This is a genomic window from Streptomyces hokutonensis (assembly GCF_042751305.1).
Lineage (GTDB): Bacteria > Actinomycetota > Actinomycetes > Streptomycetales > Streptomycetaceae > Streptomyces > Streptomyces hokutonensis_A.
Window position 1 is genome coordinate 1 of sequence record NZ_JBHYWD010000037.1, and the last position, 55,838, is coordinate 55,838.

At 68.2% G+C, this 55,838-nt stretch carries 56 protein-coding genes and 4 pseudogenes; 9 read left to right on the forward strand and 51 right to left on the reverse strand.

The features are described from left to right. Positions 1-86: pseudogene (locus ACFXC1_RS48315) on the forward strand (IS5/IS1182 family transposase); the annotation flags it as partial. Between the two features lie 6 nt (positions 87-92). Here the strand turns inward: ACFXC1_RS48315 and ACFXC1_RS48320 are convergent. After that, on the reverse strand, positions 93-1,178 hold the full coding sequence (locus ACFXC1_RS48320) for an RHS repeat-associated core domain-containing protein (protein WP_381256016.1): 1,086 nt from the start codon (positions 1,176-1,178) through the stop codon (positions 93-95). A 38-nt stretch (positions 1,179-1,216) separates the two neighbouring features. Beyond that, a complete protein-coding gene (locus ACFXC1_RS48325; protein ID WP_381256221.1) occupies positions 1,217-1,444 on the reverse strand; it encodes a hypothetical protein in 228 nt (75 codons plus the stop codon). A 368-nt stretch (positions 1,445-1,812) separates the two neighbouring features. Between ACFXC1_RS48325 and ACFXC1_RS48330 the strand changes: the two genes are divergently transcribed. Further along, positions 1,813-2,385, forward strand: coding sequence for a hypothetical protein (locus tag ACFXC1_RS48330; RefSeq protein ID WP_381256019.1), 573 nt, complete (start codon positions 1,813-1,815; stop codon positions 2,383-2,385). A gap of 134 nt (positions 2,386-2,519) precedes the next feature. Here the strand turns inward: ACFXC1_RS48330 and ACFXC1_RS48335 are convergent, their stop codons facing one another. The 5 genes and pseudogenes from ACFXC1_RS48335 to ACFXC1_RS48355 all read right to left on the reverse strand — a co-directional run bounded on the left by ACFXC1_RS48335 (position 2,520) and on the right by ACFXC1_RS48355 (position 8,937). Next, positions 2,520-3,050 carry a hypothetical protein gene (locus ACFXC1_RS48335; protein ID WP_381256224.1) on the reverse strand — a complete coding sequence of 177 codons (531 nt, stop codon included), beginning with the start codon at positions 3,048-3,050 and terminating at the stop codon, positions 2,520-2,522. A gap of 55 nt (positions 3,051-3,105) precedes the next feature. Next, positions 3,106-3,237: a hypothetical protein gene (locus ACFXC1_RS48340; RefSeq protein ID WP_381256021.1), complete on the reverse strand. Its 132-nt coding sequence runs from the start codon at positions 3,235-3,237 to the stop codon at positions 3,106-3,108. A gap of 14 nt (positions 3,238-3,251) precedes the next feature. After that, positions 3,252-3,648: pseudogene (locus ACFXC1_RS48345) on the reverse strand (transposase family protein); the annotation flags it as partial. Between the two features lie 268 nt (positions 3,649-3,916). Further along, entirely contained in the window at positions 3,917-4,792 is an 876-nt protein-coding gene (locus ACFXC1_RS48350; protein ID WP_381256024.1) for a hypothetical protein, read from the reverse strand. A 371-nt stretch (positions 4,793-5,163) separates the two neighbouring features. After that, positions 5,164-8,937, reverse strand: a complete 3,774-nt coding sequence (locus tag ACFXC1_RS48355) for an nSTAND1 domain-containing NTPase (RefSeq protein WP_381256027.1) — start codon at positions 8,935-8,937, stop codon at positions 5,164-5,166. 153 nt (positions 8,938-9,090) lie between these two features. On the opposite strand from ACFXC1_RS48355, the pseudogene ACFXC1_RS48360 reads away from it, so the two are divergent. Both ACFXC1_RS48360 and ACFXC1_RS48365 read left to right on the forward strand, forming a co-directional pair. Continuing rightward, positions 9,091-9,261, forward strand: a pseudogene (locus tag ACFXC1_RS48360) (IS3 family transposase); the annotation flags it as partial. Positions 9,262-9,440: 179 nt separating this feature from the next. Beyond that, positions 9,441-9,683, forward strand: a complete 243-nt coding sequence (locus ACFXC1_RS48365) for a hypothetical protein (protein ID WP_381256030.1) — start codon at positions 9,441-9,443, stop codon at positions 9,681-9,683. A 461-nt stretch (positions 9,684-10,144) separates the two neighbouring features. Here the strand turns inward: ACFXC1_RS48365 and ACFXC1_RS48370 are convergent, their stop codons facing one another. Further along, on the reverse strand, positions 10,145-11,731 hold the full coding sequence (locus ACFXC1_RS48370; protein ID WP_381256033.1) for a site-specific integrase: 1,587 nt from the start codon (positions 11,729-11,731) through the stop codon (positions 10,145-10,147). Between the two features lie 161 nt (positions 11,732-11,892). Between ACFXC1_RS48370 and ACFXC1_RS48375 the strand changes: the two genes are divergently transcribed. Next, positions 11,893-12,144 carry a DNA-binding protein gene (locus tag ACFXC1_RS48375; RefSeq protein WP_381256036.1) on the forward strand — a complete coding sequence of 84 codons (252 nt, stop codon included), beginning with the start codon at positions 11,893-11,895 and terminating at the stop codon, positions 12,142-12,144. 182 nt (positions 12,145-12,326) lie between these two features. Here the strand turns inward: ACFXC1_RS48375 and ACFXC1_RS48380 are convergent, their stop codons facing one another. The 10 genes from ACFXC1_RS48380 to ACFXC1_RS48425 form a co-directional block, all read right to left on the reverse strand. Next, the gene (locus ACFXC1_RS48380; RefSeq protein ID WP_381256038.1) at positions 12,327-13,535 is read right to left on the reverse strand and encodes a hypothetical protein; all 1,209 of its coding nucleotides are present in this window, start codon (positions 13,533-13,535) and stop codon (positions 12,327-12,329) included. 4 nt (positions 13,536-13,539) lie between these two features. Then, positions 13,540-15,594 carry a methyltransferase, FxLD system gene (fxlM, locus tag ACFXC1_RS48385; protein ID WP_381256040.1) on the reverse strand — a complete coding sequence of 685 codons (2,055 nt, stop codon included), beginning with the start codon at positions 15,592-15,594 and terminating at the stop codon, positions 13,540-13,542. A gap of 47 nt (positions 15,595-15,641) precedes the next feature. Then, positions 15,642-16,715: a lanthionine synthetase C family protein gene (locus ACFXC1_RS48390; protein WP_381256043.1), complete on the reverse strand. Its 1,074-nt coding sequence runs from the start codon at positions 16,713-16,715 to the stop codon at positions 15,642-15,644. Then, positions 16,712-18,703, reverse strand: coding sequence for a lantibiotic dehydratase family protein (locus ACFXC1_RS48395; protein ID WP_381256046.1), 1,992 nt, complete (start codon positions 18,701-18,703; stop codon positions 16,712-16,714). The genes ACFXC1_RS48390 and ACFXC1_RS48395 overlap by 4 nt, the downstream gene beginning before the upstream one ends. A gap of 119 nt (positions 18,704-18,822) precedes the next feature. Next, the gene (locus tag ACFXC1_RS48400; RefSeq protein ID WP_381256048.1) at positions 18,823-19,035 is read right to left on the reverse strand and encodes an FxLD family lanthipeptide; all 213 of its coding nucleotides are present in this window, start codon (positions 19,033-19,035) and stop codon (positions 18,823-18,825) included. 53 nt (positions 19,036-19,088) lie between these two features. Next, entirely contained in the window at positions 19,089-19,289 is a 201-nt protein-coding gene (locus ACFXC1_RS48405) for a hypothetical protein (RefSeq protein ID WP_381256051.1), read from the reverse strand. Between the two features lie 85 nt (positions 19,290-19,374). Beyond that, positions 19,375-20,736: a glutamine synthetase family protein gene (locus tag ACFXC1_RS48410; RefSeq protein ID WP_381256054.1), complete on the reverse strand. Its 1,362-nt coding sequence runs from the start codon at positions 20,734-20,736 to the stop codon at positions 19,375-19,377. A gap of 3 nt (positions 20,737-20,739) precedes the next feature. After that, positions 20,740-22,245, reverse strand: a complete 1,506-nt coding sequence (locus ACFXC1_RS48415) for an amino acid permease (RefSeq protein WP_381256056.1) — start codon at positions 22,243-22,245, stop codon at positions 20,740-20,742. Positions 22,246-22,312: 67 nt separating this feature from the next. Further along, entirely contained in the window at positions 22,313-23,344 is a 1,032-nt protein-coding gene (locus ACFXC1_RS48420) for a hypothetical protein (RefSeq protein WP_381256059.1), read from the reverse strand. 132 nt (positions 23,345-23,476) lie between these two features. After that, complete coding sequence (locus ACFXC1_RS48425) at positions 23,477-23,899, reverse strand: ATP-binding protein (RefSeq protein ID WP_381256062.1); 423 nt, start codon at positions 23,897-23,899, stop codon at positions 23,477-23,479. A gap of 330 nt (positions 23,900-24,229) precedes the next feature. Here ACFXC1_RS48425 and ACFXC1_RS48430 point away from each other — a divergent pair, with 330 nt between their 5' ends. Further along, the gene (locus tag ACFXC1_RS48430) at positions 24,230-25,555 is read left to right on the forward strand and encodes a DNA-binding protein (protein ID WP_381256065.1); all 1,326 of its coding nucleotides are present in this window, start codon (positions 24,230-24,232) and stop codon (positions 25,553-25,555) included. 1 nt (position 25,556) lies between these two features. Here ACFXC1_RS48430 and ACFXC1_RS48435 read toward each other — a convergent pair whose 3' ends face one another. Both ACFXC1_RS48435 and ACFXC1_RS48440 read right to left on the reverse strand, forming a co-directional pair. Further along, positions 25,557-26,570, reverse strand: a complete 1,014-nt coding sequence (locus ACFXC1_RS48435) for an NAD-dependent epimerase/dehydratase family protein (protein ID WP_381256067.1) — start codon at positions 26,568-26,570, stop codon at positions 25,557-25,559. 101 nt (positions 26,571-26,671) lie between these two features. Further along, positions 26,672-26,932 carry a hypothetical protein gene (locus ACFXC1_RS48440; protein ID WP_381256069.1) on the reverse strand — a complete coding sequence of 87 codons (261 nt, stop codon included), beginning with the start codon at positions 26,930-26,932 and terminating at the stop codon, positions 26,672-26,674. A 44-nt stretch (positions 26,933-26,976) separates the two neighbouring features. Between ACFXC1_RS48440 and ACFXC1_RS48445 the strand changes: the two genes are divergently transcribed. Further along, entirely contained in the window at positions 26,977-27,150 is a 174-nt protein-coding gene (locus ACFXC1_RS48445; RefSeq protein ID WP_381256071.1) for a hypothetical protein, read from the forward strand. Between the two features lie 115 nt (positions 27,151-27,265). Here the strand turns inward: ACFXC1_RS48445 and ACFXC1_RS48450 are convergent, their stop codons facing one another. From ACFXC1_RS48450 to ACFXC1_RS48520, 15 genes are all read right to left on the reverse strand, one after another. After that, entirely contained in the window at positions 27,266-27,649 is a 384-nt protein-coding gene (locus ACFXC1_RS48450; protein ID WP_381256074.1) for a hypothetical protein, read from the reverse strand. A gap of 587 nt (positions 27,650-28,236) precedes the next feature. After that, positions 28,237-28,560 (reverse strand): hypothetical protein, encoded by a 324-nt coding sequence (locus tag ACFXC1_RS48455; RefSeq protein WP_381256076.1) that lies wholly within the window; start codon positions 28,558-28,560, stop codon positions 28,237-28,239. Beyond that, positions 28,557-28,850: a hypothetical protein gene (locus tag ACFXC1_RS48460; RefSeq protein ID WP_381256079.1), complete on the reverse strand. Its 294-nt coding sequence runs from the start codon at positions 28,848-28,850 to the stop codon at positions 28,557-28,559. Before ACFXC1_RS48460 ends, ACFXC1_RS48455 begins: the two co-directional genes overlap by 4 nt. 12 nt (positions 28,851-28,862) lie before the next feature. Further along, entirely contained in the window at positions 28,863-29,675 is an 813-nt protein-coding gene (locus ACFXC1_RS48465; RefSeq protein ID WP_381256081.1) for an N-acetylmuramoyl-L-alanine amidase, read from the reverse strand. Positions 29,676-29,745: 70 nt separating this feature from the next. Then, positions 29,746-30,042 (reverse strand): hypothetical protein, encoded by a 297-nt coding sequence (locus ACFXC1_RS48470; RefSeq protein WP_381256084.1) that lies wholly within the window; start codon positions 30,040-30,042, stop codon positions 29,746-29,748. Positions 30,043-30,054: 12 nt separating this feature from the next. Then, positions 30,055-30,702, reverse strand: coding sequence for a hypothetical protein (locus ACFXC1_RS48475; RefSeq protein WP_381256086.1), 648 nt, complete (start codon positions 30,700-30,702; stop codon positions 30,055-30,057). A 108-nt stretch (positions 30,703-30,810) separates the two neighbouring features. After that, positions 30,811-31,107 (reverse strand): hypothetical protein, encoded by a 297-nt coding sequence (locus tag ACFXC1_RS48480; RefSeq protein ID WP_381256088.1) that lies wholly within the window; start codon positions 31,105-31,107, stop codon positions 30,811-30,813. Positions 31,108-31,120: 13 nt separating this feature from the next. Further along, on the reverse strand, positions 31,121-31,693 hold the full coding sequence (locus tag ACFXC1_RS48485) for a hypothetical protein (protein WP_381256091.1): 573 nt from the start codon (positions 31,691-31,693) through the stop codon (positions 31,121-31,123). 163 nt (positions 31,694-31,856) lie between these two features. Further along, positions 31,857-32,177 (reverse strand): hypothetical protein, encoded by a 321-nt coding sequence (locus tag ACFXC1_RS48490; RefSeq protein ID WP_381256093.1) that lies wholly within the window; start codon positions 32,175-32,177, stop codon positions 31,857-31,859. 8 nt (positions 32,178-32,185) lie between these two features. After that, positions 32,186-33,016 carry a hypothetical protein gene (locus ACFXC1_RS48495; protein ID WP_381256096.1) on the reverse strand — a complete coding sequence of 277 codons (831 nt, stop codon included), beginning with the start codon at positions 33,014-33,016 and terminating at the stop codon, positions 32,186-32,188. A gap of 95 nt (positions 33,017-33,111) precedes the next feature. Beyond that, on the reverse strand, positions 33,112-33,798 hold the full coding sequence (locus tag ACFXC1_RS48500; RefSeq protein WP_381256099.1) for a glycine-rich domain-containing protein: 687 nt from the start codon (positions 33,796-33,798) through the stop codon (positions 33,112-33,114). A gap of 97 nt (positions 33,799-33,895) precedes the next feature. After that, entirely contained in the window at positions 33,896-34,417 is a 522-nt protein-coding gene (locus ACFXC1_RS48505; RefSeq protein WP_381256102.1) for a hypothetical protein, read from the reverse strand. After that, positions 34,417-35,442: a hypothetical protein gene (locus ACFXC1_RS48510; RefSeq protein WP_381256105.1), complete on the reverse strand. Its 1,026-nt coding sequence runs from the start codon at positions 35,440-35,442 to the stop codon at positions 34,417-34,419. The genes ACFXC1_RS48505 and ACFXC1_RS48510 overlap by 1 nt, the downstream gene beginning before the upstream one ends. Positions 35,443-35,676: 234 nt before the next feature. Further along, positions 35,677-36,183: a hypothetical protein gene (locus ACFXC1_RS48515; RefSeq protein WP_381256108.1), complete on the reverse strand. Its 507-nt coding sequence runs from the start codon at positions 36,181-36,183 to the stop codon at positions 35,677-35,679. A gap of 292 nt (positions 36,184-36,475) precedes the next feature. Beyond that, on the reverse strand, positions 36,476-37,666 hold the full coding sequence (locus tag ACFXC1_RS48520; protein WP_381256110.1) for an IS110 family RNA-guided transposase: 1,191 nt from the start codon (positions 37,664-37,666) through the stop codon (positions 36,476-36,478). A 316-nt stretch (positions 37,667-37,982) separates the two neighbouring features. Between ACFXC1_RS48520 and ACFXC1_RS48525 the strand changes: the two are divergent. Further along, positions 37,983-38,450: pseudogene (locus tag ACFXC1_RS48525) on the forward strand (LysR substrate-binding domain-containing protein); the annotation flags it as partial. Between the two features lie 140 nt (positions 38,451-38,590). Here ACFXC1_RS48525 and ACFXC1_RS48530 read toward each other — a convergent pair. From ACFXC1_RS48530 to ACFXC1_RS48590, 13 genes are all read right to left on the reverse strand, one after another. Further along, positions 38,591-39,103 (reverse strand): cupin domain-containing protein, encoded by a 513-nt coding sequence (locus ACFXC1_RS48530; protein ID WP_381256113.1) that lies wholly within the window; start codon positions 39,101-39,103, stop codon positions 38,591-38,593. A gap of 17 nt (positions 39,104-39,120) precedes the next feature. After that, on the reverse strand, positions 39,121-39,522 hold the full coding sequence (locus ACFXC1_RS48535) for a PPOX class F420-dependent oxidoreductase (protein WP_358633917.1): 402 nt from the start codon (positions 39,520-39,522) through the stop codon (positions 39,121-39,123). A 60-nt stretch (positions 39,523-39,582) separates the two neighbouring features. Continuing rightward, positions 39,583-40,740 (reverse strand): epoxide hydrolase family protein, encoded by a 1,158-nt coding sequence (locus tag ACFXC1_RS48540; protein ID WP_381256117.1) that lies wholly within the window; start codon positions 40,738-40,740, stop codon positions 39,583-39,585. Between the two features lie 76 nt (positions 40,741-40,816). Continuing rightward, the gene (locus ACFXC1_RS48545; RefSeq protein ID WP_327398321.1) at positions 40,817-41,392 is read right to left on the reverse strand and encodes a PadR family transcriptional regulator; all 576 of its coding nucleotides are present in this window, start codon (positions 41,390-41,392) and stop codon (positions 40,817-40,819) included. Positions 41,393-41,550: 158 nt separating this feature from the next. Then, positions 41,551-42,891, reverse strand: a complete 1,341-nt coding sequence (locus ACFXC1_RS48550; RefSeq protein ID WP_381256120.1) for a hypothetical protein — start codon at positions 42,889-42,891, stop codon at positions 41,551-41,553. 74 nt (positions 42,892-42,965) lie between these two features. Next, positions 42,966-46,208 (reverse strand): hypothetical protein, encoded by a 3,243-nt coding sequence (locus ACFXC1_RS48555; RefSeq protein WP_381256123.1) that lies wholly within the window; start codon positions 46,206-46,208, stop codon positions 42,966-42,968. 311 nt (positions 46,209-46,519) lie between these two features. Further along, on the reverse strand, positions 46,520-47,059 hold the full coding sequence (locus ACFXC1_RS48560; RefSeq protein WP_381256126.1) for a hypothetical protein: 540 nt from the start codon (positions 47,057-47,059) through the stop codon (positions 46,520-46,522). Between the two features lie 214 nt (positions 47,060-47,273). Beyond that, the gene (locus tag ACFXC1_RS48565; RefSeq protein WP_381256128.1) at positions 47,274-47,762 is read right to left on the reverse strand and encodes a hypothetical protein; all 489 of its coding nucleotides are present in this window, start codon (positions 47,760-47,762) and stop codon (positions 47,274-47,276) included. A gap of 1,220 nt (positions 47,763-48,982) precedes the next feature. After that, positions 48,983-49,363, reverse strand: coding sequence for a hypothetical protein (locus ACFXC1_RS48570; RefSeq protein WP_381256131.1), 381 nt, complete (start codon positions 49,361-49,363; stop codon positions 48,983-48,985). After that, positions 49,360-49,947, reverse strand: coding sequence for a hypothetical protein (locus ACFXC1_RS48575; RefSeq protein ID WP_381256134.1), 588 nt, complete (start codon positions 49,945-49,947; stop codon positions 49,360-49,362). Before ACFXC1_RS48575 ends, ACFXC1_RS48570 begins: the two co-directional genes overlap by 4 nt. A gap of 15 nt (positions 49,948-49,962) precedes the next feature. Beyond that, positions 49,963-50,775 (reverse strand): hypothetical protein, encoded by an 813-nt coding sequence (locus tag ACFXC1_RS48580; RefSeq protein WP_381256137.1) that lies wholly within the window; start codon positions 50,773-50,775, stop codon positions 49,963-49,965. Then, a complete protein-coding gene (locus ACFXC1_RS48585; RefSeq protein WP_381256219.1) occupies positions 50,776-51,483 on the reverse strand; it encodes a hypothetical protein in 708 nt (235 codons plus the stop codon). A gap of 7 nt (positions 51,484-51,490) precedes the next feature. Further along, positions 51,491-52,183 carry a hypothetical protein gene (locus ACFXC1_RS48590; protein ID WP_381256140.1) on the reverse strand — a complete coding sequence of 231 codons (693 nt, stop codon included), beginning with the start codon at positions 52,181-52,183 and terminating at the stop codon, positions 51,491-51,493. 254 nt (positions 52,184-52,437) lie between these two features. On the opposite strand from ACFXC1_RS48590, the gene ACFXC1_RS48595 reads away from it, so the two are divergent. Then, entirely contained in the window at positions 52,438-53,022 is a 585-nt protein-coding gene (locus ACFXC1_RS48595) for a hypothetical protein (RefSeq protein ID WP_381256143.1), read from the forward strand. A 3-nt stretch (positions 53,023-53,025) separates the two neighbouring features. On the opposite strand, the gene ACFXC1_RS48600 is transcribed toward ACFXC1_RS48595, so the two are convergent. The 3 genes from ACFXC1_RS48600 to ACFXC1_RS48610 form a co-directional block, all read right to left on the reverse strand. Further along, positions 53,026-54,258, reverse strand: coding sequence for a glycosyltransferase family 4 protein (locus tag ACFXC1_RS48600; protein ID WP_381256146.1), 1,233 nt, complete (start codon positions 54,256-54,258; stop codon positions 53,026-53,028). Positions 54,259-54,421: 163 nt separating this feature from the next. Then, positions 54,422-54,862 carry a hypothetical protein gene (locus ACFXC1_RS48605; protein ID WP_381256148.1) on the reverse strand — a complete coding sequence of 147 codons (441 nt, stop codon included), beginning with the start codon at positions 54,860-54,862 and terminating at the stop codon, positions 54,422-54,424. 29 nt (positions 54,863-54,891) lie between these two features. Next, complete coding sequence (locus ACFXC1_RS48610) at positions 54,892-55,827, reverse strand: hypothetical protein (RefSeq protein ID WP_381256151.1); 936 nt, start codon at positions 55,825-55,827, stop codon at positions 54,892-54,894. Positions 55,828-55,838: the final 11 nt, after the last annotated feature.

Genomic DNA, 55,838 nt, shown 5'->3' on the forward strand with positions numbered 1-55,838 from the left:
GGCGAATCTTCCGCAAGGCCCGGTGCAGCCCGAACCGAATGTCGTCAATCGCAGCCGCCATCCTCACCCTGGAGCGGCAACGCTGAAAACGCTCACTTGTCGAGATTCGTGTGGCCATTGTTACGGACAACCACACCGCTGTCATCGTTCCCGCCTCCTCCGCTCGCCCCGCTGCCTCCCGAGCCGCCTCCCCCTCCGCTCTTGTTGATGGTGTCGATGGTGTCCCTGGTGCAGCTGTAATTGGAGGGGCCGCAGCTTTCGAGGCCGGTGGGGTCGCTCCGCGTGACGGGGTTGTTGTTCGCGTAGGCGTACCCGTTCATCTGGAGCGGGTCGGCGATGTCGAAGACCGGGTCGGCGGAGACGAAACGGCCGGTGTTCTGGTCGTATTCACGGGCGCCGAGGTGAGTGAGGCCGGTGTTGGTGTCGTCGATACCGACGCCGAGGTAGGTGTGCTGGTTGGGCCAGCTGCTCGGCTTGGCGCCGCGGGTCTCGCCGTAGGGCTTGAAGGCTCGGCGGGTGACAGTCTGGTCCTTGCCGAGGTCTACCGCGATGCTCGCGGTGCCGAGTTGGTCGGTGACCAGACAGCTCAGTTTGTGACCAGTGGTCGAGCCGTTGGTCGTGCGGACGACGGTCGGGGCTCCGGCCTGACTGTAGGTGCGAACGGCGTTGAGGGGAGTGCCGGAGCCGTCGGCCATGACCTCGGTCTCGCCGAGGTAGAGCGTGGTGCCCGCGGAGGAGTGTTGGAGGATGCGGTTGCCGTCGGCGTCGTCGACGTACTGGGTGGTGGTGCCCTCGGCGGTCGCGGTGTCCAGTTTTTCCTCGGCCGTCCAGGTCAGGGACTGGTTCTGGGTGGTACCGGGACGGGTGGTGGTGTTGCCGGCAGCATCGAAGACGTAGGACTGCGTGCCGGTGGCGGTTCCGCCCTTCGCACTGGTGACGCTCGTGAGGGTGTGCGGCTGAGTAAGTGTCGACTGGGTGGTGCCGTTGCCTGTGACGAGCTTTCCGTAGCCGTACGTGCGTGTGACGTCCTGGCTGGTGTCAATGCCGCTTGCAGTGGCGTGCTGGGTCTGGGTGGCCCGGCTGCCGATGGCGTCGAAGGTGTACGAGTCCCAGTAGCTGGTGCCGGTGCCCGTGGCCACGGTGGTGGCGTCCGGTGCGGCGTTGGCAAGTGAGAGCACTGGGACGAACTCATCGACGCCCGCGAGCGCGCAGACCGTCAGGGAGCCGGTTCGCCTGTCAACAACGTGCTGGCCCGCAACATCCAGTCGACGGCGCCCACCACCAACTCGGCCTCATCCACGCCGAGGCCGAGCGCCGCAACATCACCGTCGACGTCCTGTTCGACATCGCCGGCGCCCGCTGGGGCCTCGAAGGAGCCGAAGCCGTCCTCCGCCTCAGCGCCCTCACCGCCGACAACGACCTCGGCCCCTACTGGACCTTCCACACCCAGTCGAACACCAGCGGCTCTACCTCAGCCCCGACCAGGCCGGAAACACACTGACCGCCTGGATCCGCGACCTTCACTTCAAAAGAGCCGCACCCTTCTGGGTTCCTGTGCGGAACCCACCGAATTGTTTACTCCTTTGAACCGCATGGGAAGACAACTTTTTCTGTCCCAGACTGTGGGTGGCCGCGGTCCGAACCGGCACCGGCTGGGTCGCCATCCTGCACAGCACCGCGCAGCGGGTCACCTTTGCGCTGCTTTCCCGCTCGGCAACCCCATCGACAGTACGAAGCGGCCCACCCGGGCGCGCATTCATGCGCCCGTGACGCCCCTCTTACGAAATGGACCAAAGGAGAGTTCAAGTTCCCATGACACACGAATCGATGAAGGAGCAGCGGGACTGGAGAGGGCGGCGCGCTGTGATCGCCGGACTCGCGTCCGCAGTGTTGGCCATGGTCATGACCGTGGCCCTTGCCGGTCCCTCCGTCGCCCAGACGCCCCCGCCGCCTCCGCCGGCTCCCGTCTCCGGCAGCCAGGCGCACCCGCAGCAGCCCCCGGGCTTCATGGACCCGGGCATCAGGCTGTGGGAGCAGATCGGCTGGCCGAACGCCGGCGATCCCCAGGGCAACCGTGAGTGGTGGCTCGCCGGCTCGATCGTGACCCCCCAGAGGCGTCACGTAAATGAGTACCTCTTCACCGGCGGTCAGTACCAGGACCGGAACGGTTGGCTGCGCAGCTTCATGGACGCCGGGCACGCCGGACCGTCGAGCGTGCACCGCGGAGGCTTCTTCCAGGAGTACAACACCACCGTGTACCACGTGCACGCGAACGCCAACCTCCCCAGGCGTGACGGCAACCGGATCGTCCGCAATGTCCGCACCGGTGACGTGTGGTGGACCGACGACCACTACGCCTCCTTCCACTACATGGGCCGGCACTGATGAACGAACGGGACTGACGGCCTGGCCAGTGGTCCCGGACAACTGAACGCAGGGAGGGCCGGACGTCTTCGGCCCTCCTTTGCCTTGCACCGGGAGGCCGGCCGTCCGCTGTCCGGCGGCACCCTGCGCCGCATTCAGGCCACCCTGCGCGCCGCCCTCAACGCCGTCGGCGGGCGGTGATCTCCGAGGGATCGTCCGGGGCGGGCCACCGAGACCCACAGCAGGCGGCACCGGTCGTCGGTGAGCGCGACCACCAGCAGGCCGTGGCGCTTGTGCTTGCCGGAGTGGATCTTCCGGTTCGCCGTGCCGGTGCGCCGCCGGGTCCGTATCGGGCTGCCGTCGAGCAGGACCGCCCCGCCAACCGTCCGGGCTTGAGGGCGTCGTCCAGGCGTGGGGCGCGGGCGGCGAGCAGGCCGATGGTTTCCCGCACCCATCGTGTTTCCGCCGGCGAGGTCGCCGGGCCGCTGGTCACAGCGCAGCACGGCCGGCACGATGCCGGCGATCTTCCCCGCGGGCAGGGCCCGCCACCGCGAACCGATCTTCTTGCAGTGGCCGCGTATCAAGGTGGCGAGGTAGTTCAGGGTGGCGCTCGACAGCGGCAGGCGGGCGGTGCGGACAAGGCCGTCAGGCCCTCGACGGGGCTGGTGCTGTTCTTCACAAGACACGTCAACAGCCGTCGGGGGTCCGCCGGTCAGGCCCCGTCGCCCCGTCCCGGTATGGCTACCGGCGTGCGGTGAACCGTCCGTCGGGCCGTTTGTGCAGCCAGCCACGATCGGCGGGCTTGGTCGTCTTCGCCCGCAGCGGTTCCAGCTTCCCGCGCACCGCCGTCTCAAGTCCCAGTTCCTTGCCCACCGTCCCCCGTCCCTCGCGAGTTTGTCGGTTCGTGTGGCCAGGCCGCGCCACTGCTTGAGGCGGTCGATACACCGCTCGACGGCGTTCCGCTGCTTGTATGCCTCGCTGTTGAAGCCGGGCGGACGGCCACCGAAGCGACCTCGCCGCAGGCGGTGGCCGACCTGGTCGGACGGCTGCGGGACATCACCCTTCGAAGGCGGGTGCATCACCTGCCTGGCCTGCGGTGACGGTGAAGGCGAGGGGCCGTGCGCGACCGTCTGCGGCCAGGTGGATCTTGGTGCTCAGCCCGCGGCGCGAGCGTCAGAGCGCGTGATCAACGGGCTCGCAGGAGTGGGCCCCCCTTTCGAGTGCTCCGGCAGCGTGCTGGTGAGCTCGGACGACCGTGGAGTCCACCGATACCCTCCAGTCGATGTCGATGTCGATGTCGTCGTCGGCGTCCGCCGCTGCCGCCGCCCTTCGGCATGCCGGCGAGTGACGTGAGTGACGAGTCATGGGGGAGGACGTGACGTGGTCCGTGGGCGTCAGGATCGGGGCGTCGTCGATGTTCGGGTCGTTGACACCGTCGTACATGAGCCGGTCGTCTTCTTCGTCATGGATCACCACCAGGGCGGGGGCAGGGCGAAGTGCCCGCCGGTCCAAGGCCGGCGGGCACTTCGGATCTCAGGGGTGCCGCCTGGTGTCAGTGGCAGTCGCTCCACTTGTTGGCGCGCCCGTGGAGGATGAAGCGGAACGTCGGCTGGTTGCTGCTGTTGGTGACATTGGCCGTGCCGTCGTAGTAGTAGTCATGGTCTACGAGGGCCCTGTAACCGTAGCCGCCCCAGTTCTGGGAGGTGTGGTAGCCGTTACCGTCCTTGATGTTGTTCCATGTGTCGCTGTCCAGCCAGAAGTGCGGGTTGACCCGCACCACGCGCAGGATGGGTCTCGCGCCGAACCATTCCGTCCGGCCGGCCGGGACGCTCATGCCGACAGTGCGCGACCAGCCGACGGACTTGCCGTAGGACCACGAGTACTCGAACTCGGCGCCGAGGTTGGCATCGAACAGCTTGCCGATGGCGCGGCTGCCACTGACGGAGCCGTTCACCGTCTTGGTGGTGGTCGTCGTGGTGGTGTAGCTCTGGGTGACGTTGTAGTTGAGGGGGCCGCCGTTGTCGCAGTTGCTTGCCGTCTCGGACCAGGCTGATTCGTCCCCCTCTTTCGTCCAGGAGGACGACTGGGGGTAGTAGCAGTGGCCCTTGAGAATATGCCAGTTCGGGTTCAGGTAGTACTTGATCGATCGAGCCGAGCCGTTCTGGTCGTAGACCGGGGACCTGTTTTGGTAGCTCTTGTCGTGGAGCTCGTGCGTGACGGTGTTGTAGAACCAGACGCTCTGGCCGCTCCGGTTGGAGCCGTCCTGGCAGATGTTCGGGAGCAGGTTGTCCCAGTGGCCGTTGAGGTCTGTCTCGTTGCCGTTGCCCGTCGCGCTCGCGGTCGTGGCGGAGGCCAGGCTCAGACCGCTGAACGCCAGACCGCAGGCTGCGACGGTGAGCAGCCACTTCTTGAGAGGGGTGGGGACCATTTTTCGAGATTCCTTCGCTCGGTGAGACCAAACGCGGGGGAGATCGAGTACATGGTGATCAATGCGGGTGCGAGCGATCTTTCGCGGCCGCGAGTTGTCCGGCAACCCGGTTCAAGGGCGTAAACAAACAGGTCAGCGGCGCGTTCCCTGGAATCAGGCCGGTCGTGTCACGCGCGGGATCGCGAGGGCCGGAACGGCGCACGTGTGCCCGGCCCGCCCGGCGACACGGTTGCTCGGCGGGCGGAGGTCACTCCACCGTCAGGGAACGCCAACCGTCAGGGAACGTGGTGCGGCTCGTCATCGACACCCGTTGGAGCCGGTACCGGCCCGGCAGCGGACCGCCTCGCGGGCGCGGTGCGGTGCAGCGGTGGTCAGTGTGGGCGGCGTGTGTCGCAGACGGGGTGGTAGGGCGCGTCGGGGATGTACAGGTGCCATTGGGCCGCGGTGAGGGTGGTGCCGGTGCGTGTGCAGACCTGGGTGATGGCGTGGGAGGGGGTGATGGGGTACTGCTGGAGCGGGGTGTGGTCGCTGGTGGCGTAGAGGGTGGCGCTGTCGGAGCTGAAGGCGAGGGAGCGAATGGGCTCGCCGGGGGTGGTGAGGTTGCCGCCGAGGGGTTGTTGGGTGGCGGTGTCCCAGAGCTGGAGAGTGCCGGAGTCGCCGGCGACGGCGAGGGTGCTGCCATCGGGACTGAACGCGAGGGCGTTGACGGCTTCGGGGGTGTCACCGAGCGCCGCTGGGAAGAGGTTCGGCAGGACGCCCGTACGGTGGCGGAGGGTTCCGTCCCACAGGGCTACGCGGCCGGTCCTGTCACCCGCTGCCATGCGGGAGCCGTCGGGGCTGAAGGCCAGGGCGTTGATCTGGTCGCCCTGGCTGAGGGTGCGCCGGGTGACCGGGCCGGACGGCAGCGCGGTGAAGTCCACGTCTCCGGCGAGCAACCGGCCGTCGGGGCGGATGGCCAGGTGGATACTGTCGAGGTCGTTGAGCATGGCCGCTCTGCTGCGGCGTGCGGTGTTCCATACCTCGCCGCTCCGATGACCGATGTCGCGCGTCCTGGAGGCCACCAGTGTCCGGCCGCCGGGACCGAGTACGACCGCGAGGACCGCTGCGGTGGATGACTGGTGCGCCAGGTCCAGCGTGGTCCGTTCGCGGTTGCGGGTCAGGTCCCAGATGACAAACCGCTGGGGGGAGGCTTCGCGGCCCGGGGCGGAGACGCTGTAGGTGAAGGCCGTGCTGTCGGGGCTGAAGGCCATCAGCGACATGGTGTCCTGTGTGTCCAGCTCCACTGTCGGCTCGGCGGGATCGAGGGAGGCGGGCAACGGGGGTGAGGGCAGCGTACGAATCAGGTGCCCGTCACGGGTGTCGCGCAACTGGAAACGGTAGCCGCTCCCGGACCGCTCGGCGGTGGCGAGCGTGCCGCCGTCCGGGCTGAGCAGCGCGTTGTCCAGGGGGTGGCTGCTCCACGGGGCGGTGAGGGCCGCCCCCAGGTCGAGGGAGTGGACGGTGCTGCCTTCGAGGTAGCGCAGGATCGGCCGACCGGGATCCCAGGCGAGACCGCCGTAGAGGAGCTGGCCGTTCAGAGGATGGCGGAACACCGGGGCGTAAGGGGCCGACAGCCGCCATACCGTGATCTCGTCGTGTCCTGAGACCGCCAGGAATGCCCCGTCGTGGCTGAAGGCGATGTACTGGACGTCCGGTTCGGCGATATCGGCGAATTGCCGTCCGGAAGCGGTGTCCCAGACGCGCACGCCGACGCTGGAGACGGCGGCGAGCCGGTCACCGCCGTCATCGAACGCGAGCCACGAGTTGTCGTCGTCACAGTGGTTCGCTCCGGGACTCCGCCAGCCGCCGGAGAGGCTTTGGTGGCGGACGATGTCCCGGACCGTCATCGGACCGGTGTGGGGGCAGACGGCCACCAGCCGGTCGTCCGCACTCAGGGCCACGTTCGTCGGGTCGTCCGCCGCCGTCCGGAACAGCACCCGGCCGTCCGCGACGGAGCGCAGCTGCACCTGATCGCTGTCGAGGTTGCTCACCAGGTAGCTGCGGTTGCTGGAACCGAAGCTGGGAATTTCGGACGACGGCAGGCGCTGCCCGGTACCGCCGGTCCACTTCCCGGCCGACGCGTCCCACAGGCCCGTGCCGCTGTCCGCAGCGACGGCCAGCACCCGGCCATCCGGACTGGCCCCCGTCACCTGGCCGTCCGGCAGTAGCCCCGAGGCGATACGGCGGTGCGTGGCCACGTCCCAGGTCTGCCACTTCCGGCCGTCGGAGCTGAGCAGCGTACGGCCGGAATCGACGAGCAGGCGCAAGGCGTCGCTGCCGGGCCCGGAGTCGGTGAAGGCGTCCAGTTCGGTTTGGGCGGTGGCGCCGAGCAGAGCCGAACGGGTTTCGGGGAGAGGGGCGATCCGCCAGGCGGCGACGCTGAGCAGCATGGCGGTCCTGGGGTCGGTCGTCCGCATCGCGTCGGCGACCGCGGCGACCCGGCGGGCGGCCGTGTTGGTGGCTTCCTGCCGGCTGGTCCGGTGCTGCTGCCAGGCGACCATGCCGGCGACCAGCGCCACAGCCAGGGTGGCGGAGAGCGCGGCGACGAGGCGACGTGCCCTGCGGGTGGTCCGGGTGGCGGCCCGGCGTTCCGCTTCACGGGCATCGAGCGCGGCGGTGAGGAACGCCCGCTCGGAGGAGGTCAGCTCGTCGCGCTGCCCGGGACGCCCGAAGAAATCCTCAGCGCGTGCCAGGTGGGTGCCCCGGTACAGGGTTCCGGGGTCGCGGCCGAGTTCCTGCCAGGTGCGGGCGGCCTCGGTGAGGCGCCGGTGGTGGCGCAGCCGCTCGCGGTCCTCCTCGATCCAGCCGCGCAGCCGCGGCCAGCTATTGATCAGGGCCTCATGGGCGAGTTCCACGCCGTGCGCATCCGCGGTCACCAGCCGGGCGCCGGCCAGTTCCTCGACGACCCCGGACACCTCGGGATCCGCCCACTCCTCCAGTTCGGCACGCTTGACCGGGCGCCGGGTGTCCGCGGCGCCCTGTCCGGGTTCGATGAGCCGAAGCAGCAGCTGCCTGGCCGTCCTGGCCTGGGCGGGCGACAGCTGTCCGTAGACCTGTTCGGCGGTGGCGGCAATCGCGCCGTGCACACCGCCGGCCGCTTCGTAGGCGGCCATCGTCAAGGTCCGGCCCCGGCGGCGCCGCCAGGTCTCCAGCAGGGCGTGCGAGAGCATCGGCAGCGCGCCGGGCTGATCGACGACCTCTTCGACGAGCCTGGCGGTCAGCGCCCGCTCCACCAGCAGCCCGGCGGCCGCGGCCGGCTTGACGACCGCCTCCCGCAGCTCCGCCGATGTCATCGGCCCCACCAGCAGCTGGGCATCCCGCAGCGCGTCCACGAGACCCCGGTGTTCGGCGCACCGCCCGTAAAAGTCCGCCCGCACCGCGACGACCACCCGCAACCGGCTGCCCGGCTCCCGGGCGGCCAGGAGCAGATCGAGAAACCGGGCCCGCTCGGCCCGGTCCCGGCACAGCGTGTATATCTCCTCGAACTGGTCGACGACCACCCAGCTGTCCGGCTCGCCCTCCTGCGGGGCCAGCAGCCGGCCATAGGTCGCCGCCGGAGTGGCCCCCGGGGTGAGCACCCGGAGTACGGCCGCGCCGCCCAGTTCCCGCACGGTCCGCTGAAGCAGCGGTATCAGACCGGCCCGCAACAGCGAGGACTTCCCGCTGCCGGACGCACCGAACACCACCGCGAACCGGTGCTCGTGCACCAGATCCGACAACTGCGCCACAAGCCGGTCGCGGCCGAAGAACAGCCCGTGATCACCGGGCTCGAACCGCATCAGCCCCCGGTAAGGTGCCTGCTGCTCCTTCTCCTCCGCGCGCGCCGCCGCTTCCTCGTCCGCTGCTTCCTCGGCCGCCGTCTTCCACCGCAGCTCCCACTCGACCGGGTCCGCCCCGCACGCCTGCGCGTACGCCAGCACCACCGCCAGCGACGGCAGCCGCTCACCCGACGCCGCCTGCGCCAGCACGCTCACCGAAAAGCCCGCCCGCCCGGCCATCACCCGGTACGTCGGCTTCCCGGCCGCCTCGCGCAGCACCCGCAACTCATTGGCGAAACGCTGCACAGCACCGGCCCGAGGATCCACCGGCCGCTCAGGACGTCCCATAACCGCTCCGTTCACCCGCCTCACAGGACGGAGGCAAGCTAACCTTTGGTCGTTACGGGACAATGACGCCCTTCGGTCCCAAAACGCTCATCACTCTCGGCACCGACCGCCACCTACTCGGTGGGCCGGGCGAACGCCTCCGTGCCGGTCTTCAAGAACGTCCTCGACCGCCGGAGCTGGGCCACCCGCGAGGAACTGCGGATCCCGATCGTGTCCTGGATCGAGCAGACCGATCACCGGCGCCGCCGACAAGCCGCACTCGGCCGGCTGACCCCCGTCGAATTCGAGACCGTCATGACCACACCGGCCCTCCAGGCCGCGTGACCGAACCTCACCTGAACCTGCAGCAGGCCCCTCATCCCCGAAGGTGGCTTGACCCCTCGCCGGAGCCGAGTCCGAACGATCCGGGACCGCGCCCCAGCGTTCCCGGGCCTGCGACGCCCCCCTCTCTCACGGTCGGGAAGGTGCGGCTCGCGGACACAGAGAAGCGATGGTGTGAGGACGTGACCGTGGAGTTCCGCAACACCGGTGGTTCGCCCGTGACGGCCGGCGTGGTCACCTTCGGGACGCACATCATCGATCTGCTCGGCAGCGACTGGAAGACGATCACGCAGACCCGCGAGCTGTCCACGCCGATCCCGGCCGGAGGGAATGTCGACCGCATGTGGACGCTGTGTGTGGACTCGTGGCGGGTGCCATCGGGCTGGCACGTCGATACCCGCGACGTCGCCGCCGCGCTCAACTAGCTCGGCGCTCTGAGACGTCAACGCTCTGGCCGTCGGTAGTCAACGGGCCGTCAACTAGACCGTCCGGGTGGGGGATTTCACTTCGGGCGAGCAAGGGGCGAGCTAACGATCTTGAGGGCAATGAAAAGGCCCCTGCCGAGGCGGGGGCCTTCGTGTTAGCACAGGTGGGAACGGTTCTGCCCGCGTAGTCAGTGGTGGGGCGGGTGGGACTCGAACCCACGGCCGACGGATTATGAGTCAGCCTCCGCCGGGTTGCGTTCTTTGCTGAGGATTGCCGATCCTTGTCGGCCAGTGCCGGACTATGCAGGTCACAGCCTTGCCCGGCAGCCTACTCCCGCCGGACGGTTATCGGATTTTGCCAGGCCTCGCCGACGCCTTACAGGACTTCCGGCCGAGCAATGGCCGAGCAGAAGGGCCCCGCCACCTGCGGTGACGAGCCCCGAGCTGCATCCCCCTGAACGCTACTCCCCCGCCGGAACCGCGTCACCGCGCCGAGCCCTCGGCACCAGAGAGGCCGCCTTCTCCGCGATCTCCTGGTCCACTTCCTTGAGCAGCGACGTGTACGTGTCCGACGCGAGCTGAATCCCCGAGTGCCGCAACGTCTCCTTGATGGCGTGCAGGTCACCGCCGCCCGCGTGAATGAGCGTCGCCGCGCAGTGCCGCAAGTCGCGGAGGTTGATCGGGGGCAGGTCCGCACGCTGACAGATGCGACGGAACTCGTCCGACACTTTCTCGGGATGGAGCCACGTGCCGTCAGGCTCGACGAACACCTTCCCCGAGTCCGTCCAGTCCTGCGTGTCCTTCCCCTCGGCCCGCTCCTTGGCAGCCTTCGTGTTCCACGCATCGCCCTCCGCGAGCTGCCGCACGCGGTGCTCACGCAGAACGGCGACGTTCACGGAGTCCAGCGCAATCGTGGCCGCCGAGCCGTCGGTCTTCGGGTCGTCCTCGAACACCTCCCAGTTGTCGACGATGATCTCCTTGGCGATCGTGATCGCCTTCCGGCCGAGGTCGACATTCACCCAGTCCTGCCCGACGCCCTCACCGCGACGCAGCCCGCGGAAGGCGATCAGGTGGAAGAACGCATACAGGCGCGAGGTCTCGGCCTCGTCCAGGAACGCGCCGATCTGCGTCGGCGTCCACACCATGACGGCGCTCGGCTTCTCGCCGGTCTTGCGCCAGTGCTCGACATGCTGCTCTGTCCACAGCACAGCCTTCGGCCGCTTGCCCGAGTCGAGCTCTACCCACTGGGCCGGATTGAACGTGATGAGCTGCCGCCGGATCGCCCCGTTCAGCGCGGCCCGTAACGTCGCCCGGATGCGCTGCTTCGTGGCCACCCCCGTGATGAGCCCGTAAGGCGGCATCGCCGCCAGCTTCTCGCGCTCGGCCGCCAGACGCTCGGAGACCTCCCGTGACGGCCGGCCGCCCTTGGTCCCCGGCCTCCACCTGCACCGCGCCTCTTGCTCCTTGCGCGCCGCGTTCTGGGCGACGATGACCTCGTTCTGCTCGTCGATCGCGTCGAAGAACTCCTGCACGTGGGCGACGCTCAGCCGGTCCAGGCGATAGCGCCCGAGCCCTGGCTTGAGGTGCACGCGGATGTGAGACCGGTAGCCATTGGTCGTCCGCCGCTTCGTCTTCTTCGACTCGATCCAGGTGTCGAGCCACTGCTCCACAGTCATGGCGTTGTCGAGTGGCACGCCGCCGCCCAGGCGCCGTTGTACCTCGGCGAGCTCGGGGATGGGCTTGCGTTCCGCCATGACGGTCATGAGGAGGTCCCCAATCCGGCGGGCAGCATCCTCGTCGTCGTCGGCCAGGTCGAGGAGGGCGCGGATGCGGTCGAGCGCTGCTTCCGCCTCCTTCACTCCACCGAAGCCCGAGCGCCGGAACCGACGGCGCGCCGACTTCTCACCGGGCGGCAGTTCTTGATGGATCTCGTAGTTCCCGTGGTTGCGCTTCGAGAGCTGCGGGCACTTCGTCCCGAGCCGTTTACCGTCCGTGCCGCGGCATTCGCAGCGTTTCGCTATGCCGCCTGCACGCCTCGTTGCGGGCATGCGCGTCCTCCGCAATCAGTGCGCACTACGCACGCACTTCGTTGATGATTCCCTATAGGAAGCTACGTCACCTGTCATTTCTTATCAACCTGTGCCACACTGTGCGCAGTAGCGCGCAGCAATGCGCAGTAGACGCAGCCATGTACGGGAGTAACGCGACCATGACCCACGAGGCGAGCACGGAGCCCCAGGGACTCACCGTCGGCGGCCTGCTCAACCTGCCGCCGGTGACCGACATAGTGACGGCCGGCAAAGCGTTCGGGATGGGCAGCACGAAGGCCTACGCTCTCGCCAAGGCCGGCCAGTTCCCGTGCAAGGTCGTCAGGGTCGGCGGCTCCTACCGCGTCGTCACCGCCGACATGCTCCGCGTCCTCTGCGTCCCGGAGAGCACCGAGGACGCCACGGCGGCCTGACCGCCGCCCCGTAGACCACTCTCCCCCCCATCAGGGGCCCGGCCTCCCCCTCCCCCTCCAGAGGCCGGGCCCCTGCCATTTCCGCGCGCTTGGCTGGCGTTGGGTCCTTTGCTGCCAGCCGTACTCGACGAGAGGCCCCGTGCTGTTGAGGTAGCCGAGCAGCCCTTCCTCCGGGTACTCGATCACATCGTCCGGCGGCTCGTGCACGCTGCACCACGGGAGGACGAGGCACTTCCTGGGCTCCTTGTTGACGGAGTGACGGAAGGCGTTACACCGGCCGTCCCTTCTCGCCCGTTCAGGCGTTCGCGGAGTGCAGCTTCTGCCTTATCCACGGCTTCGGAGAGGGCGTCCAGGTGCGCTTGGGGCAGGTTCCCTGTTCCGAGCCCTGATGCAGTGAGTAGGACGTCGAGGCTGTACCTCTGGTCGGGGGTCAGGTGGGGGCGCGTCGCGTGGTGCTCCAGGACTTCGCGGGCAGCGTAGGCGTCGTGGCTGGCCACGACGGCGAGGGCGTCGCGTAGGCGTGCGGCGTGGGGACTGGTGTGGTCGGGGACCAGTTCAAGCGCGGTCAGTCCCACTCGGGCTTGGAACGCCGTGACCTCGGGGTCGGGCGAGGTGATCAGCGCGAGCGCCCCCTGTAGGGCTAGTTCCAGCTCCGCCTCTGGCATGGGGTCGGCCGCGGGCCGGCAGTAGATACGCAGGAAGGCCGCGACGGTGTTCTCCCACGGTTCCTTGGTCGCGGTGGAATCGATGGTGGCGCGGGCCTGCTCGTCGAGACCGCGTTCCATCAGTGACATGATCTGGATTTGGCGTCCGTCGAGGAGGCGGTTGCCGACGCCGCGGTGCGCGGTCATGGCTTCCGCGGCTTCCGTCCAGCGACTGATCCGTGCCAGGGCCCTGGCGCCGTCCACGAGCATGGTGACCCACAGCTCCTGGCAGATCTTCCGGTGGTCTGCTTCGTTGTCGATCAACTTCGACAGATCGACGGTGTGGCCGCGAATCTCGGCCGTGCTGCGCTTCTGTGCGGCTCGGTACAGCCGCGTGAGTACGTCGTAGGCGGCTTCGCCGTCGCCCTCGCGAGTCAGCAGCCGAGATATGTTGATCAAGGGCATGAGTGACATCACGGCGATGTCCCCCGAGAGGTTCCCAGCCTCGGCGAATACCCGGTGTTGCCGCCAGGACAGGTGGGCCGCGAGGTCGGGCATCCCGACGTCGGAGGCGATCAGCGCGGCGTAGTTGAGGACCCCGCAGGCGCGGGCCACCAGATCTCGGTGGCTCGCACCAGCGGGCTCGACAGCCAGCCGGGTAAGGAGGGCAATGCGTTCGTCCAGCGGTAACGCGGGCTTCTTGGCCCGGCGGACCAGCGGGATACGGCTGGCTATCGAGGGGATCATCCGCTCAGCCCTTGCGCGGCCAGTCGACGACGAGACGGCTGTACGTCTTGTCGATGACGAAGCGCGGTTCGGCAGCGGTCAGTTGAGCGCGAGCATCGCCGACGGCCATGCGAAAGACCGGCTCCGGCGCGTCATTGCCCCATCCGTCGTGCCACTCGCCGATCTCGGTGGCGACCTCGTCGGTGAGTTCGGTGGCGCGCGAGCCGTGGCCGATGACGCCGACCTGCCAGAACTTGCCCTGCTCGTCCTCGCCTTCGCGCACGGTCAGGTAGGCCAGGGTGTCGCCGTCGAGGGCGGCCATGGAGCCCCAGCCGAAGTGCGGGTTGAAGCCGGGCCGCGCGCCGGGCATGCGGGACAGGCCGTTGGGCAGCACCGACGCCAGGTAGAGGTACAGCCACTCCCATGGGTCGCCCTTGCGGAACTTCACGTCGGTGTAGACCGTGGTCTGAGGCTGATCCAGGACGGTGCGCATCGCTTCGCGGTCCACCTCTTGCTCGCTGAAGGTCTCCAGGCGGACGTTGCCCTGCCCCTCGTGGCGAACGAGGGTGTAGATGTCGTCGCAGACGCCCTTGCGCAGAGGCACGAAGGTCGCCATCTCGCAGGAGACCGTCTTCCAGATGTCACCGTCCCGCTCGAAGGCGAAGGACCGCGAGATGCTGCCCCGGATACGCATCGGGAGGACGAGTCGTCCGGCAGGGGCGAGTTGGTCGAGAATCTTCACCGGAACATCGCCGGCGCCGACCGTGAACTGAATGCGGTCGAATGGGGCGTGCTCGGGAAGGCCGGCTGCGCCGTCTCCTAGCAACGCGGTGACGTTCGTGGCCCCGGCCTGCGCGAGGTTCTTCTGGGCGCCGTCGATGAGGTCCTGGTCGACGTCCACGGTCCACACGTGCCCGCCGGGGGCCACGAGGTTTCCGAGCAGGGCCGCGTTGTAGCCGGTAGCTGCCCCGGCTTCCAGGACCTTGTGGCCGGGCTGGGCGCCCATCTGCTCCAGTTGGATGGCGACGATGTTGGGGGCCGAGATGCAGGAGATCATCTCGCCGGTCTCGTCGTGCTTGATGGGCACGGCGTCGTTGAGGTACGCGGTCTGGAGGTTGACGCCGGGCAGGAACTGGTGGCGCTCGGTGGCCCGGAAGGCGGCGATGACCTCGGGAGTGCGCAGGTGGCCGCTTTCGGTGAGGCGGTTCACGAGCGCTTCGCGCAGTTCGGCGGGGTCAGTGACGGAATTCAGGGTGGTCTCCATTGGTGTCAGGTTAGGTTCCTGGGAAATGGACTGGTGGGTAGGCACGTCGGCTGCACCCCTTTCGGGGAAGGCAACTTGACAACCGAGCCACGCGGTAGCGGCCTGTTCAACGGCAGGCACTCCAGCGCGGTTGAAGGCGAAGATCGCGTGGTGGGCGAGCACCGCGCGCAGGCCCCGCGTCAGCCGTCCGTCGGAGGCTAGGTGCCTCAGTCGGCGCCCGGCGTCCTCGAACGCGGCGACGCGCTCCACCCAGCCGAACTCGGCGTTCGTCCGCCGGGCCGCATCCGCGTTCATCAGACGCCGCATGGCCGTGACGGCTCGGTCGAGCGCAGCACCGGTAGGCGGGGTGACGGGTGGCCGCAGCGCGCCGACCTTCGCCCAGACGTCACCGGCCTCGAAGGGGTCCAGGCCAGCCGATCGGATCATGGTGGAGAGCAGCAGGACAGTGCGCTCTCTGGCACCCGGGCGGCCGGTCTCGACCAGAGCGGCACGGCTGTCCGCGCAGAACACGTCGTGTGCGACGTTCATCCCCTCGGGACCGCCGAACGCTTCGGGCTCCGGCTCGTATATGCCGACGCCCCAACCGCTGGCCAGCCCATCGGCGACGAGGTGGTCCAACAGGCTGGCCACGCGGTTCTCAGTGCGCAGCCGCAGTCCCCCCTCCTTGCGCAGGAAGTGGAACCGCTGTTCGCCCAGACCCGACGACAGCGCCTGAGCGGCCTGTGGGCTCATCCCGGCACCGCCAGGGAACGACAAGCGGGCGTGCCACCACTCCGTCTCGGTAGTGATCGGAAGGGCTTCGTCATCGACGTCCATGGTCGTGGGCGCTCCTATCGGTGAGGCGTGGTTCGGACAGCGGGCGGTCAGGTGATCAGCAGGGCGCTGGTCCAGGCCGTGGTATTCGTGCCGTCCAGTGCCAGTTGCGCACCAGCCTTGCCTTCCAGGAATCCGGGCTTGGGCAGCCGGCCCAGGTCAGCGGCCAGGCGCTTGGTGAGGTCTTCGATCACCGGTGCGAACCGGTGGGGCGTGGGGCTGTCGTCGGCGACGGCGCGGGCGACGGTCAGCAGGCCGGCCCAGCCGTGGCACAGCGAGGCGTCCGTGATCCGGCCGAGACTGATCGGGTCGGTGAGCGTTCGTACGACGATGTCCTCTGCCGCGAGCCGGCGGGCCGGGTCGCTCAGGGCGAGCGCGGCGAGCTGCTGGGTACGGGCGATGCCGACCTGGCCGTAGCACCAAGACGGGCGCGCGGGTTCTGGCGCGGGCGGCTCAGGGGCTGTCAGTTGGTCGCGGGTAGTCCAGTAACAGCAGCCGTATGTGTCCAGCCAGCGCGCGAACACCTCAATGGCGTCGATCTGGCCCGGCACCTGGACGCCGCGCCGAGCGGCGAGGGATACCGTCGCCAGCACACCCGCGACGCCATGTGCGACGCCGTTGTTGCCGTGTCCGCCGTCCATCTCCTCGTCGCCGGGACCAACCGCTGACCACCAGCCCGGTAGCTCCCGACCGTCTACGCGGACGGGCCGTGACAGGGAGACCAGATAGGCCAGAACCTCCTCCAGCAGCGGCGAGACCGGGCCGCGGGCCAGCAGCAGCGCGCCCAAGCCGGTTAAGCCCCGGATGAGATCGAATTCCGCAAGATGCGGCAGCGCCCCCGCAGCCTGCCGCTGACGTGCTACGGCCAGTCGAGCGACCACGACGCGGTCAACAGCGTCGCAGACGGCACGCTCAGAGCGGCCAGCGCGGCCCAGCACGAACTCCAGTGCCGGGGCACCGTGGAACAACGACGCGTTGCCTCCACCGCTGACGCCACCGGCCACCGCCTGGACCAGAACGTCCCGCGCTGCGACCAGGTCACCGCGCTCGATGGGCAGCAGAGCCATCCCGAGTGCGCCTTCGGAGAGATCCTGCGTCCTGGGCACGGTTGCCGGCGCGGTCATGAGCGCGCCCTCAGCGGGATGACGGCGTTGTGGGCACGGCCTCCGATCCATCCGTCGGCGTCCTCTGGAGGGGCATCGAACAGGGTTACAGCCCCGGTCCTGCTGGCGTCGAGGTGGGCACGCAACAGGTCCAGAGGCATGTCCTGACGCAGATCGAGCGGCAGATGCTGGTCGTCGTCGGACACCAGCACCAGGTCCGGCACGCGGAACCGGCGTCTCCAGGCGTGCAGTTGTTCGGCCCACTCGTCCAGTGACGCGGTGCGGCCGGGGAGATCCCGGGCACGCAGCCTCCAACGTGCAGCCGTCAGGATCGACCGCCGGTAGTGCAGCGCTGGCGTGAACGGCAGCGTCCAGGCGGCACCCCAGTCGAAAAATGTGACCTGTGGTGCTGTGGCCCGGCTGATCTCTGCCAGGAAGCGGGCCAGGGGCGGGGTGTGGTGATTCCATACGAAGTTGATCGCGGTCGGCGCGAGCAGTTCAAGGCGCCTGCGGGTGGCAGCCTCGGTGAGGTATAGACGGCCGTCGCGGAACCCTACGGCCACATCTGACGGGAACAGCACTCCCGTACCTCGATGCCGGAACTCGCCGACGCTGACGACCCGGGGCAGCGCCTGCGGGGCCCGAGTGAGCAGATCCGCACGGACACGGCTGGCGTGGAAGGACAACTGGACCAGCTCTGAGCCGGGGTCGATCGTGGGCAATTCGGCAGACATTGCGTCGGCCTGCGGGAACAGGTGCCAGAACCGGCCGGTAAACGACCCGGCCGCGCGGGAAGCGGTGGACACTCGAAGACGGAAGTCCCCGCGTTCCAGGGCCCGCATCGAGCTGGACTGGACCTGTGCGGACAGTTCGAGGTGGGGCGGAGTGACTACGGGCTTGCCCGCGGCCGCCTCCAACTCCTCGATCATTGCACCGGACAGCGCTACTTCTCGGCGGCCCTCGACCGCCGCGGCGCCGGCCAGCTCCAGCAGCAGCCGGTCTCGCCGAGTCATCGGCCGTGGAAGCTCGGACAGCTGGCCGAATCCCTCGGGAAAACCTAAGCCCTGCTCGGGATCCGTCACCAGTTCCAACCCCACCTCGACGCCCTCGCCGTAGCGGTCGGCGAACTGCTCGATGTAGCGGCGCCATGCCGGAGTCCCCGTCGGATACATGGAGAGCCGAGTCAGCGCCGTCGCAGCAGTCTCCGCCTCCGTGAGAACCGCCTTCGGCAACCGCAATGTGGCGTCCAGCCTCACGTCCGGCGCCGCCGCGTGGTTCTGGGCATCCTCACGCAGAGCGGGCGGCAGAGGGACGGCGGGATCGACGACCGTGGCGGGCGCACGCAGCGAGGAACGCAGCAGCCGCACCCGCAGGAGCTGTGCAAGCATGCCTACCCGCTGGTGCTCGGTCGTGTTCGGGAACTCGGCGGCGAGCTTGTCCACCAGCGACGAATACCGGATCGGCGAGCGAGCCGCGTCCAGCACCAATCCGACCGCAGGCGTCAGCGCGAGTGAGAATTCCGAAGCTCCCTCGGACGGTACATAGACGCGTCCGCCTCCCTGCCTGTGCAGATTGTTAACGCAGACCTCCATGTCTGACATCCGCGCACCGTCGGCTTCCCAGTCGCTGATCGCCCCGTCCAGGGCCACCGGGTCCGGCCGGCCCACCGCCTGGTGCCGGACCCCGACACGCACCTCAGCCGTCTCGCCGAACTCGAAAAGCGCGACACCGGCGAACAGTCCGAACGGTGCGGCGCGGCGCGTGTACCTGATCGCGTACCGGGCGGTGGCCAGTGCCGCCCGTCGCACCCGGCGGACCTTCGGTGACCGGCCATCGAGGATTGACTGGACCTGGTGGAAAAGGTCTGGGCTGGCGCTGGAGACGGCTTGGCGGAAGGTGTCATCGGCCCACACCTCGGCCAGCCACGCACGCCAGTGTTCGAGCGTCGCGGTGGGGCCCGGCCAGGGCGGCATATCCGGCCCGGTGCGGTTCACCGCGGCGCGCAGCATCCCTTCGCCGGCACCTTGGTACAGGCTGTGTCGGGAGCGCGTCATAACCCTCCGTTCTTGGCGGGAGGGTTCGGGCTGAGGGACAGATCCGCCCAGCCCGAACCGTCGGGCTGGACCGGTTACACCGTGGAGCCGGAGCAGGCACTCGGGCAGGAAGTCCCGCAGTTGTCACCGGTGCCGCACATCAGGATCGTCTCGGTCTCCGGCGTGCCCTCGATGATCGTGATGTCGAGCTGGAACGGATCATCGGCGACGACCTTCACGTCCAGGGGCGCGAAGTCGTCGTCCAGGTCCGCCGGCGGGGTGGGCGGGGCCACAGTGGTGCTCGTCATGATGGTGCCCTTCCTTCCATTGAGGTGGTGCGGGACGGCCTGACTCTCGGCGGCTACGCCGAGGGCCAGGAGAGTGAGATCCGGCTGTGCACCTTGTCGATGATCCGGTCGGCCGGGATCTGGTCATCGGGGGTGCCGGCTGGATAGACCCGGATGACCGGGCTGGGGCCGCCGCGCCGGTTGGCTTCCCAGTCGCGCAGCACGTCGGCGATCTTGTCGGCGAGCTGCTTCGCGTTGGGGCCCAGGGCGTGCACGCCGTACTCGACGTGCTTGTTGTCCTCGGTGCGGCGGGTGACGAGGTAGGCGAACGCCTTGTCGTGGTAGTTGGCGTGCGACCCGTCAGGCCAGGATGAAGCGGCGTCGTTCGACGTCGGTGACTTCTCGGCGCTGTTCGTCGATCTCGACCTGCGCGGCCCGCCCGTAGTGGGTGACCACCGGCGTGCTCAGCAGGTCGCGTGCCACGTTGCCGTACCGGAAGGCCTTCAGCGCCTCGGTGAGATCGCCGGGCAGCGGAACGAATGAGTCAGCGGCGTAGGCATCGCCGAGGCACGGGGGCGGTGGGGTCAGCTTCTCGTCCAGGCCGTGCGCGATGGCTGCGAGCGAGGCGGTGGCCACGAGGTACGGGTTGGCGTCCGCGCCGGCGATTCTGATCTCCAGTCGGCTGCTGGGCCCGTGTCCGGTGACGCGTATCGCGCATCCCCGGTTGTCCGGGCCCCAGTCCATGAACTGGGGGGTGAAGTTACGCGGTATTGCGTACCGCTTGTAGGCGTTCGTGTTGCATGCGACCAGCGGCATGAGGTGTGGCACAGCGCTGATGAGCCCGGCGATGCTGTGGCCCATGATGTCGGTGGGCAGGGCGCGCGGGGAGGGCAGGGCGAACACAGCCTGTTCGCCCTGCCAGAGAGAAAGGTTGAGGTGCAGACCGCTGGCGACCCCGGTGACGGGCGCCGCCATGAACACGGCGGTCAGACCGTGGCGCCTCGCCAAATGCTTCACCACGTGCTTGTAGACGGTGTAGTTGTCGCAGGCCTCCATCACCCCGCTCTTGGGGAAGGTGACCTCAAGCTGTCCGGGCGCACCCTCGGCCTTGACCGCCTCAACTTCCACTCCGGCGTCCGGCAGGGCCTCCTCCAGGTGGCCGAGGAAGTCGCCCAGGCGAGGCGGGAAGTCCAGGTCGTAGTCGCTGTTGCGGTTCACGAACGGCTGGTCGCCGTTGTAGAGCACGAACTCGCTCTCCCAGCCGACCTTCGCCTCGTAGCCCAGCTCTTGCAGGCGCTCCCGTTGCCGGCGCAGCATCTGGCGGGGTGCGACCTCGATGGGTGCCCCGTCGGTGTCCACGGCGTCGCAGTGGACCAGGGCCATGCCCGGCATGTGGGGCAGCACCCGCAAGGTGTCCCAGTCGGCGTTGACGCCCATGTCGTGGTATCCGTCGTCCCAGCTGGTCAGGTCGAACCCGTCCAGCGGTTCCATGCCCGCGTTGGTGGCCAGGAGGTACGAGCACGCCTCGCCCACGCGGATGCCGTCGCCCTCGTCGAGCCGCTCGAAGAGGGCGAGGCCTGCGGATCGCTTGCCCTTGAGGCGGCCGAGCATGTCCGGAACGACGGTCATCACGGTGCGGATGTAGCCCTGCTTCACGGCCTCACGGAGGTCGTCCTGGCTGATGTGTCCGCGCAGCGCGGCGGGGAGGATATCGGTTGCCATCGGTCAGATGCCTTCTTCGATCAGGGCTTCGCTGGGCTGGGCGATGTGGTCGGCGGTGAGCTGGTAGGCCCTCTTGCCGCGGGTCTGCCACGTGACCCAGGCGATCAGCAGGGCGATCGCGAGGGTGACGCCGGCGTAGTTGAAGCTGTCGGTGGTGATCGGGGACGTCTGGGGCAGGCAGAACACAGCGGTGATGACCACGACGTAGAGGCAAGCGATGACACCGATCGGCTTGCGCCAGGCCCCGAGGGTCCACGGCCCGGGGCGGTAGTCGCGACCCTTACGCAGAGCGAGGTAGACCGGGATCCCGTAGGCCGGGATCATGCCAACCGCGTTGATCGCGGTGATCGCCCCGTAGGCGGCGGGCGAGTACAGGGCGGGCAGGGCAAGCACGAAGGGCACGACAACACTGAGCCAGACGGCCCGCGTGGGAGTCTTCGTCCGCTCGTTGACCAGCTGCCAGCTCTGCCACTTCCACAGAGCCCGGCTGCGGGAGAACGCGTAGATCATGCGCGACGATGCGCCGACCTCGGCGTTGCCGCACAGCAGCATCGCCACGATCACCACCAGCATCAACGCCTTCGCGCCTGCCGCGCCGAGGACGTCGAGGTAGATCTGCGCGGGGGGAACGCCGGTCGCCGAGTTGAGCGTGCCCTCGTAGTTCTGGACGGCGAGCAGCATGCCGGCGAGGAGGACGAACCCGGCCACCCAGGACACCCAGATGGAGCGGACGATGCCACGGGGCGCGGAGACCTGGGCGTCGGTGGTCTCCTCGGCGATGTGGGCGGAGGCGTCGTACCCGCAGAACGTGTAACCGGCGACCAGGGAGCCGACCAGCACCACCTGGAGGGTGCTGCCGAGGCCGCTCTCGTTGTGGAAGCTGACCAGGAACGACGGGGACTGGTGCGAGGCGGAGGACAGAGTCAGGGCGCCGACGATGAGGGCGACGCCGCCGAGCTGCCACCACACGGAGATCGAGTTGAGCAGGTTGAGGACGCGGACGCCGGCCGAGTTCAGCAGGCCGTGCACGAGCAGGATGACCGCGAAGATCAGCATGGTGGAGCCGGCGGTGGGGGCCACGTTCCACTGCATCTGGATGAAGGCCCCGGTGAACTGGGCGGCGCCGTAGTCGATACCGGCGATGGCGCCGAGCAGCCCGAGCAGGTTGAGCCAGCCGGTCACCCAGCCCCAGCGGGGGCCGCCGAGCTTGCTGGCCATGAAGTACGGGCCGCCGGACGTCGGGTAGGCGGAGACCACATCGGCCAGTGACAGCCCGACGAGCAGGGTAAAGAATCCGATGGCTATCCAGGTGCCGAGCATGACCACGGGCCCGCCGTGGCTCATGCCGAACCCGAACATGCTCTGGCCGCCGGCGAGGATGCAGATCACCGTGACGCTGATTGCGAAGTTCTGGAACGCGGACGTGCGGCGGCTCAGCTCGGGCTTGATTCCGAGTTGGGCCAGGAAGACGTCGTCGGCGGACGTTGTGCCGGTTCTTCTGTGAGACACCAGAGATCGCTTTCGAATCGGGGAAGGGACAGGGGACAGATCGGAGGCGTTGAACGCCCAGGGGGGGTCAGCTGGTGGTGAGGGGCCAGCGGCGCAGGGTGGAGGCGCGGTTCATCAGGAACCAGTCCTCCCAGTTCCTGTTGCGGCCGAGGATCGCGTTGACGTCTTTCCAGGGCTGGGCGGTGACGTAGGGGCCCATCGCCCGCAGCACGTCGGCGGCCTTCTGGGTCTCGCCGTTGGCGGTCAGGGCATGGGCCAGGTGGCTGAGGTCCGACATCGACACCCACGGGTATTCGGCGGGCGGGAGCTGGGCGAACCACTTGCTGTACGCCTGGACGGCGTAGTGCCCGACAGACCCGGTCTGCCAGAACCGGAGCGTGCCCCTCTCGCGGCCTTCTCCGTGCTCGGTGCGGAACTTGTCCACGAGGGCGTACAGGGGCAGCAGCCACAGCTCCGGGCTGGGCGGCTCCGAGAGGACCATCCAGCAGGCGAAGTCCATCGCGGCCCCCGTGCCACGAACCCTCTGAAAATACTGGCGCATGGCGTGGTAGCCCTCGCGATTGCCGGGATGGCGGGCATCAACCTCACCCAGCAGAGGCCAGGGACCGAGGTGGGGCATCCCCTGATCACTACCGCCAGGCAGCTCGTCCCACGGCATCCGACGGCGCCGCGCATAGGGATCGAGCATGTGGGCCGGGTAGGGGAGCTGCGAGAGCAGGATCTTGTCGACCCACGGCACCGGACACTCCGGCAGCAGACCGGCTGCCCGCCACCCCGCCTGAGCCGCCATCCGCGCAGCCGCGCCCACCACGTCCTCGCTCATACCGCTGCGGTGAGCCTTGAGCGCGGCCCGGGTCAGCACCCGCGACCACATCATCGCCGCGTCCGGGCTGCTCGGCTCCTCGTCCACCCACAGCTTGAAGATGCCCGGATCACCGGCGCCGGCCGCCAACAGGTTGCTCCGGCTCGTCCGCAGCCCCCATTCACGGCCCGTCATCTCGAGCAGCTCACGGGCCGCGTGGTAGCGCCCCAGCCGCAGGTCCTGTAACGCACTCCGCAACGCGGTGTCCGCACCGACCGGGCTGACGATGAGGTTCATGTCATCGGGGGTGCCGTTAGGGGCAAAGCGCGCGTACGCGGCACCGGCTGCTAAGGAATCAGGCATGGGGGACGCCTTGAGGATGAGAAGTGGGTGTGGGGACTGCGAATCTCGGACCGAGGCTTGGGGGACTCAGGCTGAGACGTTGCGAGCAGGGAGGGCCGTGGGCAGGGGGAGCGTGCACCAAGCGCGGGTGCCGTCTGCGCTGAATCCCCACCTGCCACCCGCCTCCGCCGTCACGGCGTCGACGAGGAGCAGGCCACGGCCGTTCTCACTGTCGGCGGACGGGTGCTGCACCGCAGGGAGCTGGGAGGGGGTGTAGTCGGCGACCTCGATACGCAGGATGCCGAAGGACGGCAGCCACGCCCGTACACCGATGCTGTCCGATCGGCCGTACAGGATGGCGTTCGCGCACATCTCGGAGATGACGAGAAGCACGCTGTCGACCAGGTCGTCCGGCACCCGGCAATAGCGGCACCAGGCCCGCGCGACCCGCCGGGCCCGCCCGACGCTCGCCGCAGCCGCCGGCATCACGACGTCGAATCCATCCGTCACGGGATATCGGACAGGGACAAGAAGTGGAGCGGGCATCAGGCTTGCTAATCCGGCACGTTCTGGGGGCATGGGGGTGACTCCATGGCTTCTGTGCTCAGGCGAGCACTCTCAGCGAAGTAGGCGATCAGAGTTCACCCACCCCGGGTAGCTCCGCCATGACTTGCGACGTGGCTTCCTCAGCACATCCGGGCGACTGACGTGGCCTCGGGGTAGCTTTGAAGTGGCTTCTGCGCGAGGGAGGTTGCCCTCGGCAGCAAAGGCGGTATCCCCTGCCGGAGAAGGGATCCGATTCGTAGGCCGATCGCCTGCGTCTCGCAGACTGGGGGCGGAATGAGGACTGAGCCAAGGACGCTGCTCGCATGGCTGTGCGTTCGGGACAAGGTCACTTATCGCCGATTCGCGAAGGACTTCACCCAGCACGGCGTGCGGATCTTCAAGAACGGCAGCGCCCGCCCGACATGCGGCGAGACGCAGTTTCGGCGGTGGACGGGCGGCCAGTTACACGGGCTGCCGGTCGCCGAGGCCTGCCAGATCCTTGAGGCGATGTGGCCCGGCTACACGGCAGAGCAGCTGTTCGGGCCGCCGCCGGGGACAGATCCCCAGGCACCCGCGAATGACCTGGAAGAGCGAGTTCGAATGACCGCAGAAGAAGCCCTTGAGGGCGCCGACGCGACTGCTTCGGCGTCCATTTCCGACAACACCATTGATGAACTGCGCGACCAGGTGGAGGCAGTCGCCCGCAGGTACCACCAGATCCCGCCCGCCGAGGCCTACGAGAGCATCGACCGTATGCGCCTGGCGATCGAGCGGCAGCGAGACCGGACGCAGGTACCCGTCCAGCAGCAACAGCTCATGATCCTTAACGGGCAGGCCGCCGCCCTTCTCGCGGTCGCCGCTTTCGATCTCGGGTACTTCCCGAGTGCCCGGAGCCTGGCGCGTACAGCCGCCGTGTTCGGCGAGACAACCCGCTTCACGCCGCTGCAAGCCTTCGCCGACGGCACGCTCGCCTACATCGCCTACCACACAGGCAACGCCACCGAGGCGGTGACGAAGGCTGCCCGTGCTCTGTCCTACAGCGGTCTCGGAGACATGGCTACCCGACGGCATCAGGCGATCAAGGCCAGGGCCCATGCCCATCTCGGCGACGTCGTCTCAGCCCGGCAAGCGATCCTGTTGTCCGCGGAGGACGGCCACGGCCGCCAGGACGATCTGCACGACGGCGTGGGCGGTGAGTTCGCGTTCTCCCTGGAGCGCCTGGCCATGTCCACCAGTACGACAGCGTTGGTCATCGGCGACGCCGCGCAGGCCGAAGCCGACGCGCGGCGCGCCTTGGAGCTCATCTCGCAGCGGCCGAGTGAGGAGCAATCGGCTCACGTGCGGGCAGGTGCGGCCGCCGACCTCGCCCACGCCCGCCTCATCGCGGGCGACGTGGACGGTGCGGCCGAGGCTCTACAACTGGTGTGGGAGGTCCCCGAGGCGCACCGGCAGACGGGCATCGTCGTCCGCACGGCCCGTATCGGGCGGCGCCTCAACCGGCCCGAATATCACGGCTCTTCGCTCCCCACTGAGCTGCGGGAGCGGATCGAGGACTTCAACCGCGCATCCCCGCCGCACCGCATCGGCCCGCACGTCGGGCTGCTCGCGATCGAGAGCTGATCTACAGAGAGGCGAGAATCTTCGCCTCCTTCTCCGGCGCAATCCCGTGGTCCGCCCACCGCGGGTGGTCCACGGGACGTCCGTTCCCGGCCCACCACCGCCACGTGTCTCGAACGGTGTCGGCAAGCGGCCGGCACCGAAGCCCTACCGCTGCGGCGCGGCTGGAGTCAACAGCCCACACGCCCGCGTGAGTGCGCCACAGGGGCAGCTCCGTCCATTGCTTCACACCCTGCTCGATCAGCACCGCAGGGTCGACCCAAACCGGTGCCCCGGCGCCGCCCGTCTCAGCAAGGCACGCTTCGAGGAAGCCGCCGAAGGTGGACCCTTGGGGATGGGTGACGTTGAAGCCCCCGCTCTCGGAACTGGCCGCCTGGTCCAGAGCGAAGGCGGCGACGTCACGGACGTCCACCGGCTGAATGCGCTGCTCTGCCGGGGCGGGGGCCAGGATGCGGCCACCTCGCTTGGCCCGCTCCAGCCACCACGGCAGTCGCCCAACGTACTCTCCCGGGCCCAGGATCACACCTGGTCGCAGCAACACCGCAGCGTCCCCGAACAACTGGGTCACGGCACGCTCCCCGCCGGCCTTCTGGAACCCGTACTGGGTGGGAGAGCCGTCCGGGCCGGTGTAGCCGTAGGACTCATCGGCGTCGGCCGGGCAGTCGAGCAGCGGTGAAGCGTCGGTGAGCGGCTGGTGGGGCCATCCCTCGTACACGGAGACAGTGGAGATGTGCACCCATCGGCGGGCGACTGGACGCAGCCTCGTCACCGCCGCCAGGACGTCGCGCGGGGGCAGTTCGGAGCTAGACGTGTCGATCACGGCATCCCAACTCCCGTGTCCGGCAAGGCGCTCCAGGTCAGTGTCGTTCGTACGGTCTCCGTGAATTGCCTCCACGCCGTCCGCATCGCGGCCGGAGCGCCCGCGGTTGAAGGTAGTGACCTCCCAGCCTCGCGTCAGTGCGCCGTCCACGATGTGCTTGCCCAGGAACCATGTCCCGCCCATGACCAGAAGTCTCATGGGGCTGATCCTGCCGTGCAGCCGGAGGCGGGGGAAGCGGCCATGCGCGACCAGAGCGGCCGCACCAACCGGGGCGGGCTGTGGCCGCCCTCGGCAGCCGTTCAGGCGTTGTAGCCCTTCTGCCTGACGCCGGGCCCCCACTTCGCCGCGGCCTCGACAAAGCAGCTACGGCACAACGGGCTCGCGCCGATGCCGTACCTCTTGCACTTGGCGTAGCACTTGCAGCACAAACCCTCCTCCGAGGAGTCCCACACCGAGCTCGGGTAGTCCTTCAGCGGGGTCACTGTAGGTGTGGCCATGGTGCGCGGCCGTTCTACATGGGCGATGTGCGGCGGTATCGCCTCGAACGCAGAATAGAACACGATGGCCTCGGCCCTTTGTCAGTGCCGCGCCGTACGGTGGAGCCATGCCCCACTCCTTCCGGCCTCACGGCCGGGTGACGCCTGCCCTTGACCAGGTCAACGAGAGCATCCGCCGTCTCATGCATCAGCCCGCGAGCGACGAACGCACGGCCGCGTACGCGCGGCTCCTCGCCGATTGGGCCGACGTCACGCGGGACGACGTCGACCAGGCCGCCTGAAGCATGCCGCCCCCGCCCGGTAGCCGGACGGGGGCGCAAGGTCCAAAGATCAGCGCAGCCAGACGCATTCGTATAAGGACACGACCACGGTAACCGCGGGGTCTGACATCGGCCTTCAGCGGCCGGGATGGTCCGCCGCGTAGTGGGCGGTGATCGCCGTCTCGACGCGCACCCGGAACGCTTCGGCCCGAGCGTTGGCCTGCGCCGTGAGCGCCTCGTCGAGCCGGGACAGGTCGAGCGGAAGGACGAGCGGCTCCGTGGCCGCCTCCAGGCCGGGGTTTTCGTCGTGGTGCCACCCACAGCCGAGCGGGCACCCGAACCGGATGGTGCCGCCCAGCCTGCCCCACCGGTCATCCGGATACGTCGGCATGGCGATGATGCTCGGCTCGGGCAACGGCGCCGCCGCGGCAGCCTCGCGCGCCGCCATCATCTCGTCGTACGCCTCGCGCGGGGACTTCATCGGCAGGCGCGCGAGCAGCGCGTCCAAGTCATCCGTCATAAGCCCCAGCATGGCAGCGCCCCCGGACCCTCGGAGCGGAGAGGGCCCCTCAGGGCCGTAGGTTGTCGATCATTGCAGCCCATCCGTCCGGCGTGCCGGGATAGCGTCGCTGTCGGCCCTCTCGCAGTTGCGGGTTGCCCTCTTCATCGAGGGTTAGCGTGACGCTGGTGGCAACCCCTGGACCACCTTTTAGGTCCGTGAATCCAAGCCGCCAGTAGAACCCATGGGTCCCGAGGGTTGGTCGTCCGGCGCTGTCGTGGGGTCCCTGGCCGATAAACAGGTACGACCCGTCTTTGTCCACATCGACCCAGTGGACATAGTGCTCGTGGCAGCCCCACACGTACCTGTTCCGCCGCCACCACTTCTGCCGCCTACCCAAACGGTTGATGGATTTTTCAAGCTGTCTTCTAGCCTCGTAGAGCGGGCCTGTGGGGCCGAAAGGATCCACGTCCATATCGCTCCCTCCCCCGTTCGCTCCGACAGTACGTGCTTACCCTGGCGGACATCGCCCACACGGCCTGTCGCCGGCATGGCAGCGCCCCCGGACCCTCGGAGCGGAGAGGGCCCGGGGGCGGTCTCAGGTGGCGTCAGCGGCTGAACAGGGCGACTGCCCCGGTCACGATCCCGGCGAGGCCGGTGAGCGCGCCGATTGCCGGGAGTGGCCACCGCCCGGATTCCAGCGACGCGAGCCGGGCCTCGTCACGCTGTTGCCTCGGGGTCTCCCCCAGTTCCAGTGCACGCAGCCGGGTCTCGTGGTCCGACACGTCGCCCTTGATGTCCCTGCTGTCGGCGAGGATGCCGTCGAGCTTGCCGTCCACGCGCGACACCAGCCGCGACACGTGCTGCACCTCCTGATACATCTGCACCGGCGAGATGTAGAACCCCGGCTCGGGCGGCGGCTGCGTGGTCATGGGCGGCTCTCGCGCAGCAGCTCGACGATGTTGTCCGTCGACCGGTAGCGGGGCGGGCTCGCCCAGCCGAGGAGCGCGCCCGCCGCGCCCTTCAGCCAGGCCGGCCCGCCGATCTTCTCAACGGTGCGCTCGACAAGCCGGAACACCAGGTAGTAGGCGCCCGCGACGGCGAGCGTCACAGCGGCCTGCGCCGTGTTGCTGTCGAGGGTGAACCCGAGATGGGTCAGGGCCACGATGATCCACCCGGCGACGAGCGGCACAACCGTACGCAGTACGGAGGGCAGCAGCACGACGAGTTCCTTTCAGACGTGGGGCACCTGGAGCTTGTTCCATGTGGTCGGGCCGGGCGGCCACTTCGCGGCGGCCCCGCTGTACCCGCACTCGCGCTGCCACGCCTCGTAGGAGTCGACGTCGGCCTGGCCGAGCTTGGGCCCCGGGCCGACCTTGTACCGGCCGCAGCCCTCCGCGACGAGGCGCTTCCCCATCGCGGTGAAGATCGGCGAGCTCTTGCCGAGCGCTGGCGTGTCCCCGTCCATGAAGAACGCTTCACCCGGGTACGGCTCGAACTTGGGCTGGCTCGGCGCTTTGCCGGTGGCGCGGGCGACGATTCCCGGGAACACCACCTCGTGGAACTGCTTGACGCGCGCGGCCCCAGGACAGGCGTGGCCGTTGGGGTTCCACTCCGAGAACATCCTGTGGAAGCCGTACCCGGGGTCGTCCCAGGTACGGCACACCCGCAGCGGGATGCCCTCCTCCTGGTGCAGCCAGACACCGAGCCGGATGATCGTCTCGACCTGCTCGTCCGTCCACGGGTCACTCGCTTCGAGGTTCGACGCCGACTCCAGCGACACGGCACCGGTGCCGTCCGCGCGCCGGTTCGCGGAGAAGTTCGCGTCCGCCCTCGTGTGCGTGCCGATGTACTGGCCCAGCGAGCCGTCGTACCCGAGCCCGAAATGACTCTCCAGGTTCGTCGAGTCGCGCCAATACTCGTACGTCCGCTCGGGCGTCCACGGGGCGACGATGCTGTGCAGGATGAACTGGGTCGGCCGGATCGCCGGCTGGCTGTCCGACTCCGGTTGCAGCTCCATCTTCTTGGCGAACGGACACCACGCCATGGTCAGACCCCCTTCAGGTGAGGAGGCCCGGCCCACAACCAGCAGCTCAGAGGGAAGTGTAAGCCGGACCCTAGTCCGCCCGGTCGCTCATCAGTTGGGGCTTGTAGCCGGACAGGGTCTGCGCGACGTCCGCGCTGAAGCCGGCCGCCACCAGCGCGTCGTACGCGTTCTTCTTCTGCGCGGACTCCTGCGCCTGGACGTCGGCCTTCCGCTGCTCCAGGTCCGCCTCGATCGCCTGCCGCTTGCTGTCGTACTCGTCCTGCGTCAGCAGCGTGGCGCCCGCGGGGTGGACCGGGTCGGCTGCCGCCGTGACGCGCTCGGCCACCGAGCCGTCCGGGTACTCGTAGTAGAAGGTCTGCTCCTGCATGGCTGGCTCCCGTCAGCTGAACTGGTTGGACCAGACCCACGCGCGAAGCGACTTCTGGATGCGGGTGATCGTCGCGCCGCCGCTGCCGCGGCCGGCTTCGACGTTCATCGTGATCGTGCGCGTCTCACCGGGGTTGAGCGTGAAGGCGGTGATCTTGTTGTCCTGGGAGTGGGTGGCGAAGATCGTCGCGTTGCCCTGGTTGGCCAGATAGTTCATGTCGTCGCCGTCGATACCGGCCATGGCGCCCGAGCCCGGCGGCAGCACGAAGTCCAGGTCGACCTCACGGAACAGGAGTCCCAGTCCCCGGCGGCACGGGTCCGGGTTCGTGATGTCGATCGAGATCGTGTCGATCACCTCAGATGCAGCCGCAGGCACCGGACGCGGAGTGCTCAAAGCCGTCGTGAGCTGATCCCCCTGGAAGTCCGCCCAGTACGGGGGATCGGTGCGCAGCTCGCCGGTGGCGGGGTCGCAGTACACGCCTCCTGCGGTGGCGTCGAGGTCGCACGCGTACGGCCACGTGCCGACGTGCGCGGCGAGGGGGGCCGAATCGGTGCCGTCGCCGGTCAGGCCGCAGCCGGTGACGGGCGGCTTGGCGCTGATGACGTAGGGGTTGGACGTGCTGCCGTTGCCGTCGACTTGTGTGCCGGGGCCGGCGGTCACGGTGCAGGTGCACCGGCGGCTGCATCCGCATCCGGACAAGGTCACTCCCGATTGGAGAGAGCTTGCCCGGCCCAGAACCAGCGGCTACCAGGGAGTCTACGGCCAGCGTCAGGGGCCGTCGTAGTGCGACAGGTGCCGTGCCGGCGCATCGGCAAGGCCTGCGGCGATGAGCGCGTCGTAGGCCTGCTTGGCGGCGGTCTGCTCGTCGGCCTGCTGGGCGGCGCGGTGTTCCTCCACGGCGTTTTCGATCTGGGCGAGAGCGTTCTGATATTCGGCCTCGGACACGGTCCGGCCGGGGGCGGGCAGCGCGGGCGGGGTGTCGCCCTCGTACCGCCAGGCCCCAACGGACCCGTCGTCGAAGATGGCCCACTGGTTGGTGAGGGCCGGCTCGGTGGGAGTAGTCATGGCCGTGACCGCCTTACCGGGTGATGAAGAGCGCGCGGACGATGCCCTGCACGTGGGTGTAGGTGGCGCCGCCGGAGCCGCGGCCCACCAGGACGTCGAACCCGAGGGTGACCGTCTGACCGGGCTGCGCGATGCCGGCGTTGAGTACCTTGGTGACCTGCCAGTGGGCGCCGTTGAAGGCCGTGTTGCCGGTGTTGCGGTAGTAGACCATCTCGTCCGGCCCACCGAATCCGTATTCGGCTGCGGCGCCCGGCGGCAGGTCGAGGGTCACCTCCATCTCCTGCGACAGCACGACCGTGGCGGCGTTGCACGGGTCCGGGTTGGTGAACGGAAACTCCACCCGGGTCACCAGCTGGTTCCGGCCCGCTGGCACCGGCACGTTGGCGTAGTCCCGATCGAAGAACATGGACGTCATGCGCGAGCGGCTGCGGGGCTCGCCCCGCAGGATGCCGTCGCTGCCGCAGACGATGACTCCGCCGTTGTCCTCGGGATCGCAGGCGTACGGCCAGCTGCCGCCCGCTACGGCGAGAGGTGAACCGTCGGTGCCGTCGCCGGTGAGACCGCAGCCGGTGACAGGCGGCTTCACGCTGACGACGTAGGGGTTGGACGTGCTGCCGTTGCCGTCGACGTGCGTGCCGGGACCGGCCGTTACCGTGCAGGTACACCGGCGGCTGCATCCGCATCCGGACAAGAGGACCACTCCCGAGTGGAGAGCTCGCCCGGCCCACAACCAGCAGCTATCAGGAAGTCTAACTTTCCTGCCGGTCTGGTCCGTCGTAGCCGGACAGGCGGCGCGCGGTCTCCTCGCCGAGACCGAGCAGGGTGAGCGCCGTGTAGTCCGCGAGGGCCTTCCCCTGCTGTATGGCCTCCTCGTCAGCGAGGACCGCGGCCTCCAGGTCCTCCATCGCCTTGACCCGCGCCAGGTAGTCCTCTTCCTCCACGAAGGAGCCCGGCCGGGCCAGTTCGGGCGCGGCATTGGCCGTGACTTCCATACGGCCGGCTGTGCCGTCCTCGTATATGACGTAGTAGACGGCCGATGTCGGTTCGGTCGGCGCGACGCCTTCAAGCATGCTCGTCCTCACAGGCTGATCATCAAGCAGCGGATGATGGCGATGATCTGGGTGTAGCGGGCGCCGCCCGCGCCTCGCCCGACCGTCGCATCGAAGCTGACCGTCATGGTGCCGCCCGCGGGGATCGTGCCGCCCGCGAGCACCTTCGTGGCCTGCGCGTGAGCGCCCGAAATGGTGCCCGACCCGTTATTGCGGGTGTAGTACATCTCGTCGCCATCGAAGCCCGTCGCCGCCGCAGCACCGGCGGGAAGGGTCAAGTACACGTCCACCTCACGCTCCACCACCACGAAGGCCGGGCGGCACGTGTCCGGGTTGGTGATCGTGGTCGAGAACGTGTCCGCCCTCTGGATCGCCCCAGTCGGGATCGCCCTGTTGTAGGTCCGGCTCTCCCCGTACCGGGTCATCGAGACCTTCCCGCGTGGCTCCGAACGCAGGACGCCGTTGCTGTCGCATGCCACGACACCGCCGAAGGTGTCCACGTCACACGGGTAAGGCCATGCCCCGGTGTTGGCCGTGACGGGAGCACTGGCAGAGCCGTCACCTGTGATGCCGCACCCGACGCTCACCGTCGCCGCCCCGGTCGGCACGAACAGGCCGCCGTCCGGGCCGGTCGCGAGGTTGTTCCCGGCCTGGTCGGACAGGTGCGCGGAGACGACGCCGGTCGACGAGTCGTAGCTGATGCCGTCCCCTGCGGAGATGCATGGGCGGACGTCCTCACAGCCGATGACAGCCGAGACCACGTACGGGTTGAGGGTGCTGCCCGCGCCCGTCACTTCGGCGTTCTCACCGGCGATGACCACGCAGTTGCAGCCGTCGCCGCCACACTGACACCTGGCCAAGATGCCCCGCCCTTCAAGGTGATCTCGGCCCGGCCCACAACCAGCGGCGTGACCGTCAGTCTACGGCGCGGGCCAACGCCCCCGGCTGGGGCAGATCAGCCGTAGAGCTCCACGATCACGCAACCCGTTCCGCCCGGCGCGCCGTTGACGGACCCGCCGTAGGAGAGCCCGCCGCCCGCGCCTCCGCCGAAGCCACGCGGACCGGTGCCGTTGCCTTCGCTCGCGCGCGCCTGCCCACCGTGGCCCAGGTAGGACTCGCCGCCTCCGCCGGAAATCCCGTTGGTGCCGTTCAGTCGGATCGCGCCTCCGCCGGGGCCGCCGCCCTGTGCGAACTGGCCGCGGCCGGCGAGCGGAGCCGCCGCGCCCGACGACACGTCCGCCGTCGTGCCGGACGTCTGGATCGCGTGTCCCCCGTCGCCCCCGTTGGCCGTCACGAACCCGCCGAAGGAACTGCTGCCGCCCGCCCCGCCGCTCGTCGCCGTTCCGCCCGCGTCACCCCCGGCACCCACCACGATCGTCTCCACCGCGCCCAGCGACGATGCGGCAATCAGCTGCTCGCTGTAGCTGCCGCCAGCACCCCCGGGCCGCACGATGCACTGGTTGGCGGCTGCGTTCGCTCCAGCCGAGCCGCCTCCGCCCGCCTGGACGCGGACGAACACCCGCGCCAGCCACGGATAGTCGGCCTTCTTGAACTGGAAGGTCCCTGGGTCGTTGTGGACGACGATCTGGCGCAGGCCCATCGTTCCCGGCTTGAGGCACAGTTCCCCAGTGTCGGAGTCCACCGTGAAGTACGAATCGCAGACGCAAGCGCGGGCCAAGGCAGGTCACCCCAGTGAGTTCGATCCTGCCCGGCCCACAACCAGCGGCTACGAGCAGAGGTTAGCTGGCCGGGTGGCCGCTCGCGGTGACGTGCACCTGCACCCCAGCACCCGCCGGCGACGCCGGCAGCAGGCCCAGCCCGAGGAGCGGCTGTGTCCGCCACACCCGGACCGTCGCGCTCGAGGAGGTGACCTGCTCCAGGGTCACGGTCACGGTGCGGTCGTCCTGCGGGTGAGGGTCCACGGGGAGGGCGCTGATCACCGGTGGTGCCGCGAACGGGACGCTGTACGTCCACGTGGCGCGGCCGTCCTCTTCGGTGGTGAGGACGGCCGCGACGGGCGGCGCACCGGGTGGCCCCTGCTCACCGCGCTCCCCCGGCGCCCCCGTCTCCCCCCGCTCCCCGGGCGGTCCCGGCTCCCCGGGCGGCCCCGGCTCTCCCTGCGGGCCCTGCTCTCCGGGCTCGCCCTGCTGCCCGCGCCTGCCGGGTTTCCTGGACAGCGTCCTGGACTGGCGGTTCAGGTCGCGCAGGACACCGCCCATCGGGTCCATGGTGCGGCGCGCCGCAGAGCCTCGTACCGCCATCAGTTCTCCAGTTCGCTGCTCAGCGGCGCGAGCGTGACCTGCACACTCTCACCGCCGCCGTCCTCGGACACCTTTACGCCGCTGATCTTCAGCCGCTGCCGCAGCGGACGGCACGTCACCTGCGTTGCCACGTCAACGCACCAGCCCGGCACGAGCTTGGCCACGTCCACCGCGGCCTCCGGCGACAAGGTCACCTCATCGGAGCTGAGGAACACCGGCACCGGATAGGCCGCCGCCCGCTTCGACCGCGCGGCCGCCTGCGCCGAGGCGCTCGTCGTCACCGACGTCTCCTCCACGCTGCGCTCCAGCAGCCCGTAGTAGGCGTCCGTACCGCCCGAGACGCCCTTGATGCCGCTGTCCTCGTCGCCGTGCACGATGCACCGCGTCGCGAGCGCCGTACCGTCCTCGGCGACGATCAGGCCCTCCGGGAAGTCCGCATCGGTGAGGGTGCCGACGCTCGCGCTCCAGTCCTCCGGCATGAGGACGATCGTCGAGCCGACGGCGGTGAAGTCCAGGCCGGTATCCGCGAGATCGCGCAGGTGATCACCCGTCTGCCCGATGTCCTCCGTGTACTGCCGGCCGCCCTCCACGCCGGACTCGCCGAGGATCTCCACGGTGTGGCCCGGGTCGTCCGGCGCGAAGGCGTCCTCGATCAGCCAGTTCGCGATCTCGGTGAGGTCGGAGCCGTCGAAGACGATCGACTGATGAGGCACACGCCGGTCGAGCCACGCCATGACGTCGGACGCCCACAACTCCACCTTGCCGAAGGACCATTCGGCCTGGATGATCGGCCCCTCCCACACGGTGACACCGTCGCGGGCGATGACCAGCTTGTGTCTCCACGTGCGGACCTTGCCGAGCTGGGCGCAGCAGTCGCCGTCGGGGTTGATCACGACGTGCGCCGTCGACACCTCGTCCAGGATCCTCGTCCACTCGACGGACACCAGCGTGTTCGCCGGCGTCACCACCGCCCCGCCCCGGTCGACGATGTAGGCGAAGTGGACGCCACAGCCTGCTGAAGACAACGGGCCCCCTTTGGGAGAAGGAAGCCCGGCCCAAAACCAGCGACGCCAGTTTCAGGCTAGTTCGCCCACGCAGTCCGGCACAAAGGCCGGTCACGTCATGCCCTGGTCACACTGGCGATGCCATCAACGCCCGTTCCTCTGAGCGACTTGCACTACCAGGGCGGTCCTGGCGGCACTCGACCTGCCTTCGCTTCGACCCGCTCAGCTTGCTAACGGGCCACGCGCAAAACCGAGTCAGTGGAACCCCGCTAGTTGCTGGCCATCATGGAAGTCCGACATGTGAATCTTACAACTCTTTGTCTGAACCACGGCGGTGACGTATTGCGCATCGCCATAGGCGTAGAATTCCATTGCTCCGTTCGCCGGGAGGCCTGTTACGCCAAGATAGATCGACAGGCCATTGATGCCGCCGCTGTTCAAGTGTTGGTTGAATTGCTTCAACCGAAGTCGATCTGTGGCCGGACGACTGGGCTCCGTCACGACCCACGTACCATTTTTCCCGATTGCCCATTCGCCGCGGGTGTCGTGGACGGGATTCGGAACTATATTCACACCCGCCGTCAGTACCTCAATGTAGAGCGCTACTTCTTTGAAATCCGTTGTCCCGAAGTTCTCGGGCACCAAGAGGTCGATATACATCTCCTCGACGTCAGGGTGACCGGCGAGAGATCTGAGACCCGTGGTTCCGATGAACAGAATATCGGACTGGCAGTTGGGCGGCTCTTTAGTGTAGCTGGCCATGAATGACCCCTTTTTCAGCAGCCCGAGCTAACTGCGACTCGGGAGCCCCCAGGGAAGATATGCGATGTGCCCCCGCCCCGAGGCGGGCGGTCCGGCCTCCGGACAGCGCCTGAATGACGTCTTTGAAGTCTCAGTGCCGTCCACATGTACTCAATGGCTGTCTCGCTGAAGATAGTGCGCCATTGCTATAGCTGCTCGCGTAGCACCAACGATATATCCCAAAAGTCGACCGTGCCACCGGACCGCGTCGACATCCCAGCGATCTTGGTTCAGCGATTCCTAATGCTGTCTGTCAAGCCGCGTGAGCGGTGGGCGATACGGCCTCGTAGGTCCGTCCGTCGCGTAGGAGTGCCCAAAGGACGTTGACGCGGCGGCGGGCCAGGGCCAGGACGGCCTGGATGTGACGCTTGCCCTCGGAGCGTTTGCGGTCGTAGAACCGGCGAGAGTCCTCGCAGTTTCGGATGCTGAACAACGCGGAGATGTAGAAGACGCGTTGGAGTCGGCGGTTGTAGCGTCGTGGGCGGCGGAGGTTGCCGCTGATCTTCCCGGAGTCTCGGGGAACGGGAGCAACGCCGCCGAAGCCGGCGAGGCGGTCAGCAGTACCGAAGAAGGCCATGTCGCCGCCGGTCGCGGCCAGGAACTCGGCACCGAGGATCACGCCCAGTCCGGGCATACTGGTGATCACTTCGAAGTCCCGATGTTCGCGAAACCGGGCCTCTATTGCCTTGTCGAGTTCGGCGACCTGCTGGTTGAGGGCCATCACCTCCGCCGCCAGGGTGTGCACGAGTTGGGCGGTCAGTTTCTCGCCGGGCAGGCTCGTGTGCTGGCGCCCGGCGGCCTCCCAAGCTGTCTCGGCGAGCCGGTCAGCGCGCAGGACCTTGCGGTTGCGCAGCCAGGTCTCCAGCCGTTTCACGCCGATTCGGCGGAGGGAGGCCGGGGTCTGGTAGCCGGTCAGCAGCATGAGCGGGCCGGCGTTGGTCAAGTCCAGAGCCCGCTCCAGACCGGGAAAGATGCTGGTGAGTTGGGCGCGGAGCCGGTTGACGGTGCGGGTGCGGTCGGCGACCAGGTCCATGCGGCGTCCGGTGAGGATCTTGAGGTCGGTGACCGTCTCGTCGCCGGCACGTAAGGGGTGCAGGTCGCGGCGGATGCGGACCTGGTCGGCGATGACGGCGGCGTCCTTGGCGTCGGTTTTGCCTTCGCCGCGGTAGCTTTCGGCGGCGCGGTGGATGGCCCGGCCGGAGATGTAGTGCACCTGCTGGTCCTGGTTGACGAGGAGCGTGATGGCCAGGGCGGCCCCGCCGTCGGCCAGGTCGATGCCCCAGGTCACCTCGTTGCCCAGAGCCAGGACAGTGGTGAGGAGTTCGAGGAGTTCGGGTTCATCGTTGGCGACGCGTCGGGAGAGCAGCCGGTGGCCGCTCTCGTCGATCGCGACGCAGTGATGATGGGTCTTGCCTGCGTCGATGCCGGCCCAGATCGCGGCCATGTGGTGCCTCCGTGCGGTGTGGTGCTGGAGCCTCCCGACGGACGACCTCGCTGTCGATTCCCTACTCAGCGATCATTCGCAATTCCTAATTGGCAGCCGAGTCGTCGTGGGGCGCCGGGCGGCCAATCACTGAAAGCCATCAGCGGCAGAGCGTTTTGAACCACACCCGGCACCCCTGGGTGGGTGAACCATACGAGGGGCTCACCGCCTCCCGCAGAACAACGTAGGGAACAACGTAGGGAGCGTTTTCCAACCTCAGGTTGACGCGTGGTGAAGGACGAGGACGGCCTTCACCATGTCGGTGATCCGGACAGGTGTCGAGGTCCGCATCCGCGAGACCGACCTGACCGATCCGACCTGCGGACTGCGCGCCGGACTGGTCGACGTCGCTCTGACCCGTGGGCCGTTCGACGAGACAGGTCCGACAGTGCACGAGCTGCGCGCCGATGATCCACTGGCCCGCCGCGACCGCCTGAAGGTGGCCGACCTGGCAGACAGGGGCTGGTTCCAGTTCCCGGACGGCACGGATCCGATCTGGCATTCGTACTGGAACGGCGGGGAGCCGCGCGAGGGTCCAGTGGTACGCGCTGTCCAGAAGTGCCTGCAGGCCGTGCTCTCGAACGGAACAGTCGGCATTGCCCCGTTCGGGCACGACCTGCCCAGGGAGCTGGCTGTGGTGCCGCTGATCGACATTGCGCCGAGCCGTGTGGTAGCGGCGTGGAACGAGGGTGACCCGAATCCGCTGGTCCGGTCGTTCGCTCAGATCGCCACAGTCGCTTACCGGGCTGAGCGTTCCGCGGCCGGCGAAGGCATGGCGTGTCCGCGTGCGTACCGTGAGTGGGGGCGACAGCGCTCGGCGGGTACATCAACACCGACTCGTCGTCCTGCACCGTAAACCAAACATCCCGGGCCTAGGCCGGCGCTCTAAAAGGACGAGTCAGGCGCCCAGGCAGGGTCGTCCCAGGGGGCTGGGGACCTGGAGGCGCAATTGCCTCCATAGCGGCACGGCACTCGTTCCCGGTGGGGGCATCGAGCCTGGGGGGCGGGCTGGCCGTTGGTGATGATGTTCTGCTCGAATCCGGCCGGGGTGAGCATGTTGTAGACACGGCCGACTTCGGATTCGACGCGGAAGCCGTGGCGGACCTTGGGCGGCAGGTAGATGTAGCTGCCGGGTCCGGCCGGGATCTCCTCGTCTCCGACGGTGAACACGAAATCACCTTCGAGGATGAAGAACGCCTCTTCCTCCTTGTCGTGGACGTGCAGTGGGGCGACGAGTCCTTGCGGACACAGTTCCTCGAACGTGCAGGACCGGCCGTCGGTCTGGCTGCCGTCGGCGAGCACTCTCCAGTACGTGCCGACGTTCCAGTAGGCCGGGGACTGGTCCGGCGCCCAGACATAGGGGCGGGCGGTGCCGGCGCTGTGGGGGAAGCTGGTCATGACGGTCCCCTTGGTCTTTAGTGCATGGGGGAATGGATGACGGAGTCGACGGTGATGGTCAGCAGGAGCCGGGTCTGGCCCGGGCCGCCGTACGAGGCGTAGGGGTGGCCTGTGTACTTCTGGGCGAGGTGTTCGATGCTCTCGGCGGCGCCGTCGGTCGTGGCGCTGGTGACGCGTCCCCGTACGGAGAAGTAGCGGGAGGTGTCATCCGGGTCGGCGATGCTGACGGCCACACGGGGGTCGCGTTGAACGTTTTTGGTTTTGCGGTAGCCCTCGACGGTGTTGATGAGGATGTGTTCACCATCGGTGTCGACCCAGGTCTGGGTGAGCTGAGGCGAGCCGTCCGGCATGGTGGTGGCGATGAAGCAGGGGCTGGGCCGGTTCAGCAGTTTGAGGAGTTCGCCGGGCAGGGGTGTCATGAGGTATCGCCCTTCCTGGGGGGAAGCTGTCGGTAGGAGGTGCCGATGCCGGCGGTGCGCTCAGCGCAAGGAACGGAAGGTGGTCCGGACTTCGTCAACGAAGAGTGCCGGTTGTTCCAGAGCCGCGAAGTGCCCGCCCACCTCAAGCTCGTTGAAGTGGACGACGTTGCTGTAGCGGCGTTCCACCCAGCGCTGGGACTTCCGGACGTGCTCCTCCGGGAACATGCTGAATCCGGTAGGCAGTGTGATCGGTGCGGCGGCGTTCGGCGCGGAGGGCCGTGCCGACCGCGCCATTTCCCAGTAGGTCCGCGCAGAGGACGTCCCGGTGTTGGGAAGCCAATAGAGCATGATGTCGTCGAGCAGCTCGTCCAGGGTGAAAGATGCTTCCGCGTCCCCCGGCGTGCCGCAGGTGTCCTGGAACATCGCGTAGATCCAGGCAGCCAGGCCGATGGGGGACTCCGCGAGGGAGTAGCCAATGGTCTGAGGGCGGGTTGCCTGCTCCTTGGCGTAGCCCGAGAGGTTCTCCCAGAAGTAGGCGGCGCTGTCGAGCATTGCCTGCTCATGCTCGGTGGCGTCCCGGATCTCGTCGGGCGTTGGCGGGAACATGGCGAAGTTGAGGTGCAGCCCGACGCATCCGTCGGGGGCCTTGCGGCCGATCTCGTCGGTGACCGCGCATCCGAGGTCGCCGCCCTGGGCGCCCCATCGCCGGTAGCCAAGCCGGTCCATCAGCGTGATCCAGGCATCGGCGACCCGGGGGAATCCCCAGCCGGGTTCCGTAGGCCGGTCGGAGAACCCGAATCCCGGCAGCGACGGCACCACGAGATGGAAGGCGTCCCGCGGGTCACCGCCGTGGGCCGCGGGATCGGTCAGTGGGCCGATGACCTTGTGGAAATCGAGGACGGAGCTGGGCCATCCGTGGGTCATGACCAGCGGGAGGGCGTCCGTCTCAGGCGAGCGCACATGGAGGAAGTGAATGCCCAGACCATCGATGATGGTGCGTGACTGGCCGAAGCAGTTGAGGGTCTTCTCGCACCGCCGCCAGTCGTAGGTGTTGAGCCAGTAGTCGTGCAGCGCGCGGAGCTTCGCCAACTGGGGTCCCTGGCTGGTGTCCAGAACGGTCTCTGGATCGGGCCACCGGGTGCGGGAGAGCCGCTCACGCAGGTCGGTCAGCTGTTCCTCCGGCACAGACAGGGTGAAGGGTTCGATGAGTTCGGACATGGGGCGTGCTCCTTACCGGGCGATACCGCGCCGACCGCGACGCGGGTGGATTCAAGGGGGGGCGGAATCCGGTGATTCAGAGGGTGTCGGGCTGACGGGTCCGTTCATCGGTGACAATCTCGGGCACCGCGTCCAGGACCTCCTGGAGCCAGGCGATCTCGGCGCGCAGCCTGTGCGCACTGTGACTGACCGCTAGTGCCTCGCTCACCGTCAGGTAGCCGCCGTCGATGGCGTTGGCGTTCAGCGCCTCGGTGTCCGAGAGCATGGAGGCGAGTTCATCCAGCCGGGATGCGATCACCGTGTGGAGCTCGTCCAGCTTCTCCGGGTCCAGGCGGGTGAGGGCCAGGTCGAACGGGTCCGGCTTCATCCAGATGTGGCGCAGACTCTCGGACTGGAGTTCCTTGAGACGCAGCCGCCCTTCACCGGTGATGCCGTACACCTGACGCTCGGGCAGGTTGCCCTCCTTCTCGGTCCTGACCTCTTCGAGCAAGCCCTCAGCCAGCAGACGCTTGATCGCCTGGTACAGGCTGCCCACGGACACGTCCGTCCACAGGTGCAGATGTTCCCGCTCGGCCTGGAGGCGCACCCTATGCCCGTGCATCTCGCCGTTCCTCGCGAACGTGTCGAGGATGAACAACCTGATCGATGACATACGACTACTCTTGCATGAGTACTCGTTCATAGGCAACCGGCCGAGGTGCTGAACATCGGCTCCGGGAGCGACCGCGTCGAGGTCACGAACGGGATTCATCGCCGAGCTCACCGCCGTGACAGCCGACGCAGACGCTCCTTTGGTCGCCGACCGCCCGGTCAGTACCCGCGGCCCGTGACCCCGATCGTCAGCCGCGCGTCGCCAGCAGGCGGCAGGAGCGCGTCGGTTTCCAGGCAGACACAGAGGCTGGCGCAGTCGATCGTGGGCCACGTGGGCGGGGCACCGTTGGCACCCCACACGCTCGTGCTCGTCTCACACGCACCGCCGCACTCCACAGTGGCCCGGCCGATCTGCCCGTCCAGGACGAGCGTCCCCTCAGCGGGCACGAAGCTGACCTCGAACACGGCGAGCGGGTCGCAGCGCTTGCGATCGGCGATCTCCGCGCACGACAGCCCTCCGTCCTGCTCCGCCCGCTCGTAGAGCGACACGGTGAGCCGCCGCAAGTCCTCACTCCCGGCAAACACCGAGATCACGGGCACGTCCGTGCCCCACGCCGGCCGGTTGGACAAGTCCAGTTCGTAGCACTCCCGGTTGGTGGCCATCGCCTCGCAAAAGCACGAGGAGGGCGTGCCGGGCTGCGGCGGTGAGGGCGGTGCGCAGAACGGATCCGCGCACGCGGCCGCCACGTCCGGGCAGCCCGCGAGCCTGCACCCGCCGTCGGCGCACTCCCCGGGGGCGCCGTCGCCGGTGTGCAGGCACCACGTGATGCACTCGGTGCCGTCGTCGGTCGGCAGGTGGACGTCCAGCAGCGGGATTTCGTCCGTCCACGCCCACGGGGTGGCGGCAACGAGAACGAACTCCACGGTGATGATGTCCGCGCCGATGGAACACCGGCCGGAGCTGCACGAGCCGTCGCCGTGGCGGGCGGTGACCGTCGGCCCGTCCACGAGGGCCACCCGCCGGTAGGTGCGCCGGTGCCGCTCGTTGAACTCCGCGAACGTCTCCTCCTCGCCGGGACAGCAGTTGAACATGCTCACGCAGTCACCGCCGCACGCGCTGCCGGTACAGCCCTGCAACGCCTCCGCCAGGAAGTGCAGCCCGTACTCCACCGCACAGCAGGTGGCGCCGAGGAGGATGCCGGTCACAGTGATGGTGCGCGGCTGCACCCGGGCGGGGCCGAGCGCGCCGCCCCCGATGACGGCATTCGTGACCGCCCGCTTCACCGGGTAGTCGTCGATCCCGTCGAAGGACAGCGGCAGGAACCCGGCGAAGTCGGCGCTCTCGGGGACGTCAGGGTCGTACCAGGGCGCCGGATTGTCCGGGTCGTCGGGTGTCGTGTACGGCCGGCCGTCCGGGTCGAGGACGTCGGGGGTGAGGGTGTCGCAGCCGCAGATGTCCGAGCCGGAGTCCAGCGGGGATCCAACGCTCCCGAGGTAGGCGCGCAGGCGGGCCGTGTTGATGACCTCGATACCGCCCACCTGGAGGAAGTCGGTCAGCACGTGACACCCCTAGTTCGGAGAGGCGCCCGGCCCACAACCAGCAGCGCTCATCAGCTTACGGCCGCGCCACCAGGTCACATGCTGTACGTCAGCGCCATGCGGTGCATGACCCGGGCGGCTGTCGTCTCGGCGTCGCCGACCTGGGCGATGTTGAACACGGGCGCGATGGTGACCGCGCTGTCGCCGCTGGACGAGGAGGAGCCGTCACCACCGAGCATCTCCGTCAGGCCCGACTGCGCGGCGAGCTGCCGGGCCCGCTTCGGCTTCGTCAACGGGATGATCACCTCGGGGCCGGCCTCACCCACCAGCGCGTGCGTCGGACCGAACACCAGCCCGCCCTCCGCAAAGGGCAGGTACTTGCGGACCGCGCTCGGCAGACCGCTCTTGATGCTCGACATGATCCGCGAGCCGATGTTGCCCAGCGCGCCGGCGATCCTGCCCGGCAGGCCGCTGAACAGGCTGACGATCCCCGAGATCAGCGAGGAGACGGCGCTCCTCGCGCTGCCCGCCGCCGAGGAGAAGACACCCGCGATGCGGGAGCCGAGCCCGGACAGGGCCGAGGCGATCCGTCCCGGCAGCCCAGCGAAGAAGGAGCTGACCGAGGAGCCGAAGGAGCGTGCAGCACCGAGCGCGCTGGAGCCGGCCGAACGGAACAGCGCGGCCAACTGACCGGGCAGCGCGGCGAGGACGCCCGCGATGCGCCCCGGCAGCTGCGCGAAGAAGGAAGCCGCGGAGGAGATGAACGAGGAGATCGCAGCCCGCGAGGAGTTGAAGGCGGAAGTGAACGCGGACAAGAGCATCGAGCCGAGCGCGGACAGCGCGGCCCAGATACGGCCAGGCAGCGCGGTGAAGAGGAACACGATCGCGGCGAGGGCCGTCAGCAGCGCGATCCCGACGGCGGCGACCGCCTGCACGAACAGGTCGACGAGCAGGCCGGGCAGTGCCGCCAGACCCGACATGATCATGCCGGGCAGTGAGGTGAAGAATCCGACGACAGCCTGAAAGCCTGTGGTCAGAGCGGTCGTTACGGTGGTGACGAGCGTCGAGAAGAACGTCGAGATCATCGAGCCGAGCGCGGTCAGCCCCGACACGATCAGCGACGGAAGATTCGTGATGAACGTGACGACGGCCGTGACAGCGGTGACCAAGCCGGTCAGGACGCTGACGACGCCCTCGATGATCGGCACGACGACGTTGATCGAGGCCCACGCCTCGAACCCGGCCTCCAGCTGGAGGACCGGCGCGAGGAGGTTCACCACCGTCACCAGCAGCGGCGCCAAGGCGGCGACGAGGTTCGCAACAGGCGGCAGGATCGGCAACAGGGCCTGCAACAGCGCGGAGAACGCGCTGACCATCTGCGGCAGAACGGGCAGCAGCGCGTCCGTCAACGCGGAGACCAGCGGGACCAGGGCGACCGCGACCTGAGCGACGACGCCGGCGACCTGCGCAAGGACGGGCCCAAGGACCTGGAACATCTGCGCGACCGCCTGGCCGACGCCGGCCGCAAGCGGAGTCAGGGCCGAGACCAGAGTGACGAACGCCTGGGACAGCGGCGGCAGCACAGGCGCGAGCCCGCTCACGAGCGCCGAGATGATCGGCGTGAACAGCGTCGCCAACGTCTGCAGAACAGGGGCCAGGGCCTGCGCCAGGACCGCGACGAGCTGCCCGGCGAGCGGCAGCAGCGGGGCCAGGCCCTGAAGGACGGAGCTGATCGCGGCGCCGACGGGCCCCAGACTCGGGCCGATGGCGGCGAACCCGTCGGCGAGCGCGGACGCGACGGTCTGAAGGCTCGGCGCGATGGCAGCCAGGGCAGGCCCGAGCGCGTTGATTACCCCGGTGATCGCCGGGCCCAGCGTGGCGAAGACCGGCGCGAGCGCGGGCGCGATCTGCCCGATCTGGGTGACGAGCGCGGACAGGATCGGACCGAGCTGCGCGGCGATGGTCGAGATCGTCGCGAAGACGTTGCCGACCGCCGACTGCCCCGACGCGGTCTTCAGGAAAGCAGCAATCTGCCCAGTGATGATCTGGAGGTTGGCGAGGAACCCGCCGCCGGCACCGGAGGCGGACGCGAAGACGCTCGCCAGGATCGAGCCGACGTTCTGCGCGATCCCGCCCAACTGCTGGAACACAGTGAGCGCGTTCTGGATCCACTTCAGCCCGTCGCCCGCGCTGGTGGCCCGCTCCAGGAACGCGGCCAGCTTGTCGACCACCCCGCCGATCACAGTGCCGAGGCCGCTGAACGCGGGCAGCGTCGACGCCGTGAACTTGGCGATGGCGGTCAGCAGCCGGTCGATGCTGTCGGACCTGATCCCCGCGATCTGCGTCCGCAGCGCTGCGAACACGCCGCTGACGAGCTGCACCGACGCCGACGACTTCACGAACCCCAGCACCGACGCAGCGAGACGGCCGAACTCGCCGGAAACCGCCGTCATCCCGGCCGTGAGCGGCCCCTTCAGGGCGTCCCCGGCCGCCGTGATCTGCCCCTTCAGCGGCCCGAAGAACGCGCCCTGCACGCTCGACTTCAGTGAGTCGAACGCAGGCTTCAGAGCCCGCACCTCCCGGGCGGCTGCCTGGGCCGCCGGGGACAGGCCCTTCAGCGCCGTCTCGAACTGCTTGGCGTCCCCGGTCAGTGCCGTCGAGAACGCCTTGCCCACGCCGTCCAGCGCGAGCTTCAGCGTCCCTATCGCAGCCTGCGCGGCGATGAACGCGGCCGGGGCCGCCGCGACGATCCCCACCGCCGGGGCGAGCGCGCCGGCCAGCGCCGCAACACCCTGCGCGGCCCCGGCCGCCGCGATACCGATCGCCCCGAACTGCAGCGCGCCGGTAAGCGCGGTACCGGCCCCCCGGGCGATTCCCGTGAGCCCTGCGAGGGCGCGCGTGAAGCGGTTGTTGTCGACGTCGACGTTCGCGTGGACCGTGACGTCCGGCATGTTGTGCGCGCGGATCCGCGCGTCAAAGTCCGAGAGATCCGGTACGACCCGGACCTCGATCTCCTCACTGGCGAGCGCGGCACGCAGGCGCTCGACGAACCCCGTCAGGTCCGGGGCGACCGGGATGTTGATCGAGTCCAGCGACCGGAGCCCGGCGAGGAGTTGCGCGTCGAACCTGCGCAGATCCGGGTTGACGCGGACCGTGACCGCAGCGGCGTCAAGGCCCCTCTGGATGTTGCGCCGGATCTGCGTACCGACGTCGCGCGTTGCGCGGTCGAGCGCGCGCTGGATACGGATCCCGAGGTCGCGCGCTTCCTGGACAACCCCGCGGTCATCCAGCGTGATCGTGATCCGGGCGGACCCGTAGTCCTCTTCTTCGCCGGCCACCGGGCACCCTCACGAAGGTCGTGAATGGTGCCCGGCCCAAAACCAGCGGCGACGGCCGCCGCACAAGGGGCGGCCGTGATCTCCAGACTATCCGCTGCGTCGCGCCGGGAGCTTTGCGTCTTCCGACGCCATGGACGCCATGAGCGCCCGCGCCTGGGCCAGGTCCATGCGGCCCGCCGCCCGGGGACGGCCCGAGCTGGCGGGGCGTACTCCCTTCGGCGGCGCGTACAGCTTCACGCGGTTCCGCTGCCGTTCAGCGTCGTCTTCCGCCGCCATGTCCATGGAGGACTCGGCGGCGTTCAGCATCCGTCTCAGCGGCCAGGCGTGCGGGTCGACACCCTTGAGGGCGAGACTCCCGTCCCACGCTTCCCAGCCTGCCGCGATGCTGTCGCAGAGGCGGAAGACGACCCAGTAGGGCGGTCGCCACCACCCCCGTACAGCTCGACAACCCATTCGAGGAGTTCGACGGTGACGCGGGTCGGGAGGCGCAGCGCGTCGACGACGCGCGCGCCCTGGTGCTTCGCCGCGTACGCCTCGGCCTCGTCGAGGTCGTCGAACGTCTCCAGGGCCTCCCCGTCCTTGACAACGTCCAGGCGCAGGAAGAGCTCCGCCGACTCGGCGAGCATCTGCCGGGCGAGGAACAGGCGCAGCGCGCGAGTCGTCTTGCGGACGTCTGCCGGGTCGGCCTCGGCGAGATTGGCGAGGTCGATGCCCTTCGCCTTCTGGCCGTCGCGTAGCTCGACGTACGCGTCGAGGAAGTCATCACCCATGACTTCCGGCTGGAAGAAGAGTTCTGTCCCGGCGATGTCGGCGACGTGGGGTTCGGTGTTGAGTGCGAACGACTTCCGCACAGGCGTGTCCTTGTCTCCCGCTCCTCGCCCGGCCCAAAACCAGCGGCATACAGGGAAGGGTAGTCGGCTTACGGTCCGGAGCCGCACCGTCGCTCAAGTCGCGGCGACATGAGCCTGTCACCCTTCCGGCGCGCGTCCGCGTGCCCGACCGATGCATCCGTTCGTAGCGTGAAGAGCCAGGCTGTGCTGCCCGGAAGGCTGCAACCACGAGCGATCACGTGAATCGAATGAAGTCACCGACGACTATTTCGTCGCACGTCAGCCGTTGGCCATCAATCAGCCCACTACCACGCACAAGCAGACCGCGAACGTCAACATTTGCCGGCCCCAGTGCTGGACCAGGATTCGGTAAGATCACCCCACCGGGGGCTATGGAACCACCTACCATGTCGACCTTTACCCCTAGACCCACCGCCCAGTATGAAACCTCGGAGACATGCCGGGAAGGCCCGCCGTCAGTTTGACTTCTCAGGGCCGGTACCGCCCCAGGAAGGAGGCCTTGAAAGACAACAGTGACACTCATTGCCTCCACTGTCGCCTTAACCCATCCGTAGTCCTCAAAAAGACTTATGAAGCCACCACGCTTCGCATACCGTTCTGCGTATATCTTACCCCCGACCGATGAATATACGAGCGCATCGGTCTTCCACCCAGACAAGACCAGTCGTGCACTTCTGTCCGCAGTGTAGGCGTAGGTCTCCACTGTCCCGACTCCCGAGATAGTCAGCCCGTTAAGCGAGTGCAACAGTACGTGGCCAGCACTCCGCCTTCGTGTTCAGGATTACTGGGAGGCGCTAACCACTCCGCGAACGGAGGTTCGGCGGAACGGTAGGCCAAGCAGGCGTCTACGCCTGCCCTCGGCGGCCTACATTGAACACCCGAGCCTAGCGGCGCATGCTCGACATACCAATTCCACTTTCCGTACGCATCACGGATACGTGTTTTACTGAAAGTGGCAAGCCCCACCGATGTCCCCCCTGTACCCGTAAGGACTTGCCCAATTGTCGCGCTGCACCGCAAAGGCGCACAGTCGGGGACATCGTCAATGGGCACCTCTACGGAATATCTTGTCTTCAACCCAGAAATGCTGAGCACGACCCTTCCCGGGCCGTTATCCTGCGGAGCATAAATCCGCAGATCGACAGCTCTTCCGATTTCCTCCTTTGGCACTGGAAAAGACTCCTCCCACCCGACCGGGCTTGGCTCTATATTGCTGACTCCACCGCTGCGATCAGGGCAAACTCCCCGCCTCGGCGGGCAATCAAACCAGCTCAAAGACCTGACAACCTGCCAGTAGTAAGTTGGGATTGCACCACTTCCGTTGACGTTTTCTGATCGCACACCCAGCCGCACCCCACCAAACCAGATGAAGTTGAACACTGTACCCTCATGAACCGTGATCAACGTCTTATCCGCAAATATTTCTCCGTCGCGAGGATTTCTATAGAATACCTGATACGGCCCACTTTCTACGCGGGCAGCGGGGCTGGTCCATTGCGAGGGTATTGTCAGCGTCGTTTGAACCCCGGTCACCCCTTTGGGCTGGCCAATAATTTCCATCCCAGCGAAACAGAACATGTTAAAATCGTCACTGTCGGAAAGATAGCGCGCGTTCCCGCAAGAATAGCCTTTTACCAACACTTGCCCATGATTGCCGCATGCCGCGAGTAAGATCACGGCACATTGGGCAATGATTAACAAATTAAGACGCGACTTGTGACGTCTAATCAATAAAGCCTTCGTGAGCCATGACATTGCTCGGCACTCCAGTTAATCATGCAGTTGGCCTCGGTGAAACTACCTCCCACTCACCGCACGCTTGATATATTGGCCGCGCGGTCTGAGGGTTAGTGTGCCGCGGAATGTGAGCCACCGGAATACGCCAGGAGGGCTCTTCTACCGGGGGACCCCGGCCAGCTACGGTTAACGTCCCAGCCTCAGCGCCCTGGCAAGGAAGTTGTTCGGCCTCGTGCCGGGGTGCCGAACGAGTCGCGTGAAGACGACATGTCCGTCCGCCTCGAACCTGAGCACGCCCTTTGGCTTTCTCGCGCGGATGAGGTGGGGCCTCGTGCCGTCCAGGACGAAGCGGACGGCGGGATGGTCGCACACGATGACGCCTTCCAGGCCGCGGGGCCCCTCCTTGACCTTCCACGAGATGTACGAGCCCATGGACCCGGGCGCCTCTGCCTCGGCGATCCGCGCCACGCGCTCCGTGCGCTGGCTCATCCGCCGGTAGGCGATGCCGCCTCGGGCGCGCAGGAGCCGGGCTATCCGGCCGGGCTCAATCCGTACCTCAACGCTCATAGCGAGAGCACCTCCTCCGGGCACTTGCAGCCGGGCAGCGCGATCGTGACCCGCTGCTCGACGCCGACGCAGCCGCCCTGCGGCCCGAGGGTCTGCTGACGGCCAAGGATGTACGGCCGGCCGCGCCGCCGCCCTCCCGTGGCAGCCAGGCAGCAGGTGATCGCGTTGAAGACCCCGACGGCGTCAATGTGGGTGATGCGTGCCGCCGCTTCGAGGTCCTCGCAAGACGGTGGGCAGCCCTCCTCTGTGGGGCCTGGCGCACACCGCAGCAGCGTCACGACGAGTTCGACGGCCGTCGACAGCGGCGGCGTGCAACCGCGTACGTTCTGCGGCGTGGTGTCCTCGGCGGGGAAGTTCGTCGAGGCGTACATGCGGCTCAGGTTCACCGTGAGTTGGCCGCCGACGTCTCCGGTGCACGGGTCGGCGCAGTCGTCCCAGGCGGGCAGGCCCGGCACGAGGCAGCGCCGGCAGGTCGGGCAGCCCGGATAGTCCTCGACCTGCATGGCGAGTTCGTCGAGAGTGGCGCACACGCAGTCGAGGAGGTCCGAGGCGGCCTCGTGGATAGCGAGCGGCAGCAGCGGCACAGTGGTGTTCCCCTTCTACGGCCAGGTCTGGGTGCGTGGGCGCTTGTAGTCCGGGCTGTAGACCCGGCTCGGCGAGGTCTGCCGGTAGGGGTTGACGGCGTTCAGCCACATGTCCACGGCGGGGAGGCCGGTCCGCATCTCGGAGTAGATGACCGTCGGGTCCGCGAACTCCAGGTCGACGCCCTGCCGCGACAGGCGGCTCAGGTTCCGGTTCGTCGACACCTTGCAGCCGCAGCTGCCCGAGCAGTCCTTGACGAGGTGGCAGACGAGCGCGCTGAACGCGGCGATCGCCGCGTCATCGAGCGGCAGACCGATCCGGTACGTGACACAGAAGGTGTCCGGCTCCCCGCACGGCGCGGCCATGTCCTGGCAGTCGGGCCAGCACTGGCCGTCCGTTCGTACGAGGAGGTTCGCGGAGTCGACTCGGTACGACTCCGGCGGCAGCATTACGCCGTCGACCTCGACAGAGACGATGTCGTGCACGGGCCCTTCGAGGCGCACTTCGCACAGCTCGCCGCACGAGCAGTCCGACTTGCAGCCGCACACCGACGCGTTACGCCACACGCCGTCAGCACCGATGTACGGGATCCACGGCCCGGTGCCCCCGGCCTGGAAGGAGATAGGCCCCGACGAGTCGAGGCACCGCTTCCGGCAGGGCCGCACGGTGTACGGGCACGACGGGCCCCAACGCCGGCCGGACAGCGCCCACAGGATGCTGGTCGCGACGGCACGCCAGCGGTCGATGGTCTCGGGCGCGACGCCTTCAGGGAGTTGGCAGCACTCGGGCTCGAACGGCCACGGCTCGCACGGGCCAATGCGTAGCGGCATTCAGCGCCTCCTCCGGACCTCGTACGGGCACGGTTCGGGGAACGACTGGCGGATGAGCCGGCCGACCGCCCCGTTCGCGAAGCTGTCCGGCATCGTCGACAGGAACGGCGACCGGACATCGAACTGCGGCCCCCGCCGCATGACCTTGACGTCCGTCATCTGCGTGCCACCGAGGTTGTTGAGCACCCCGTAGACGGTGCGCTTGTGGGCGTCGTGGCCCGGTGCAAGGTCGAGGGCCTGGAGCATGGGCGCCTTATGGACGGGGAGCGGCACGTGGAGCTCATAGGAGATCGGGTCCTCGTAGCCGAGCCCGACGAGGAAGTCACGCGTCTCCCGCATCGCCGCCAGGTACGCCCCGGAGCGGGCTCCGTAGTGTGCCTCCAGCTCCCGCACCGGCCCGCGGTGGAACACGGGGAACGGCGACGGCTGCGGGCTCATGACGAACGTGTCGTCGTTCGCCCACACGAACGGGTCGGACACCTCGGGGTGCTCGCACGCCGCGCGCATCGCAGTCGTGGTGTTGACGTACCTGCTGATGCCCCGCTGGCGGGTCGGGATGTGCCGGGCGCCGGCCGCCCACCACGGCCGGAAGCCGACGATCCACACATGCCGGTGCGGGAGGTTCGCCACCCACGAGCGCAGCGCGTACCGCAGCTGCTCGTTGTTGGCGCCCTCCCGTACCGGAACGACGAGGTCTGGCAGTTGCATCACGCGGTCAGGACACCGAGGCGTCGCAGAGGACCGGCGCGTAGTCACACGACGGAACCGGCGGCGGAGTCGTGGTGATGAACGTCCGGCGGTGACAGGCCGAGTCCAGCGGCGTCAGCATCGGCCCCGGCGTACCCGCCGCGTCGATCGGCTGCACGTCGTACGGGCCCACACCCCAGCTGCCGCCCGCGCGCGTCGAGCCGGTGATCTGAAGCGTCACCGCCTCCGAGCCGAGCTCCAGGTCACCGAGGAGACCGTTCGTCACCCACGGCAGCAGGAAGTAGATCCACTGACCCTGTGCACCCTCCGCGCACTCCTCGCCGAGGACTTCAGCCCACAGCTCGAGTGCGAAACCGGTGTCGCACTTGATCGAGCAGGTGTCGAAGCCGATCGGGGTGCCGTCATATCCCAGGTACACCGGGTTGCCGGTGAGGATCTCGATGAGCTCCGGGGAGACACTGAAGACGTTGAGCTCCAGGTCGAAGCCCTTGAAGGTGGGGCAGCCGCGCCTGAAGCCGCAGACACGGCCGTTGGCGGCCTTGTACTGGATGTCGTCCCCGTCGTCCGAGTTGTTGTTCATGGCGAGGGAGCTGAAACAGTCGAAGACGAAGCCGTTGTCTTCGCCACAGACGGGGTTGCCGCACTGGTCGAGCCGGGTGACTCGCATGACGTCGGCATTGGCGATCAGCGGGCAGGACATAGCCGAGACCTCCTGTGCTCAGGAGTCCGGCCCACAACCAGCGACTGGAAGACAGTCTAGCGATCAGCACCCTTGCCCCGAACGGCTTCGCTACGGTGCTATACGGCAGTGTCAGCTCGGGAATTCGAGGTCTCATGAACGGCAGTCACTCCACAGGCAACCCCGCAGAGAGAGCGTCCGAGCAGCACGTTCAAATCGGCGGGGACGTGTACCCGCCCGTGCACTTAACCTATGAGCCAGGGGACACGGGGGAGATGCTCCGTGCCATCGACAAAGTGCTCGACAGGGAGGAAGCCGGGAACTCCGAGTCGGATGTCACTCCTCTCCCCATCACGATCTATCTCTCCGACGAAAGTTCGCACAGTGCCGTCCAGGCTGCCGTGGAGCAACTGCTAGCGAAGGCCGGGTTGGTGGTCCTAGAACGCGAGGATCCGGTTCTGGGGTCTTGGTTTCGCCGGATGCGAGCTACGTTGTCCCATGCTCTTCGCTCGCAGGCGGTGCGCGAAGGCGCCCTGACCGCCGCGCACGTCGCAGACACTCGCCTCGTGCTGGCCCAGGATGCGACCGTTACGGCAACCATGATGCAGAACGTAGGGCCAGTCCTCGCTTCCCTCCAGCCGACCAAGGACGCCGTCGTGCGCATTGGGGCTGTACTGATCGTCAAAGTGGACTGGGAAGTCAGAGTTCTTCAGCTCACCGCGGCGCAACAGGCAATTTTGGATCACCAGCCGCAACTCGCTACTTCGCCCCGTGACGTAATCGCCACTATCGGTCTCCTCACGGCTTCGAGCGGGGCTACGCCTCCGCCACCGACACCCCAGACGGCCGGGGATCGATAACGGTTACAGCAGGGCCTGGACGGCTTCGACCCACTGCTTGATCTCCGCGCCCATCTGGTCCGCGAGGAACGCGCTCTGGGCGAACGCTGAGGCGACTGCCACTTCCCGGCGCTCCCCGTCCGAGTACAGCTCCTTGACCGCTGCCGCCCAGGAGCGGGCGTCGGACCGGTCGATGAACGTCGCCGCGTCGCCGAGGGCCTCGCGCAGGCCCGGCGTCGGATGCGCGATGACGGGGATTCCGGACGCCAGCGCCTCGACGGCCGCCATGCCGTACGACTCGTACACGCTGGGCATGAGCAGGACCCGGGTTCGTGCCCACACGTCGCCCCGCATGTCGGAAGTCTGCGGAATCACACCCATGTTCGGCAGGAGCGGCGTCGTCACCTGCTGGCCGTGGGCGCCGGTCACGCCGAGGAACGGCAGCTCCGGCAGCGCGTGGGCGACGGCCCGCCACGTGTAGACGCCCTTGTCTGAGCTGAGGTTGACGAGCGTCACCCGCTCCCCTGTCGCTGGTGCCCGGTGTTCCTCGGCCACGACCGGCGGGTGCACCACGAGGGACGCTGTACGGTCCACTTCCAGGTAACGGACGGCGAGGGAGGCACGAACCCACTCGGTGTTGTAGACCACCAGGTCCGGCCCGGCCCACAGTGAACGCGCCGAGAAGTCGTGGTCGGAGTGCATGAGCAGAACCGACCGCGCCCCCGCTTCCTTGGCCAAGGCGGTCGCGCGCGCAGCGTAGTTGTGGTGCGTGACCATCACGTTCGGCCGCATGGTCCGGATGAGCACCTCAGCCGACCGCGGGGGCAAGTGCATGTAGGGGACGCCGTCCACGTCCCACGCCGCAGGCGCCTCCGGCATCGACGAGCACACCACCAGCACGCTCATGCCCGCGTCGCGGAGGGCGCGCATCATCGTCTGAAGCATCGTCTCCGACCCTGCGCGCCGGTACGGCACCCCGTAGTGGATCCACGCCACCACTTTCGTGCGCTCCCCTGCGAGCGGGTCCTCGGGCACCGGGACCCGGGCCTCCGCTTGCCGACGCGCGGGCAGGAGCCGGATGCACGCCTCTTCGAACTCGCCGAAGTCCGCGTCTGCGTCGGGCAGCACCAGGCGCGGCACCCGTCTCAGGTTCGACGCCAGGCGCTCCGCCTGCCGGTCGCCAGCTACCGTCACCAGCACATCAGCCTGAGCCGCCTTCTTCGCCCGCCACCAGTAGCCGAGCGGCCACACCCGCACACCGTCCACCTCGCGCGGGCTTTCCCGCCGACGGATCGTAGTAACAACGTGCACCTCATACCCAACAGCCGCCATCGTCCGCATGTATGCGGGGGGCTCCGGCGTCGGTAGGAGTGCCAGGATGCACATACCAGGCGCGCTCAAAGCAGTCTTCCCTCCATGGTCAGGCCACCCGCTGGTAGCGCAGCGTCGTACGTCCGTTGGCATCCGAGTTCAGCGATGCGCTGTCGGTGGTGCCGAGCTGGGTGAACCGGGCGGCTTCCAGCCGGATCGTGCGAGCGCCCGGAATCGTGTACCGGACCTGAATGGGCGCTGCGCGGTTCCAGTTGAGGAGCGTTGCGGAAGTGCCGGCCGTGACGAGCAGCTGATGCGCGAGAACCTCGCTGTCGGGGACGACGGCCTTGGCGGTCACGTCGTACAGGCGGGCAACGATGAACGCGCCCTCCCCCGTCGTCATGGTGCCGAGGAACGCGCGAACGGTTGCGTCGAGTTGGTACGTGCCAGCGCTCGGCAGCGCAAGAGCCAGGCCGGTGGCAACGAACGTCCCCGACGCGGCCGCGTTGAGGTCGACGTTCGCGGGGAGGACGGCGAAACCGTTCTCCACGATGCGGAGACTGCTGGAGGTCCCCATGCTCAGTCCCCGTCCGTGTAGTTGTGCTCGGTCCAGTGGACGAGGAAGTCCGCGCCTGCGGCCGTGCCGGTGAAGATCAGGGAGCCGTCCAGGGCGAGGTCGTAGGAGTCCCCGTCGACGCCCCACGACAGCGTCACGCCAGCCGGAACGGTGACGTCGTCCGCGAACGTGGTCGGCGCTCCCCCGTTGCTGGAGCCGGAACCGGCCGCCTGGACGCGCACCGCGCCCGCGAGGACGGTGAGCGTCACCGCCTGGACGTCTGTGGGGAAGGAGTCGATATTGCCGCTGGACTCTGTGCCGGTGAGCCGCTTGATGCGGGACCGTACCCGCTGCGTCGGCGTGACCCGGGCGTCGGGTGTGACCTGGACGGTGCACTCCACGATCTGGTCCGGGTCCGGCGCGGGCACCGTGGCGCCGGCGTCGTTGGTCCACCGGATGCTGGTGGTGCCATCGCAGTCGACTTCGGTGATACGGCGATAGAACGTATCCGGCACCACGACGTCGACCGGGGCGAATGTGATCGTCTCGCCGGTGTCGTTGTCCACGGCGGTGAGGGTGCCGTACTTGGTGCCGGTGGGCGGGAGAGCCCGTGATCGAAGGTGGTAGGCGCACGCGTCCGAGACGGCCACCGTCCAGCCGCCCGCGAAGGGATCCCACGTGTTCATGACGGCGGTCAAGTCGGACAGGAACGGCGTGCCGCACTCGTCCAGGCCGTCGTTGAACGGGGTGTGGATGACGTTGCGGCCGTTGATGAGCCACGACGTGAACTTGAGGTTCGGCCGGTCGCAAACCCCGGCCGGGGAGCCGTTGATCGACGAGATGCCGCACGGTGTGGTGCCGCTGTTGTCGTAGGAGACGTACCGGTAGCCGGGGATCTTCCAGCACTCGCTGCTCAGGGTCTGGGGGCAGTCGCCGACTTGGCCCGCGGTGCCGCTCATCAGTACTCCGT

What these genes read in the sequence shown, in the direction of transcription:
- ACFXC1_RS48470 (WP_381256084.1), bottom strand. Translation starts at nt 30,042, where the DNA reads ATGCAGGAGCAGACCTTCTACTACGAGTACCCGGACGGCTCGGTGGCC.
- ACFXC1_RS48430 (WP_381256065.1), top strand. Translation starts at nt 24,230, where the DNA reads ATGAGGACTGAGCCAAGGACGCTGCTCGCATGGCTGTGCGTTCGGGAC.
- ACFXC1_RS48395 (WP_381256046.1), bottom strand. Translation starts at nt 18,703, where the DNA reads ATGCTGCGCGCCGCGGTGAACCGCACCGGGCCGGATATGCCGCCCTGG.
- ACFXC1_RS48505 (WP_381256102.1), bottom strand. Translation starts at nt 34,417, where the DNA reads ATGGCGGTACGAGGCTCTGCGGCGCGCCGCACCATGGACCCGATGGGC.
- ACFXC1_RS48535 (WP_358633917.1), bottom strand. Translation starts at nt 39,522, where the DNA reads ATGACACCCCTGCCCGGCGAACTCCTCAAACTGCTGAACCGGCCCAGC.
- ACFXC1_RS48410 (WP_381256054.1), bottom strand. Translation starts at nt 20,736, where the DNA reads ATGGCAACCGATATCCTCCCCGCCGCGCTGCGCGGACACATCAGCCAG.
- ACFXC1_RS48580 (WP_381256137.1), bottom strand. Translation starts at nt 50,775, where the DNA reads ATGCCGCTACGCATTGGCCCGTGCGAGCCGTGGCCGTTCGAGCCCGAG.
- ACFXC1_RS48370 (WP_381256033.1), bottom strand. Translation starts at nt 11,731, where the DNA reads ATGCCCGCAACGAGGCGTGCAGGCGGCATAGCGAAACGCTGCGAATGC.
- ACFXC1_RS48390 (WP_381256043.1), bottom strand. Translation starts at nt 16,715, where the DNA reads ATGACCGCGCCGGCAACCGTGCCCAGGACGCAGGATCTCTCCGAAGGC.
- ACFXC1_RS48445 (WP_381256071.1), top strand. Translation starts at nt 26,977, where the DNA reads ATGCCCCACTCCTTCCGGCCTCACGGCCGGGTGACGCCTGCCCTTGAC.
- ACFXC1_RS48480 (WP_381256088.1), bottom strand. Translation starts at nt 31,107, where the DNA reads ATGACTACTCCCACCGAGCCGGCCCTCACCAACCAGTGGGCCATCTTC.
- ACFXC1_RS48515 (WP_381256108.1), bottom strand. Translation starts at nt 36,183, where the DNA reads ATGGCCAGCTACACTAAAGAGCCGCCCAACTGCCAGTCCGATATTCTG.
- ACFXC1_RS48490 (WP_381256093.1), bottom strand. Translation starts at nt 32,177, where the DNA reads ATGCTTGAAGGCGTCGCGCCGACCGAACCGACATCGGCCGTCTACTAC.
- ACFXC1_RS48545 (WP_327398321.1), bottom strand. Translation starts at nt 41,392, where the DNA reads ATGTCATCGATCAGGTTGTTCATCCTCGACACGTTCGCGAGGAACGGC.
- ACFXC1_RS48375 (WP_381256036.1), top strand. Translation starts at nt 11,893, where the DNA reads ATGACCCACGAGGCGAGCACGGAGCCCCAGGGACTCACCGTCGGCGGC.
- ACFXC1_RS48380 (WP_381256038.1), bottom strand. Translation starts at nt 13,535, where the DNA reads ATGATCCCCTCGATAGCCAGCCGTATCCCGCTGGTCCGCCGGGCCAAG.
- ACFXC1_RS48570 (WP_381256131.1), bottom strand. Translation starts at nt 49,363, where the DNA reads ATGAGCGTTGAGGTACGGATTGAGCCCGGCCGGATAGCCCGGCTCCTG.
- ACFXC1_RS48465 (WP_381256081.1), bottom strand. Translation starts at nt 29,675, where the DNA reads ATGGCGTGGTGTCCGTTCGCCAAGAAGATGGAGCTGCAACCGGAGTCG.
- ACFXC1_RS48330 (WP_381256019.1), top strand. Translation starts at nt 1,813, where the DNA reads ATGACACACGAATCGATGAAGGAGCAGCGGGACTGGAGAGGGCGGCGC.
- ACFXC1_RS48455 (WP_381256076.1), bottom strand. Translation starts at nt 28,560, where the DNA reads ATGACCACGCAGCCGCCGCCCGAGCCGGGGTTCTACATCTCGCCGGTG.
- ACFXC1_RS48590 (WP_381256140.1), bottom strand. Translation starts at nt 52,183, where the DNA reads ATGTCCTGCCCGCTGATCGCCAATGCCGACGTCATGCGAGTCACCCGG.
- ACFXC1_RS48435 (WP_381256067.1), bottom strand. Translation starts at nt 26,570, where the DNA reads ATGAGACTTCTGGTCATGGGCGGGACATGGTTCCTGGGCAAGCACATC.
- ACFXC1_RS48595 (WP_381256143.1), top strand. Translation starts at nt 52,438, where the DNA reads ATGCTCCGTGCCATCGACAAAGTGCTCGACAGGGAGGAAGCCGGGAAC.
- ACFXC1_RS48585 (WP_381256219.1), bottom strand. Translation starts at nt 51,483, where the DNA reads ATGCAACTGCCAGACCTCGTCGTTCCGGTACGGGAGGGCGCCAACAAC.
- ACFXC1_RS48400 (WP_381256048.1), bottom strand. Translation starts at nt 19,035, where the DNA reads ATGACGAGCACCACTGTGGCCCCGCCCACCCCGCCGGCGGACCTGGAC.
- ACFXC1_RS48350 (WP_381256024.1), bottom strand. Translation starts at nt 4,792, where the DNA reads ATGGTCCCCACCCCTCTCAAGAAGTGGCTGCTCACCGTCGCAGCCTGC.
- ACFXC1_RS48420 (WP_381256059.1), bottom strand. Translation starts at nt 23,344, where the DNA reads ATGAACCTCATCGTCAGCCCGGTCGGTGCGGACACCGCGTTGCGGAGT.
- ACFXC1_RS48540 (WP_381256117.1), bottom strand. Translation starts at nt 40,740, where the DNA reads ATGTCCGAACTCATCGAACCCTTCACCCTGTCTGTGCCGGAGGAACAG.
- ACFXC1_RS48530 (WP_381256113.1), bottom strand. Translation starts at nt 39,103, where the DNA reads ATGACCAGCTTCCCCCACAGCGCCGGCACCGCCCGCCCCTATGTCTGG.
- ACFXC1_RS48610 (WP_381256151.1), bottom strand. Translation starts at nt 55,827, where the DNA reads ATGAGCGGCACCGCGGGCCAAGTCGGCGACTGCCCCCAGACCCTGAGC.
- ACFXC1_RS48355 (WP_381256027.1), bottom strand. Translation starts at nt 8,937, where the DNA reads ATGGGACGTCCTGAGCGGCCGGTGGATCCTCGGGCCGGTGCTGTGCAG.
- ACFXC1_RS48520 (WP_381256110.1), bottom strand. Translation starts at nt 37,666, where the DNA reads ATGGCCGCGATCTGGGCCGGCATCGACGCAGGCAAGACCCATCATCAC.
- ACFXC1_RS48450 (WP_381256074.1), bottom strand. Translation starts at nt 27,649, where the DNA reads ATGACGGATGACTTGGACGCGCTGCTCGCGCGCCTGCCGATGAAGTCC.
- fxlM (WP_381256040.1), bottom strand. Translation starts at nt 15,594, where the DNA reads ATGGACGTCGATGACGAAGCCCTTCCGATCACTACCGAGACGGAGTGG.